Origin of the sequence: Novosphingobium umbonatum, from assembly GCF_004005905.1 — a bacterium.
Classification (GTDB): Bacteria; Pseudomonadota; Alphaproteobacteria; order Sphingomonadales; family Sphingomonadaceae; genus Novosphingobium; species Novosphingobium umbonatum.
Map to the genome: position 1 here is coordinate 1 of NZ_SACO01000017.1, position 57671 is coordinate 57671.

Here is a 57671-nt window from a genome sequence, read left to right on the forward strand (position 1 = left end):
AGCCCGCTGGTCAGCGCGATCCGAACCGCCTCTCGCTTAAAATCTTCACTATGCTTCATCATCTCGTCGGTCTCCTGTTGCGAGCATAAAACGCTCAGGTGACCGGCACAAATCCGTTACAAGTCCATTCCGGGCGCAAGCTTGTAGCGGTAAAGCGGCAGACCGGTTGGCCGAGGCAAGCCAAGTTCGGCGCTTGCTTTGCCAAGTGGATGAGGACCCGTGTCTGCAGCCCTGGCACGCTGGATCGCCCGAATCACAAGAAGACGCGAACCACCTGCGGTCTGAATTTCGTCGGCAATTTTGCGCAGCTGTGCGGGATCGTTGCGCGCATTTTCGATTTCAGCCTTGAAATCGCGTTCCTGCATTGCTGAATCGCCCCCTGTAACTGCATTACCGCCCGGTAACCGGCGTTACCCGCCGTGCGCTAACCATCAATGAACATTACTTTATAATCAATGCGGAGGACGAGACTTTCAGTGCATCAGGGACGAATTCGGCGCAGCTCTATCGTAGAAAGCATTGACTACGCAGGACCAGCGGGCGCTCATGATCCCGTCGATACCTCGACCCAAATCCCAGATGACAGAGTCCCCGTTGGCGAGCCGGGCTTTCACGAACCGATCGTGCAGGTCGCCGACAGATCGGCGCGATTTTTGCGCCAAGTGCAACTGCACCGAGCCCAGCATGCGGTTCCACCGCTCTTCGAGATCTCTTCGCTGATCGTTCGTGTTTTCGGGTTCCCGCGTCTGAACCGAGTCAGCATCAAAAGCCACAACATGGACAGCTGCGATTTGCGAAGCGAGCTGACCAAAACGACTGATGAAATTGACGAGCCGCCCCCGCGCTTGTCCATCAGCGCAGCAGTAGGGGTCCTGGATTTCAAGCAATGCGATATTTGCATCGCGGGCATATTGCTCAAAGATGGTCCAGTCTCGCGGCCCATGTTGTTCGAAGACCACCCGCTGAACGTAGGAAGCCCGCGCTTCTGCCGCTTCAACAGGTGTTCGTACCGAGAGAATCGGGCGCCGAACCGACGGCCTGTCCAACTGCGCTGACGCGATCTCCTCAGGTTTGCCCTTTGATCGTGTGCTTTGGGTCTCTGTCGGACTAGGAGTTGCCGTGACCTCAGGGGCTGGCGGCGAGGATTCGCTCGCTGAGACATTGAGCCGTTCATGACTGACCTGCGGCTCTGTCGGAGCGGGTGGCTCAATGCTGTAACTTGTCCGCTTCTGGGAGGATTGGGGTTCAGTTTCGGGGGTGGCAACAGATTGATCCGGCCGCTCGTCTCGCTTCCCATCGAGCACATCGGCAAGCAAGTCCTCAACATCTCGCTCGCTTTCGGGCGGCATAAGCAGGCCACGACTCAATGAGCGCTTGCGCTCCATGAGGGCATCGAGGCGCTGATCGAAGCTCGACGGACCGATCGCTTCATCCGGATGGATGGCCATCGGGATATGTATCGTGACTGGGCGTGTCTGACCGATCCGGTAGGCGCGGTCGGTAGCCTGATCCTCGACAGCTGGGTTCCACCAGCGTGAGAGATGGATCACATTGTTGGCGGCGGTGATCGTGAGCCCAACGCCCCCAGCCTTGGGAGACAGGATGAGGACGTCAAAGGCAGATGACGAGCTCTGGAATGCGTTCACCATCTCCTGGCGCCTATGGCCAGCCACCTTACCGCTGATGCACATCGGCCTGTGCCTGAGGTCAAAGCGCTCCTGAATGGCCATGGCCAAAAACGCCTGCATCTCGAGATCTTCGCAAAACAGCAGCGCCTTCTCGCCGCGCTGCTTAACCTCCGCGAGAATTTCAAAGGCCTTCTTCAGGCGCGCCGACTGGGCAACGTAGGCGTCTATGTCAGTAACGCCTCGCGGCGCCGACGGGTGGAGCGATGTCCCGCGCAGCATGTGCAGCACTTTGAGCATCGCGCCTTGCTCGCCGCTTTCGCGTAGCGCGCGAGCTCTGGCGAGTACCATGTCATAGGCCTGCGCTTGGGCGGGCGGCATTTCCACCGCGTATTTGCGCGCCGCTTTTTCTGGCAGGCCGGTGAGGATCTCGTCCTTCATGCGCCTGAGCATGAACGGAGGCAGCTCGTCATCACGCTCGACCAATCGCCGCTGAAGGTCTTCAAGACCCGCCAGATCGTTCGCTGGGTAGCTGCTTTCGAACTCCCGGCTCGATCCGAGGAACCCAGGGTAGACCGTATCGGCAATCGACCAGAGATCCTGAAGTCGGTTTTCGACTGGTGTGCCGGTCATGGCAATTTGCAGACGGCCATTAAGCGCCTTGGCTGCCCGGGTCATTTGGCTAGCTGGGTTCTTAAGCTTCTGAATTTCGTCGTATACGATCGCATCAAATGGGATGCGCGCGAAGCTCATGTGATAGTCGCGCATCGTTTCGTAAGTCGTGAGAACGATCCCTGCGTCTTCCCATTCACCGGAATCGAGCCGTGAGGTGCCGCCGCGGATATCGCTGCCAGATTCCAGCCGATAGCTGCGCAAATTTGTCCCGAAGGCTTCGATCACAGGCCCCATCAGGCCAGCCTCGACATGCTTCGCCAGTTCAGCTTGCCAGTTCTTGAGCAGCCCTGTTGGCGCAACGATCAGCACTGGTTTGGGGTGAGCCGAGTTGGACCGCAACCAGAGCAAAAACATGAGTGCCTGAAATGTCTTGCCTAGCCCCATATCGTCGGCGAGCAGGACGCCCGGCAACTTGCGCCCCCATGCTTCGGTCAGCCAGGCAAACGCATCGCGTTGGTGCGGTTTTGGCTCGGACTTCAGACCTTGCGGAAGAACCGGCACCTCAAATGGCTCTGACGCGGCTGTCGGCCGAGGCAGACGCGCATAATCGAGTTGCTCGAAATTCTCACCAACTTGCAGAAAGAAGATCTCGACCGGTTCGCGTTCATGCTCAGACCGAGATTGGTCTCCTGCCTCTGCTGCGATCTGGCGCTCCAGATCGGCAATTCCACGCGTTGCCTGAAGCGTCGCCGTGGTGGCAGGGATGCTCTCGTCGCGCCAAGCAACGGTTTCGTCTCCTCCTTTGATGGCGGTTTCGAGGCTGCCAACCAGTATTTCGGCCTCACCGGGAGCCAAGGCAATGTGCCGCGCATCCGGCGGATCACCGATCCGCAGGCCAAAACTTTCTGGAAGCCAACTGTTAGGCTTCGGCTTGATCCAGGGCAGGACAGGCTTTTGCCAGACCTCGATCCCGCTGACGCGCTCAGAGAACTGCTGCGTCTCGATGAAGAGGTGGTCGGCCGCTGCATCATCGCCGGAGGCATCGAGTTTCAGCTCTTCGCGCAAAATCCGCTGGGGAGAGCGCAGGAACTCGCGCTTTTCCTGCGAGCTGCTGGCCTGCTTGGCACGTACGATATCGAGCGCCTTACCGAGCAGGGGGTCGAGGAACAGCAGTGTTCCATCGGAAAGGAGATAACTGCGCCGCCCCCCTTCCTGGCTCCGAAATCTGCGCTGGAAGTGCGCGGTATCCTGCGGGGTCAGCAGGGATGCTTCGTTCTCATCGACGAGATCGCCGTCGGAGGTCTCGCCGACGTGCCTTGAGAAGAGAACCGGGTCAAAGTCGAAGCGACCGTGATCGGTTTTTGCATTCAACGAGAAGTTCGCAGCGTAGGCTATGCGGATACGTTCCAGAAACCCGTCGGCTTCTATCCCCGCGCCCAGCTTATCGCCCAGCAGTGCGCGAAGCTCTGCAAATGCTGCTCTGCGTTCGTCGGGCTCACTTGCTGACTTAACGGCTTGTGCAGCTCGGAAGACGGAAAACACCGGCTCGGGAATGCGGCTGACGCGCCCACCCTCTCGGACCCGAGCGCCAACAATATCCGCACGAACAGGGACGCCGCCGCGACGGACCCACTTCGGATTGACCGTGATGGATCCTTCGGCGAGCGATCCACTCGAATTCAGTTGAAGTGTCAGAGGCGTGGCTGGCGGCAAGCCGAGGGCGAAGGCATCGGCCTCGTCCAATTGGGCGGCAATGTGAGGGGGAAGGATAATCCCTCCGTCCTCTTCAAGAATTCGACCTTCCTGATCGAACGAGCGTGCGAGCGCCAAGGCTGCTTGTCCTGCTTCGGGAGCAGCCCTGGGCCACTCCGAGACTGGTACAGTTTCGCTTGAGGCCCGCTTGAAGAGCACGCCCGGCCGCTCACACAACAGAGTGATAGTTTCACTGCCATCGCTCTGCTGGCTCGCAACGAATTTGTTGCTTACCATCGATCGTTCCAGCCATGGCTACGACCTTTTCCAAACCGCGGGTGCAGAATGGACGTTCGGCGATAAATTATGCTCGCAAACTTGCTCTCCCAACCTGGGCTGGCAGGCGCGTGGCGATGAAACTCAAAATCGCTCCTCCCATGCGTCGTCCTTAAAACGGTGGGGTCATACTTTTTCTTGTACAACGGAGGTGCTGCTGGATCGCGAGCATCCCAAAATCGACACGAGCCGTTGTCGCTCCATTCAGATATCCGAACGTCTCCAATCTGCATTATCAACGACGAGGACGCGCTTGTTCCTCCGCTGATGACACCAAACTCCGGCCTCTCACCACTTTGACGAATGACGTTTTCTATCTGATATTGCGCGCGAAGACCGAGAGCTGGCCACGCATCTGACACCAGATCGGCTTCTAAATATGCAAGCCAGAATTTTTCACGTTGCGCCCATTGATCAGGCCGATCGGTAGTCTTGGCGATTGCTCGGAAAAATTCGCGCATCGCGACTTCAGTGAGCCAGCGCTTAAAAACTTGCGTGACCGTGAGCGCGCGCTCTTCACCAATGGTCTCTGCCAGCGAACGGACGATTCTATCCCAGCGGGACCGATGAAGACGCGGATCACCCACCTGGTCGAGGAGCAACTCGGAAATTGCCTTGCGATGCTCAGGTTCTGGCTTCTCGCTGATCCAAGGCTCGAGCAAAGCCCGCACGACCAGCTCGATCTGGCCGGCGAGTGCCTCTCGATCAAAGAGCCTCAGCAAGCTGCGCTGCGCGAGTACCGCTTTTTTCGGTGGGAGCTCTGCTGTCGCAACGCAAAACCTGGCGAAGGTTGCCTGACCGAAGCCGCTCGCTGCCAGATTTGTTCCTAGCCCGGTTTCCCTGATGAGCTGAAAGATTTGATCGTCATCGCGCTGGACCAAATCGAGCGCCACCCGTGCAGGGCCTTGCGATGGTGCAAAGAGCTCCCATTGTCGGGCCCTCTCTCGCCATGCCCACTCATGCCGCTGAGCAGCACTTAACGCAGCATCGGCAAGCCTGCCCATAATAGGCCGGTCGACCGGAAAATAGGTGAGGTAGCCATCGATCATAGCTTGGTCGGAACTGCGCCGCTGCTCTTCGACCGCGCGGTCGAGAGCCTCAGATCCGAGGTCATCGAACTCTGGATCGCACCATGCCCCGCGCAGGACCCTGTTGAGTTGAAAGCGCGGCAGCGCCGCTGCACCGTTTTCAGCCGCACTGCGCAAGAATGGCTTCAATTCGACAACTGGCTCCGCCTCGCCGATACTCGCATCAAGCTTGGCGAGTTGCCGCTGCAATTCAGGTTGCGTTGTCGGAGGCTTGGCGAGCCCCGCAGACGCCAGGGCGTCCAGCCGATCGATTGCCGCGCGCAGGAAGCTCATTGCTCCTGCCTCAAGATGTCCTTGTCCAAACCGGCGCTGGGTGTGGTCATCAAGAACCGCAAGTCGATCCGTCGATTACGCTTCTTCGCCACCTCGCTATCACCTTGCGCAATAGGGCGATCCGGACCGTAACCGCTCAGGCCCAGGATCGGTGCAGAACCTGGCTGACCTGCTGGCTTGTTAAGGAACCCCCGCAAGGCCGGCTGATTGAGCTGAAGCATGGTGAACGTCGTTTCGGCTCTTCGAACCGAAAGGCCATAGTTGTTCATCCCGCCGTACATCGCGTCGGAATCGGTATGCCCCTCTACAAACACGGCGTCGATCATGTGCTTTGAGCGCTCCGCTTTGCAGAGATTTGACGTCGTGTAGCAGGGCAGAACCTCGACCATTGCGCTGGCAACCTTGCTGATCGCGGCTTGCCCTCTGACGCTCAGCTCCCAGCGTCCTTTGTCGAACAGCACGTCATCAGGCAGGCGCAGCACACCTGTCTTCGTGTCAATTTCGACCTGCAGGCCCTTGTCCTTCAATGACTGCTGAAGGTCATTGAGGATCTCTGCCCGGGTTCGGTTAGCACCGGTCAGCTCTTCGGTCTTCGACTGCAAATTCAATGCGAAGTAAGCCAGTAGGATAATGAAAATAAGAAGGAGGCCAACCATCATGTCCGTCATGGACATGAAGTAGCTTTCGCCTTCTTCAGGGGGTCTCCTGCGAACGGCGCCTTCCATTATTCAGCAGCTTCCCGATTTTGGTTCGCAAGAATTCCGGCCAGCTCTTCGACCGTATCTCGCAGCGTTGTCAGTGGCTCAAGTGCACCTGCAAGCTGCGCTACACCTTCGCCCAACGCGCGGTCGATTTGCCCAACACGTTCGTTGAGGTTCGTGGCATGGTTGCCTGCTGCATCGGTGATCTTTTCAAGCGCGGCTCCAAGTGACCGATCGACTTCCTCAAAGCGGGCCCGATATTCAGACCAGGCCGACGATGCTGCTGATGCCGTTTGGTTCAGCGATACAGCGAGCTCGCGCATCTCCTCTCGGGTATTTTCAGAAGACTGCGCGTTCTTGACGACGATAGCCTCGACCGATTTGACAGCTTCGGCGATCGACAGGGCAGACTGACGGACAGGAGCAGCGGCAGCCTCGACGTCGTTGGCAACTGTACCGAATGCCGTGGCCAGATCGCTCGAACGGGCTGCGACCTGCTCGATAGCGTGAGCATGGTCGCCAATAGCGGTCTGGGCCGAAGATAGCCGGTCAGCCGAAACAGAGATCGCGTTGCCGGCATCCTTCATGCTGGCAACAAGCGGAGTGCCTGCCCCGTTGAAGCGCTCCACGAATTCCGAGAAGGACTTCTCCATCGCCTCCTGGCCGATCCGCGCAGCGTCATTTGCGGCACTGGTCGAGGCTTCCCCGAGTTGAGTGGCCGCCGCGGCCAGGCCAGCTTTCATGTCGTCCAGGGTCGATCCGAGGCTGGTGAGCAGTTCATCCATTCTCTGGCGTGCAAGTGCGCTCGCTTGCTCATTTTCCTCGCGCATGCGGTCGGCTATCACGCCGAAGTTGCGATTGAGGTCGCCAAAGGCAGTGCGCATCTCTTCGGACGCTTGGCCGAACCGACGAACAGCCTCTTCAATCTGCCGGTCGGCCTCTCCCGTCTGCTTCTCGAGTCGCGCTGACATGGTAGCCATCGACACGGACATTGCCGCGATGGCATCTGCAAGACCCGCCATCTCGGCGCCCGCACCTGAAGCGATTGCATCTCGGACAGCCTCGCCGCCACCGCCACTAATTTTATCTATGCCCTGCTGTATCGAACCCAGATGGGTGATCATCGGGGCCATTTGCTTTTCTAGAGCGCCATCAAGTGCAGCTGCCAATTGTTCCGAAAAGGACCTAAGGGCAGGGGTCTGCTCTTTGAGCTGTGCCAGTTGATCACACGCAATCCGCTGTGGCGGAAGATACGCCATCCCGTGCTCAAGCTTATCGCAAATCGAGTAAAGGCCATCGTTTATCCTTTTCCCGAATCTATAATCGTATGATCGCAGCACGATTGACCCGACAATGCCCCCCACTGAAGCCCAAAATTTTGCTCCAGCCACTTTCATCAGGTCATTCAATCGTGACTGCATTACGGCGGTGCCACCACTAAAATCCAAGGTCGACAGAGCCGCAATGATTCCCAAAAATGTGATTAGAAGGCCGATAGCAATAAAAATATTGGCAAACCAGTTCAAGCCACGATGACGATCGCCAATAGGCATAAAAAATAATTCGGGACGGGAAGTGTTGTGCAATACTTCATCTGAAGTATCGACTATAGTTTCCCTATATTCCTCCCACGCCCGACGAAGGGGGAGCACCTCAGAGTGCCCTCCCTCCATCATTTTCTCATCTATGTCATTGAAACGAGATGCAAAACGCTGGCGTGCCGAATCGACGTCAACAATATCACCGCCAAGAACATCAGTTATAAGCAATATTCGCGCATCAATCGCCCTTGCGAGAGGATCATGAAATTCTTTCTTATAACGCAGGCAAAGTACAAATGCAGTACCTACTAGCATTGCCGCCAAGAAGGCAGCCATTGCATCCCCAATAAGCGGAATCTTGGTGAAAAAGTAGATCAAACCATGACCCAGCCATTCGGTTATTTGCACGAAACACCCCTCACACACAAAAAATTCGAATCGCTACACTCGAAACTGATATCATCTCGAGCCCTCAAACAGCAAAATAGCCGAGAAATGCAATATGAACGCAAGTTATCGAACTAGCGAGCGATCGCCAAGGGCATTGCACAGGTGCGATCGGCTTAGCTGAACGCCATGCTGATAGCAGAAACCCGGAAAACTGAGCACCGCACCGTGGCTCAAGTGGCCCGAATCCAAGTTTGCAAAAAACTAAATTAGATATTCCCTCAGGTTGGCCCCCGTACCTCAGATAGGCAGTGCATGGCGTCATATCGCGTGGCACTGACATGCGAAATTGACACGTACGGCGCTTTGCCGTACAAACCTCATTAAAGGAGACTCGGCATGTTCGCTCTCGAACCAATCGCCGCGACGCCCGGCAAGATGGAGGCGCGTAAGGAATTGCGGATGCACCGTGCGGACGAGGCGCGTATTCGGGCTGCGGCTGCCGCAACCGGCCTGCAAGAAGCGGACTTCATTCGTCAAGCTGCTTTGCTAAGGGCGCAGGAGGTCGAGCAACGTATGGCTTTATCCATCCTGCCGGAGGAGGCCTTTGAAGCGTTCAAAGCCGCAGTTGCAGCCCCAGGCAAGGTTGCGCCCGGATTGGCGCAGGCGATGAAGGCATCGAAGGGCGTGCTCAAGGATGCAGGCTGAAGCATCGACTGAAACTGTCTCGCTGATCATCGCAAAATTTGACAAGACGCTACATGATCGCAGCGCTTTTTCATGCGGTTTTGCGCCCATCGACAATTTCCTGAAATCATCCCTGTCCGATCAGGTGCGCGACGGCATGGTGACAGCCTGGCTCGCTACAGCCGAGGGCGATCGTGCAGTGCTGGGCTTCTACACACTTGGGGCCATGGCGGTTCGCGCAAATCTTGGCCCTAAGGCCTGGCAACGCGCACGGGTGCCAGACATCCCTGTGATCTATATCCGCGCTGTGGCTGTGCATGAGAGCCTGCACGGTAAAGGTATCGGCACGGCATTGGTCATAGATGCCATCAAGCGTTGCGCTGCTATTGCCGAGCAGATGGGTGCCGCAGCTGTTGTCCTTGATGTGCTCAAGGATAAGCATTTTGACCGGCGCTGGAAGTTTTACGCCGATCTGGGCTTCCTTCCGCTGCTGGATCCTGACAACCCTCACCGGGTCTACATGTCCATGGCAGACATCCGCGCAACACTGGCCCATGCGTGACGTAACAGAAAATTGGGAAGACATGGTGCGCTCGCGAGCTTGGCCATTGAACAGCCGGGCCTTGCTAGACTTGCAAAACCTGCATGAATTCGCATGATGCCTAAGCGATAACCGAACTTGGCCCATCCATGGAATTGGGCCATGACACTAAGATTACTTCTAGCCAGCGCCTTTTCGTTGGCCTTCATTCCCAGCGCTTATGCTCAGCGGGTAGACCTGAAAGCGTTCCCTTCTGCCAGCGGTAGTCAGCAACCATTTTCCCTCCAAGTGGCAGGGGCGGGCAATGGGGAAAGCCAGCCCAAACCCGACGCCTTTGGCGGCTTGGTCAATGAGTTCGCTGCATTTGGAACCGAGAACTCCCTAACTCAAGCCGTTACCACAGTTCATCGCCGTAAGAAGATGGCCAAGGGCACTGCGCCTGCCTCCGTCCCCTCACCTTTCGATGCTGCCCCCCCGCGCGATGGATGTGACTACCCGCGCTATGCCCCGAGCCCCCGACTTCCTGCAGCGGCGGAGCAGCGCCGTGCCATCTGGTATCCGGCCATGGCTGAAGCGGCTTGCGAGACTGGCTTGCCCGTTCACCTGTTCGACGCCCTCATCATCCAGGAAAGCCGGTACAACCCGGTGGCCGTCAGCCCGAAGGGCGCGACGGGCCTCGCGCAACTCATGCCTTCAAGCGCCCGCATTCTGGGCGTGCGCAACATCCTGGACCCGCGCGAGAACATGCGTGGCGGTGCGCGCTATCTTCGCGCCTTGCTTGATGAATTCGGTCGCTTTGATCTGGCGCTGGCCGCCTATAATGCTGGCGCAGGCCGCGTGCGGGCAACGGGTCGGGTGCCCCGCATCAATGAGACGATCCATTACGTCTCAAGCATTCTGGTGACGATGCAAAGGCAGCTTTCCGCGCCCATGCCACTCAGGGAATAGCCCTAATGTCCCTCATTTCTTTGCGGCTGCTGGCGACCCGAAGGGGATGCAGCCGTTTGCCCTGCCTGTGCGGGCCGAGGGGATCTCAGAGCGATGAAGTGCTGACGAATTGATCCCGCCGTTGCCGGATTTGCGCCTGGTTGGTGACGAGCGTGTTGGCGAGCCAGGTTGTTAACTCTTCCTGCGCCTTCTCAGTCAAAGGTTCCATCGGAAAATCCGCGCGGGCGTCGACCTTCTTGAAGACCGGTGCCAGCATCCCGATGAGGATGCCCAGCATTGGGTCGTCATAGGCACTCCAGTCGCCGATCACTTCGATGGCAATGACGGCCCGTGCCGCGTTAAGCCCGAGAATGTCCGACAGGCGCCGAAGGTCGCCGAGCCGTAACGGTTTCTGGCCGGCGAGGATACGACCGAGCTGGCGTCGGCTCATCTTTGCCAAAGCGGCGATTTCCGCCAATGGCCGACCATCCCGGTTGATCTTGTTGCTCAGCAGGGCGCGATGGCTCTCGGAAAAGGGGGGATCAGATTCCGAGGCCGTGCCTTCTTGGGATACTAAAGTATAGTCAGTGGTGGGAGTGATGGGCTCAGTCATAATACTCCTCGGCGCGCTGCGGCGTTAACCAATACCGGCGCGGGAGGGTGACCTTTGTCAAGTTGCAGGCAATGTCGTTGCTTTGGCTCAAAGACCCTCGTTCAGCACATGGGCACAAGCGTTGATCGCCTCGATCACGCTGACCGATCGTCCGAGCCTGCGGGCTGCATCGTCACGAAAATCACGCAGCCGATCATTGATCCAGGAATCGATCCGGATGTTGATCGCCACCTCGCCAACCAGCGCGTCGTGATGACAAATGCCTTCCAAGTCACTCAAAGGTATGTCAAATATTTCACACCTTGATGAGGACAGCACCGTGGTCAGCAGGCGCCTGGGTGAGCAAAGCTCAAGCTCGCGCGACGAAAGATTGTGCAGCGCCAAGCTGAGCGCCCGGAACGCCGCCGGGCTCATCTTCAAGCGATGCGCGGTCTGGGATCGCGGCTGATGACTATCCCCTGTCTGATCCTCTTTCATTGACAGCCCCCATGTCAAACTCCTGTTTCCTCAAGATTTCAGCCCAAGGATGGGCGCTTTGCGCCCATTGAAGTGCAAGATCGAAACGGGCCCAGCTTCGTTTGCGCCCAATGCTGGGCGCTTGCGAAACCCCCTGTGGGCCGAATCAGTTCGAGCATACGTCCCGACGCAGAAATTTACTTGATTTAGCGCCAATTTGGCGGGAGCCGACTTGTCGGTGAGTCCCCGACTGGCGGAGCCTTCGGATCGGCACAGGAACACGTCGCGTCCTGGCCCTCTCGAAAGGACTTACCCCATGACGTCCCTTGCTTTGCCGGCGCCCAAACGCGCCTCGATCCTGCCCTATCTCGGCGTCGCCGTGGTCGCGGCCGCCATACTCGGCCCGGGCGCCGCCTTTGCCGGCACCGACACCTCGTTCAACACCGCTCTCACGCAGTTCACCAACTTCCTGTCCGGTTCGGGCGGCAAGGTGATCACGGTGCTGAGTCTTGCTGGCGGCATCGTGGGTCTGGCCTCCGGCCGCTTCTCGCTGGCGCAGGTCGCCGTGCCGGTCGGCACGGGAGTCGCCGCGGGGACGGGCGTTCCCATCGTCACCGCGATGGTCACTGCGACCATCTGACGAGAAGGCCGGCTGCGCAGGGCAATTTGCCCCTCCCAATGCCCTGCGCAGACCGGCCCGATCCCCCACAAACTCTTGTGACGGCGGGCAGCGATGGAACGCTATGCGATCCCCAAACATCTGGATGATCCCGAACTCATCGGGTTCTGGACGCTGGATGAGTTCCTGGTGATGGTCACCCCCTTCATCTGGGGCATTCTGGCTTCGCATATCGTCATCGGGCTGGTGTTCTCCACCGTGGCCTGGTTCGGTTATCGCAAACTCCGCGCCGGACGCTCGATGGCCTGGATCCTGCATTTTGGATACTGGCGCCTTCCTAGCGAGTTTTTCGCCATGAAAAGCTTCCCGCCGTCCCATCTTCGCGTGCTGGCGGGCTGAGATGGACATCGATCTCGCCCACGACAAATCGCAAGCCGTGCTGCGCCAGCGCAATGGCCTCGCACTGCTATCGCTTGCCCTCGGCCTCGTTGCGGTTGGCAGTTTGGTCTCCGCAGGCCACAAGGACCGTGAGGTCGTGCTGGTGCCGACCCTGCGCGCGCCGCTCACGCTGACCAGCGTCAAAGTCTCGCCCGACTATCTTGAAATGGTGACCCGCGACGTGGCGATGGTCGCCCTCAATCGCTCGCCCCAGAGCCTGACCTACTGGATGGATTCCATCCTCGAGGTGACTGACGAACAGGCGCGTGGGCAAGTCAAGAAAGCGCTGATGAAAGTGGTGGCCGAGCAGCAAGGCTCGCAGATCACCCAGTTTTTCACGCCCGATGGCATGCAGGTCGATCCCAATCATCTGACCAGCACGGTCGGCGGCACGCTCCATACCGTGGTCGCCTCCAAGGAGGTGACCTCCGAGCATCGCACCTTCCGCTTCACCTGGACCTACAACGGCATCTCGCTGAAGCTCAAAGGCTTCGGGATGATTGCCAAGCCGGAGGAGACGCCATGAGCGCTTCCTTGCCCGGCCTCTTCCCACAGGGGTTATCCTTCATGGCCATTCTGGAATTGTCGGCAGGGGCAAGCCTTGCCCCGCGCCTGTGGTGGGCGGAACGCGCCCTTGGCATTGCGCTGGTGAGCGCTGGCCTTGCCACGGCCGCGCCAGCCTATGCCGATCAAACCTTGCTCGTTGCCGACAATGGCACTGTGCGCTGCGAAGCCTCGGCGAAGGACCTGACCCGCATTTCGCTGAAGGACGACCAGTTCGCCTCGGTCTCCAAGGTGCAGGCGCCAAATCCCGCCGACGACTTCCAGGTGGTCAATGAACCCCTGCGCGGTGACATCTACCTCTCGGTCGCCAATGGCTTTTCCAAGCCCACGATCTCCTTCTTCGGCACGACCCGCAAAGGCTTCGTCTACAAGTTCATTTGCGCCGTGGGCGGCAGTGATGCGCGGCAGGTGTTCATCGCCAATGCCGATGTCGAGCACCCACGCCCAGTCGGTGAGACATGGCCCGCCGGCCTGTCGCCGCAGGATGCCTCGGCGCGTCTGATCGCTGCCATGTATGCCCAAAAGCCGATCGAGGGTTTCGACATCACCTGGCGCGCGCTGGTGCCGGTCAATATCGATACGCTCGTCGTCCAGATGGTCGGGCAATATGTCGGGGCCAGCTACACGGGCAAGCTCATCAAGATCACCAATCGCGGGACAAGGCCGGTGACATTGGCCGAGGACAAGGTCGCGCCTGCTGACGCGATTGCGGTCAGCATCACCACCCCCCGTCTGGCCCCCGGCGAGGCAACCACCGCCTTCATTGTCCAGCGCAGCGCTGATGCGGGAGGCCAGCCATGAACGCGCCGAGCACACAGGGCAGCCCCGCCGCACCGTCATCGGCGCCCGCATCGACAACCGACGATCTCGCCCGCAACGCCACCACCCGCCGCAACCAGCAGATCGCCATGTGGGGTCTGGGCGGCGTGCTGGTGACGGCGGGCATGTGGTGGATCATTGCCTCGCCCACACCGCAGAACGCGGCCACCGAGAAGAAGGATGATCCCAAAGCCATCAAGATCTCGACCGATGACATGGTCAACCGGTCGATGGCCGACAAGGAATGGATGGCTCTGTCGGAGAACCAGCTCACCACGCAGGGCAACCAGATCAAGACGCTGCAAGGCGATTCCGTCCGCCTCGACCAACTCCAGAAACAGATCGAGGATTTGCAGGGCCAGAACCAGGCGCTGAAGGCCGATGGATCGAAGGTGCTCTCGGCCTATCAGACTGAGAACGACCAGCTTCGCTCGCAGATCTCGGTGCTCTCGACCCAGATGCAGCGTGCCACTGCCGGTCCTAGCGCGCTTTATGGCGCTGGTGCACCGCCGACCTATCAGCGCTCTGCCTCGGTCCCCAGCGGTTCGCCACTGGCCCAGCCTTCCGGTGATCCGGCCCGCGCCGCCATCGATCCAGCCAGCGCGCCGCGTTCAAGTGAGGTGAAGCTGCTGTCCTTTGGCGGGGATACCGGCGGGACGGCCGCGCGCATGGTGCCGGGCAAAACGACTCAGTTCACCGACAGCGAGAATTATCTGCCGCCCAATTCGATCGCTACGGCAAAGGTGGTGGTGGGCGTCGATGCGACGACCAACACCAAGAGCCAGACCGATCCGCTGCCGGTGGTGCTGCGTATCACCGGCCCCGCCCGCTCGGTCTATGTCCAGGGCAAGCTGCTCAAGACCAACATCGTGGGCTGCATGGTCAATGGCGCGGCGCTCGCCGACCTCTCGTCCGAGAAGGTCTATGTGAAGCTCCAGCGCATGACTTGCCCGCAGCCGGGCGGCAAAGTCGCGGTGAGCGAGGTCAAAGGCTTCATCGCCTTTGGCGGCAAGACCGGCGTGCGTGGCCGCGTGGTCAATCGCTCGGGCAATCTGGTGGACCAAGCCTTTATCGCTGGCGTGCTGGGCGGGTTTGGGCGCGGCTTTTCAACCAATTCCTCGGCCTATCTGACCTCGCCAACGGTGAGTGTGAATGGCCAGCGCTCGACGCTCTCGCCCTCGGACATCGCCCAAGGCGGGCTTGGACAGGGCGTCGCTCAGTCCGGCGACATGGTCTCCAAATATCTGATCGAGCGCGCCGAGCAGTACCAGCCAGTCGTGGAAATGCCGACCGGCCTCGATGTCGAGGTGGTGTTCCTCGACGGCGTCTTCATCCGCAATTGAAGGGAACCCACCCACGTGTCTCACCGCCACTCACTTCTGCGCCTGCTGCCCGTTCTCGGTCTCGCTTTGGGAACTTTGCCGAGCATCGCCGATGCCCGTGCTGCCGCGGCCACGCGCGCTCGTCCTGCCGTCTCGCGGGATGCCGCCGCCATGCGGGCCTTGACCCAGCGCCTGCCGCGTACTGCGGTCACCAAAGTCGATTGCAGTCATGTGCCGGGGATTTGCGAGGTCCAGGCTGGCACCAACCTCTTCTACATCGATCCCTCGGCCCGTTATCTGATCGTCGGGCGGATCTATGATATGGAGACGCACCAGGATCTGACCGCTGCGCGCCTGCTGGAGATCAATCCCGATATATTGGTCGGCGCGGCCGCCACGGCCAAGGCGCAAGAGGCGGAGAGCGCCGGTCTTGCCCCTTCGCATCCGCAATCGGCATCGGGGGCCGCTTCAGCGCCCACGCAGAAGGTGAGCCTTGCCAGCCTTCCGGCCAATGGTGCCATTGAGTGGGGGGCAAGCACCCCCAACGCCCCTCGCGTTACCGTCTTCAGTGACTTCCACTGCGGCTATTGCCGCGCGCTGCACCAGACCCTCAAGACCATGGGCGTGCGCGTCACCGAGCGGCCAATCTCGATCCTCGGTACGCGCGCGATTTCCGAAAGCGTGATCTGCGCCGAGGACAGAGCTGCTGCCATGGAGCGGGCTTACGGCGATCAGGACATCGAAAAACGCGCCTGTGACACCAGCGGCCTCGATGCCAACGAGGCCTTCGCCCGCGGCCATGGCTTCACTGGCACGCCCGTGCTGGTCCGCGAGGATGGCGCTGTGCTGCTGGGCTTTCGCCCGCGTGAGTTCCTCGAAAGCTGGCTGAAGGGAGGCGCCTGAGCCATGCGCATGTCCCCCATCATCGCTGTGCTCGGGCTGATGCCGCTGGCCGGTTGCTCGCTGTTCCACTCGAACGTCAAAGGCGGTTTTGTGTGCAGCGCGCCGCGCGGCACCTGTGCGCCATCGACCACCATCGATGACACCGCCATTCACGCGATCGACGCCGAGGCGGAAGCCAAGGACGCGCCTGCGCCGGATAGCGAAGCCGGTTCCAGCATGCCCCAAGCATCCACCAACCCCAAGGAGAAGAAGGCATGGACCTTTGTCGGGCCGGTCCGTCCTGGGCTCAGGCCGGTGCTCAGAATTGTCTATTTGCCCTGGCGCGATGGATCGGGTCGCCTCCATCCCCGCACCACAGGTTTTGTCCCCGTCAACGCCCCGCTTGCTTCCGAGGTGTCCAGCGCTCCGCTCGACGCGAAAGCCATGGGCGCTGGCACCGACATGAGCCTGCTCACCCTCGCGGAAATGGCTCCCGACATGGCGCTGATGGCGCCAGCACCGGCGCCCACCAAGGCATCAGAACCCGGCAAGGCCGCTCCGGCGGTGCCAGCGGATCCGACGGCGGCGATCAAGGCGCAGGTGAAGGAGATCCTGACGCAGCCCAAGCCGGTCGTGGCCCCCATCAATGCCGATCCGGCCAAGGCTGGTGAGACCAAAACGGGCGCGGCAACCTTCCCGCCGCAGGGGGACTGACGCGCCATGCTCGCCCGCCTTATCGAACTCGTCACTGGCGACAGCGAAACGCCCGAACACCGCGCTGAAACGCGCGATGTGCCGATGCTCGCCAATTTCCTGGGCTATCGCGCCTATGCCGCCGAGACGCAGATCTTCCACCTGACCCGATCGAAGGGCTTCATTCTGGAACTGGCGCCACTCATGGGGGCGGACGAGCGCATCGGCGACATCCTGACCTCGATCATCTCCGATGTGCTGGTGGCGGGCTGCGAATTCCAGATCATCAATTATGCCTCGCCCCGCATCGCCGAGAAGCTGCAAGAATGGGCTTTGCCCCGCATCCGGGCGGGCGCGGTGTTCAATAAGCTCGCCCGCTACCGCCTCGATCTGTTGCGCGGCGGGGCCTGGACCTCACTCGCCACGGATGGCCCTTTCCATTTGCGCCAGTTCCGCGTGCTGTTCGCCGTGGGCGTTGGCGCGGGATCTGGCGTCGATACCGAGACCCTGCTTGCCGTGCGCGACGGGATCACCTCGGCGCTCGACTCGATCAATGTCAAAACCCGGATTTTCAGCCCGACCGAGCTGATCCGCTTCATCGACGATGTGGTCTGCCCGGCCACCGGCGCTGGCGATGATGCGCCCGATTACAGCCCCTTCGACCCGATCAACGAGCAATGCATCCGCCGCGATCTGGTCACGTGCGTCGAGAAAGATCGCCTGATCCTCGAGGCCCCATCGCTGCGTCCCTCTGGGCTGGTGATCGATGGCACCCCGGAAATGGCCGAAGTGAGCCCGCATGAGTTCGATGTGCGGACCATGTCGGTGCGCTACTTCCCCGAACGCTGGGCACCCTGGGACACGCAGAAAGTCATCGGCGACATCTTCAATCCCAAGCTCTGCCTGCCATGCCCTGTGCTCCAATCGATAGCCGGGATCATCCCCTCGGCCGAGACTTCCGAAGCCAAGGCAGGTTGGAAGTTCACCCGCACCACGGCGCTTGCCGATGGTAAGGCCGCGCGGCTTGTCCCGACCCTCAAGACCCAATCGGCAGAGTGGGAGCATGTGCAGGCGCAAGTGCGCCTCGGGCAGAAGCTGGTCCAGATCTACTACAGCGTCACCATGGTCTCACCGCTCGGCCGGGGCGATGTGAATGAGCGGACGCTCAAAGCCATCTACAAGGCCGCTGGCTGGGATCTGATCGACGAAACCTATCTCCAGACCGGCGGGCTGCTGGCGTCCTTTCCTTTGACGCTGGCCGATGGCCTGTCGCGCGATCTCATGCGGATGCGGCGTTTCCGCACGGTGCTTTCCGCCAATGTTGCAGCCCTCGCACCGGTCCAGGGCGAGTATAATGGCGGGGCCATCCCGCATCTGCTCTTCATCGGTCGGCGCGGCCAGCCCCAGTTCTGGTCACCCTTTCAGAACAACGCCGGCAACCACAATGTCGCGATCGCGGGCAAGTCGGGCTCTGGCAAGTCGGTGCTGCTTCAGGATCTGACCGCCAGCCTTGCCGGGGTGAATGCCAAAACCATCGTCATCGATGATGGCTGCTCCTTCGAGCATATGGCCAAGGCCTTGGGCGGCACGTTCACCGAGTTCAAACTGTCGGCGGGGATCTCGATCAACCCGTTTCGCATGATCGACCTCGATCTTGCCGCGGGCGACGAGGACTATCTGGTCGACTGCCTCGCCATGCTCAAGGCCATCATCAGCCAGATGGCCCGCTACGAGAACCGCCTCAATGACACCGAGCGCGGGCTGATCGATGCGGCTGTCAACGCGGTGTGGAACGAGAAGGCGCGCGAGGGTACCGTCGATGGCATCATCGCAGCTTTGCACGCCGCTGGTCACCCGCAGGCAGATGATCTGGCGACGGCCCTGCTGCCCTTCTCAGAAGCGGGGACTTACGGGCCGTTCTTCCTGGGCGACACCAATCTCGACCTCTCGGCCGATCTGACGGTCTTCGAGCTGTCGGATCTTTCCTCACGCGAGGAACTGCGCAGCGTCGTCCTGACCTCGATCATGTTCGTTGCCTCGCAGACGATGCGCAAGCTCGACCGTCAGATCCCCAAAGCGCTCATCATCGATGAGGCCTGGGCGATGCTGAAGGGCGGCGCGATGGCGGATTTCGTGGAGACCTATTCGCGCACCTGTCGCAAATATGGCGCCTCGCTCATCACCGCGACCCAGTCGATCAACGACTTCTACAAGTCGGGCGGATCGAAGGCGGCGCTGGAAAACTCCGACTGGATGCTGGTCCTCCAGCAGAAGCCGGAAACCATCGCGGACTTCCGCAAGTCTGACCGCTTCGAGATGGACAATTTCACCGACGCGCTGCTGCGCTCGCTGAAGCGCAATGGCACGGAATATTCCGATCTCCTTATCCGCGGCCCGGACACGCAGACGGTCTGCCGCCTCGTGCTCGATCCCTTTTCCGGCACGCTCTATTCGTCGAGCCCGGCAGTCTATGCCCGGATCGAGGCGGAGGTCGCGCGCGGTGCCACTATGGCTGAGGCGATTGAATGCGTAGCCTATGGGCTGGATCGCAAAGCCAAGGGAGCGCGGCCATGAGGCGGCGCGCATCCACAATCAATTGGGGTGCCGTCACCGCTTGCGGTTTGCGCCTCATGGGCTGGTTCGCCGTCAATGTGCTGGCCGCTGCCGGCGTCATGGCGCTGATCCTCTTTGCGATCGGCGACTTCTCGCTGCCTATCACCATGGCGCAGCTCGCCAACTTGGCCGACCGCTACGTCGCGGCCAATGCCGTCCGCCGCGATCAGTTCGACCAAGAGGTCCTCATCGGCTTCTTCGCGATCCTGCTGCTGGTCGCCTTCTTCCGCCGCAGCGGCTTTGCCCGGGCCTTTGAGGACCCCATTGGCAACAAGGATTTCACCGATGCATGACGACACCCCGCAACCGCAGGGCGAACTGCCTTTGGGGCTGGAGACCGCTTCCACTGCTGTCGCCGTCCCTGGGAAACGCCGCAGGCTCCTGACTTTCCTCGCCGGTAATCGCCGCCAGATCCTTGCTATGGGCCTCACCGGCGCTTGCCTGCTCTGGGGAAGCTGGGCCACCCACAAGCTGCTCGGCCTCGAGCAGCGCGTAACCACGATCCGCAAAGTGGCTTTGGCCGATCTCGTGCGCGAATATGTCCAGACTGAGGCCCGCAGCGGCGCCACGCCCGACCAGATCACGGCGGAAACCGGCGCTTACCTCAAGGCCCTCAATCTCGCCGTCGCGCGCCATGCCGCGCAAGGCGAAGTCCTGCTGCTGAGCAACGCCGTCGTTGCGGGCGATGTCCCCGACATCACCGCCACCATCCGCGACGAGACCTATGCCAGCCTCGCCAAGCCGCAAACCGGCGCAGCGGTGCCATCCATCGCCAGCCCTTCAGCGCAGATGCAGCAGTTCTTCGATGCCAAGGGAGCCAATCATGGCAGCGGCAAGTGAGAGCGCGCCGATCTCCGCTCCGCGCCGTCCGTCCTGGCGGCTGAAGCTCGGCGGCATCGCGCTGATCGGCGGCACCGCGCTTGGTTGGTCGGCGCTCAAGGACTGGCACGACCATCACGCCTTCCTCATCAACGCCAGTGAATCGCTGCCGAACTGGGCGCTACTGGTTGAGACGGGACGCTTTCCGGCGCGCGGCGATTATGTCGTTTTCGCGCCCGGCCATGATCCACTTGTGCTCCGGCATTTCGGGGCCAATCCCAAGCCCTTCGCCAAGATCGCCTATGGCGTGCCGGGCGATGTGGTGAGCCGCCAAGGGGCCGATGTGCTGGTCAATGGCCAGGCTGTCGGTCACCTCAAGCCCAAGACCCATCAAGGCGAGGATCTTCTGCCTGGTCCGCTAGGCATCATCCCTCAGGGGTGCATCTATGCCGGAAGCCCGCACAAGGACGGGTTCGACAGCCGCTATGCCGCGATCGGCTTTGTCTGCCGCGATCGGTTGATCGGCATCGGGACGCCCATCCTGTGATGCGCGCAGGCCCCACCTCGATCCTGCTGGCTGCGCTCGGGCTTTCTTCGGTGCCAATGATGGCGAGCGCCCGCGACTTCGGCACGTTTGGCCCGACCTGGTCGATTGCCGAACCCGATCTGCTGGCGGTCATCAAGGCGCGGCTCGAGGCCGCTCGGCAGAGCGGCAAGCTCGAGGCCATGAACCAGCGCTTTGTCGAAGCCACTGAGGCCAGTGTGCGCCGCCCCCATGCCGTGGCAGGGATCACGCCTGCCACCAGCGACCGGCGCTGGGGCTTCGATCCCAGCGTTACCTTGTCGCAGGACATCCGTGATGCTCGTGGGCATTTGATCGCCGCGCAGGGCCAGCGCTTCAATCCGCTGAACCATTTGAATCTCGCGCATAGCTTCGCCTTCATTGATGGCGATAGCGCAGAAGAGCGCGACTGGGCCTTGCGGCAGGGCGCAACCGACAAGCTCTGGATCGTGCTGGTCAAAGGCTCGCCCACTGACCTCATGAAAGCAACCCAGCGGCGGTTCTATTTCGATCAGATGGGCAGCCTGACGGGCAAGTTCGGCATCGCCCACACCCCAGCGCTGCTCGTCCAGCAGGGCGACCATCTCGACATCCGCGAAGTGGCGCTTGCCCGAAATGGAGAACGCTCAGGAGAACGCCGATGAAGCGCATCCGCCCCGTTTTCTGGAAACGCTTCGGGCGTGGGCTCCGGTCGGGCAAAGGTGCGCCCCGACCTCGTCGAACCCGCCGGTTCTGGGCCATGATCGCCGCCAGCCTTGCGCTGGGATCGGCGCAGGTCGCTCAAGCGCAAGGCTCGCCCACCTGCCACGGCCATTTCCCCAATCCCATCACCGACATTTGCTGGGATTGCTTCTTCCCGCTCTCGATTGGTGGCTTCGACCTCTGGCCGAGCGACAAGCCCGATCCATCAAACCCCAGCCTGCCGGTCTGCCTGTGCGGGATCCGGCCGGGCCTGTCGTTCGGCTTCTGGGAACCTGTGCGCCTGATCGATGTGACGACCAAGCCCTTCTGTTTCCCGAACCTTGGCGGGCTGACGATCAACCCCGGCATGTATGTCGGCAACGGCCACGTTTCGGCCCCCTCGCAGAAGGGTGGGAACACCCAGATGTCTGCCCAGTATCAGGCGCATTATTACGTCTATCCGCTGTTCTATCTGCTCGAACTGCTGGGCGATTTCATCTGCTTTGAATCCGCCTCCTTCGATCTGGCCTATATGACCGAGATCGATCCGACCTGGAACGACGATACGCTGGCCGCCCTGGTCTATCCCGAGACTGTCGTCTTCGACTTTCCGCTCGCACAGGTCGCCTGTGCTGCCGATTGCGTGGCCGCCACTGCCGCCTTGCCACTCGACCAGCTCTTCTGGTGCGCGGGCTGCAATGGCTCGATGTATCCCATGACCGGCAACATCGGGAACAGCGACACGATGGACCAGTCGATGCGGCTCGCTGCCGAGCGCATGGTTTTCAAGATGCACCGCACCGCGCTCGCTTGGGGCACGATGGGCGATCAGGGCCTCTGCGGCAAATACATCATGCCGATCATGAGGAAGCAGCAATACCGGCTGCAAATGGTCAATCCCGTGGCGGCCACCACAGGCCGCTACGCCTGCCAACCGCCCGGTGGATCGACCGCCGTCCAGCTCACCTCTCACACCTATCCGGTGGTGGGCGAGGACGTGGGCTATCTCCTTTGGCGCAAGCGCAATTGCTGCGCGTTCTGACGGGAGGGTCAAAGATGCGCAAATCTCTCCTGCTTCTCGGCTCGCTGGTCGCTCTCGGCGGCGTCGGCACTGTGCTGGCGCAAACGCAGGTTGATGGGCTCGATCTCGGTGCCATCAACAAGGCGGCGCAGGCTCATGCCCGCAATCTGGGTCAATTCGTCGATCAGGTGCTTGGCCATCAGGCTGAGGCCAACGCCGATCTGGCCGACGACATGGCCGCGCTGGTCGAAGGTTCGCAGGCCAAAGTGAAGGCAGAGGCGGCAGCGCGGGCCAAGGCGAACCCGACCGGCTATCCGATCGATCTCGATGCGCTGGTAGCGAACGCCGGCCGAAGCATGGCACCGTCCCCCCAATCCGCGCCCATGCTTATTGCCTTTGCCAGCCTGTCGATGCCGCTTGAATCTCTCAAGCGCATGATCGCCGATGTTTCCAAGGCGGGCGGCATGGTGGTCTTTCGCGGTTTCTCGCCCGGTGGCCCCAAGCCCTTCATGGCCGCGCTGCATGAGGCCATCGGCGATACCTCAGGCGCCCATGTCAGCATCGATCCCAGGCTTTTCCGGGTCTATGGCATCGAGGCGGTGCCCACCTATGTGGCGGCATCGTCCAGCTTTGATCTGTGTTCAGGCGAAGACTGCGCCAGCAAGCCCACACCCTTTGACCGCATCGCCGGTAATGTGACGACGCATTTCGCGCTCGAGACGATCGCGCAGGGGCGCGGCCCCGGCGCGCCAGTGGCTAGCCAGGCGCTGGCCAATCTGGAGCGCGTTCCATGAGAGCCCGCTCGATCCCCCTTCGTGGAATGGCGTCTGGTGCGGTGGTTGCCGCAGCCCTGCTGACCAGCACGACCGTATCGGCCCAGACCGTCGACCCCAAGGCCACGGCCAGCGCGATTGCCAGCCAGTTGCAGGGCCAGGTCACTGGCAATGTCACCAGCCAATCCGCGCCCAATGCCGTGCCGGGCTATGGCGGCGCTGATCTGCCACAGGGCCAATATCTGTCGAACCCCAACAGCCTGGCAGGCGATGGCGCAGTCGCGGCGGTGACCTCGCAGCCCTATGCCATTGTCACGAACCCCAACCGGCCGACAGTCGATGCATCGACGCTTGGCCTGGCAAGCGCCAAACAGGTTGAAAGCAGCCCGACGAGCTACACCGGCATTGCGGGCAGTTCGCAGGGCAATTGCCAGCCAATCCCTGCGAGTAGCGGGACGGCGAGCACCTATTACGATTCCTGTCAGATCGGCACGGCCGAGGCCGATAGCAATTTCACCTGCACCATTGGCTGGACCAACCAGTTCACCAGTGCCTACCAATACACCTGCCACACCTCGGAATGGGACATCTACAACCCCAACACCGGTGGCACCTTCTACTGGGGTGAAGTCTCGGACTGCGGCAGCTTTGCCAGCCAGTCCTCTTGCTCGCAGGTGGGGCAGACCAAGAAGCCCTCGGTCACGATCTGGCCGCCCGGAGCCGGGCTTGGCATGGTCTTCACCGAGACCGACACAACCTACAATTGCGGCGCGCAGACCAACTATGGGGCCAGCGCGTCGAAGACCTATTGCATCAACCACACAACCTTGTGCTTTGAGCCGCCCCCGCAGGATCAGGCGCCGGGCGTGCCCGGTGCTGCCTATGTCGGGCAGATCCAGACCTATCAAGGCTCGACCGTCGATAATGCCGACTGTCAGGCCAAGCTGAAGGCCCTGCCAACCGGCGAGACCTGCCTGCAACCCACGCAAGTCTGCGTGGATGCGTCGCCCACCACCCGCACCATCAACGGCGTCGCGGTCACCCATGATTGCTGGCAGTGGCAGGCAACCTATCAGTGCAGCACGCTTTCGAGCGCCAATGACTGCGCCACGCTGTCGGCCAAGAGCAGTTGCAGGTTTGACCATGAGGTCTGCCTCGACAGCCCACAGACGGGCGCCTGTCAGGTCAAGAGCGAGGTCTATAAATGCACGACGCCTGCCGCAACACAGACCACCCAAGCCTATTCCTGCAGCGGCGATGTCTACTGCATCGACGGGAGCTGCACCCAGCTTCCGACGTCGCCAGCCCCTGATCTGGCCAATGCGCTCGTGGCCATGAACGCCATGAAGGATGCCAACCAGCAGTTCGACGCCAACAAGCTGACCATCTTCGATGGCGATGCCACCGGCTGCCACAAGCCGCTCTTCGGCCTCGTCAATTGCTGCGCGGGCAAGGTTTCAGGCCTGCTGACCGGCGCAGCGGCGGCCTCGGCCGCGATTGGGATCGCCTCAGGCAACCCTGCCATGCTGCTTGGCCTTGTGACCCAGTTCCTGCCGCTCTTCATGTGCTCGGGCGAGGAGATGCAACTCGACGTGAAGGACCGCATGGGCCTGTGCCACTATGTCGGTGAGTATTGCTCGGAAAAGGCGCTCTTCGTCTGCACCACGATGCGCAAGAGCTACTGCTGCTATCAGTCCAAGCTCGCCCGCGTGATCCAGGAACAGGGCCGCGCCCAATTGGGGCTGGATTTCGGAAGCCCGCAATCGCCCAGCTGCACGGGCTTCACCGTCGACCAATTCTCCAAGCTCGACCTGTCCAAGATGGATTTTGCCGAGGTGTTTGCCGACTTCACCAGCGCCGTTTCGCTGCCCCCCTCGCTCCAGACCTCGGCTCAGATCCAGCAGAAGGTCCAAGCCTACTATCAAACCCATGGTCAAGGATCCTGACGCCATGCGCCAAGCCTCACGTCCTATCGCCGCCCCGCTGATCGCCTTGCTGACCAGCGCAAGCCTCGTCGCCGCCAGCCCGCTGATGGCCTTGGGAACCCCTCCGGCCAGCGCCGCGCTGGAACAAGAGGACATGTCCAATCGTGAGCTTGTGGACCCGTCCACGGGTGAACAGGTGGACAGCACCACAGGTGAACATGTGGACACGTCCACAGTGACTGGCGATCCCTTCTATTGCGGCGAGCGAAAACTCGGCACCTGGTTCTATTGCGAGCGCCCCAAGCCCAAGCCTGCCAACCCCAGCGCCTCGGCCAGTGCCGCATCGCCCACCTACCGCCAGCAACTCGACAAGATCGGCGCGCGGCTTGAGGAGCTGAAGGCCAAGGCCATCCTTGAGCCAAGCTCGGACAACATCATTGCCTATGTCCGCTATCAGCGCGAACAGCTCGACCGCGCCTCGACCTTTGCTGATGTCTGGGAACGCGCGATCTGGCAGCACCCCGATCTCGACTACACGCTTCAGCGGCCGGTCAGCACGCTGGGCAAGACCGCATGGCTTGCCCAGCGCAAGACCGACCGGGAGGCCGTCATTGCCTCGCTGTCGGAACGCTACGGCCTGTTCTTCTTCTACTCCTCAAGCTGCGGGGCGTGTGAGGTCTTCTCACCCATCGTCCGCTCACTCTCGGACAAGTACCACCTCTCGGTCCTGCCGGTCTCGATGGACGGCGGCCCGACGCCCGCCTTTCCGCGCTATGTCGTCAACCAGGGCCAGTATGAGAAGATGGGCCTTGAAGGCGGCCAGGTGCCGGCCCTTGTGCTCTTCGACACTTACCTCAAAAAGCCAATCCCCATCGGCTATGGCATCATGGCCGAGGATGAGGTGCTGCAACGCATCTTCTATCTGACCAGCGTCAAACCGGGGAGCGACTTCTGATGCGCTGGCCCCACGCGATCCGCCATTGGCTGGCCCGCTTCCTCGCCGTGCTGGCGCTGGGCAATCTGCTCTGCGTCCAAGAGGCTGAGGCCGATGTGAACGGCCAGCTCAACTCCTTCTTCTCGAACCTTGGTGGGGCGGCCAATGCCACTGGCCCTGTCGCCTATAATGGCCAGCAGGGCGGCTATTACTCGGGCGGCAATCTCTGGGTCCGCTTCCCGGCGCAAACGACCTACCAATTGGGCTCGCTCCAGATGCCCAGCGTCAAGGCCGGCTGCGGCGGCATCGACATTTTCACCGGCGGCTTTTCCTTCATCAACACCGACCAGATCGTCGCCGCCATGAAGGCTGCGGCCAATGGCGCGTTGGCCTTCGTTTTCGACCTCGCGATCAACGCCATCTCCTCGCAGATCGGCACCTCGATCGAGAAGATGATGCAAAAGGTCCAGCAATTCACCCAGCACAGCCTCGATGCCTGTCAGGCAGGGCAACAGGTTGCAGCGGGGCTCGCTGGCATGGTCGGCGCGCGCGACAGCCAGTTCTGCAAGATCATCGGCAACAGCCAAGGTGTGTTCTCTGACTGGGCCTCGTCCGAACAGGGTTGCGGCACAGGAGGCAGCCAATCCTCGACCATCAAGGGCAATTCGGACAGCACGATCCCCGCCGGCCCCTACAATTACACCTGGACGATGCTCTCCCAAAAATACCCGAGCTTCGACACGGCCTTCAAACAATACCTGATGAGCCTTGTCGGCACGGTGATCTACCAGCCCGGCACCAGCGACACCCAAGGCCCCACCTTCAAGTTTCTGGGCCAAGGCGATCCTGCGCTCATCACCGCGCTGCTCGATGGCGGCAACAGCGCCAGCGTCTATGCCTGCGACACCACCGACAAGTGCCTCAACCCGACGCAGACCAGCCTGTCGGTCAGCACCGGCAATGCGCTCAAGACCCGCGTCTACAACCTGCTGATCGACATCGCCGGGCGCATTCAGGGCAACCAGCAACTGACTTCGGAGGAGATCGGCCTGCTCGGTGCCACCACGATCCCGCTTTACAAGATCATGGTGGTGAATGCCGCGGCGAGCTTTGGTGGCATGAACTCGGCCGATATCTCCAGCCTTGCCGAAATCACCTCGGTCGACCTGCTCGAGACCATCGTTGGCCAGTTCTACAGACTTGTCACGGACGGCCAGTCCTCCTTCCAGAACGCCGATCCGCTGACCCTCAAGCAGTGGCAGGACCAGCTCCGCGATGTGACCAAAACGCTGGATGCCCAGGTGGTCCACAATTCCGAGCGCCTGACCCGCACCGAGCAGATCCTCGAACGCACGATCCGGATCGAGGCCACTTTGCGCAACACCATGTCCCCCCAGATGACCGCCGCGCTCCAGTTCGAGAGGTCGCTCGGCCAGCATCCGCTTCAGTGAGAAGAGCCGCATGACCGTTAATGTCATCACCAGCGGGGGCGGTCAGTATATCGTCAACGTGCTCAACGCCGTCGCCGCCTGGACTGGTGGCGGCGGTTTCCGTTCGATGCTGCAAGTCGTGATGGTGATGGGCCTGGGCTACAGCCTGCTGGTCATGGCTTTCTCGCTCAATTGGCGGGTTCTGTTCCACTGGTTCCTATCGGCCACCGCCATGTACATGTGCATGATCGTGCCGACGACCACGGTGGTCGTTTCCGACACGATCAACCCGACGGTGGGCAATGGCGCGGTCGCCAATGTGCCGATCGGCCTTGCCATGGTCGCCAGCTTTTCGAGCCAGGTGAACAACTGGCTGACCAAGACGGCCGAGAGCGTCTTCACCATGCCTTCGGCGCTGACCTACAGCGCAGGCGGGATGATTTACCCTACGCGCCTCAACGATCTCACCAGCCAGTTCACGATTGCCGATCCCGTAATGAAGGCCAACATCGAGGGCTATCTGGCGCAATGCACCTTCTACGACATTCTGCTGGGTCAGGGGAATGGCTGGTCGACACTGGCGAGTTCGCCAGATTTGCTCTCCGCCATAGGACCGGGCTCGCCGGCGCGTTCGACAACCTGGATCCCCGCTGGCGGTGGCACCCCCTCGATCATCGGCTGCCAGAACGCCTATCAGTCGATCGTGCAGACCTTTCCTGCTCTGACCACCGCTGGCCTTAATGCCGCTGCTCCGTCCTTCTATCCCAACCTCCCGGCAGCCAGCGCGGTGACCCAGCTCAAGAACGACCTGCCGACCATGGCGCAGACCTATTACGGCGGCACCTCTATGAGCGCGCAGACCATTTTCCAGCAGCGCTCCCTGGTGAATGCTTTCATGGAGGCGCGGGCCAATTTCGGATCAGGTGGCGGTGACACGTTCGCCGCGCTGCATGCCGATGTGCAGGCGCAGAACAGCTATATCTCGGCGGCGCGGCAGGCAATGACCTGGGTGCCGGTGCTGAACCTTGTCCTCACCATCGTCTTCTACGCGATGTTTCCGGTGGTCTTTCCGCTCTTCCTGTTTCCGCAGACAGGACCGGCTTTGCTCAAAGGCTACCTCACGGGCTTCTTCTACCTCGCCTCATGGGGGCCGATCTATGCGGTGCTCCACATGTTCATCACGCAATATTCGGCGGCCCAGCTTTCCGCGCTGGCGCCCACTGGCATGACCATGGCGACGATGGCGGGCATCGATTCCGTCAACCAGAACATGGAAACGCTGGCGGGCTATCTGCTGATGTTCGTCCCAGTGATGGCCGCCGGTATGGCCAAGGGCGCCATGTCGATCGCCTCCAACACAACCGCCATGCTGGCACCCGCCATGCACGCGGCCGAGGCTGCCGCTGTCGAGCGGACAACCGGCAACTACGCCTATGGCAACAGCCAATTCCAGAACGTGACCGGCCATCAGGTCAACACCGCGCCCACTTGGACCGTCTCGGCCAGCTCCATTCCGCAGGTCAACATGCGCGGGGACAATGGCACGATCACCTCGACGATGGCCGACGGCTCGACGGTCTACAACACTTCGCAAGGCATCAGTCGCTTCGGCTTCTCGGCCAGCGAACTGCAGAGCGTTACCGGCAATCTGCAACAGAGTGGCGCGCAATATCACACGCGCGCCAATGCCATGCGCGAAACTTCGGCCGAGCGCTGGAGCCATGGTATGCGGACCCTCGACAGCCTTTCGTCGGGTTCGCGTCGTGCCAGCGGCAGCGAAGGGGCAACAGGCGGTCAAGGCGGCAACACCACCACGCTGTCGGACCGTCAGGGCACCGATTCCAAGCAGCACACAGGCTCCAACCGGACAATCGGCGAGAACCTGACTTCTGGCCGCTCGCTGGGCCACGCCGAGACCAACACGTTCGGGATCAACGCCGGCGCCAAGGCTGGTGTGGGTGGAAAGGTTCTGGGGGCAGAGGTGGGCGCATCCGCTGGCGGCACATGGGATCATCGATGGACCAAGACCACTGGCGATCAGGAAGCGCACGGCACCAGCGACAGCCTCGGGCAAAGCCAGGGCAGCAACGTCACCCGCTACCATGCCAACGGGCAGGATATCACGCTCACCGATGGCGGCTACTGGCGCGATGGCACCTTCCACCGGGTCGAGAACTTCTCGGAAAAGCGCCACGCCATCGAGCGCGACTTTTCCGAGGCCCAATCGCTGGAACGGCAGGCCACCCGCTCGGACGAGGTCGGCACTCGCCTCGAACGAATGGCCTCGATCTCGCGCAGCAACGGCTACCAGATCTCCGACGACATGAGCCAGGTCATTGCCTCGCGCTATGCAGAAATGGCGGCAAGCCCCGAGTTCCGCGATCTGGGGGCGCCATCACTCACCAACACCACGCCATCCCCCCATCAGCGCGAAGTCCGCAACATGATCGTCGGCAAGATCCTTGAGCAATACGCTGCCGATGGCATGGCGCCGGTTCAGGCAGGCTTGCAAGATCCCGGTGCAACGATGGGGAGTGTGCGGGGGCCGGCTGAGTTTTCCATGCCGTCGGCAGCGCCACGGCCGCAGGGGCGCCGCAGCGCAGGATCGGCGCCCCGCCATGCACCGCAAGGCTCGGATGGTGTATCGGGAACGGGCCGTCATGCGCCGGGCGATGACGCCGCTAGAGCGGCAATTCAGAGAGGGGCGGCTGAGGTGGCTCGGGATGACGCCGGCCAACATGCTTCGTTTGGCGCTGCTGGCCAAACTGCCGACAAACGCAATTTAAAAACCCGGCGCGACGTCGATCAGTGAGTAGAGCTGGCTTTGACGTTCTTCTCGATCACAGCGCTCAACTCTTGATCTGCCTTCCGGCTTTCCATCTGCTGCTGATGGTCCCGATAGGCATATAGCCCCCCAAAGACAGCAACCGCAAAGAGGATCAAAGGCACGACAATCATCACCGCCGTGGCAATCTTCCGCTGCCACGCAATGGCCTTCTGGCTCTTCATGAAAGTCGGGATGCGGTCATACTCGAGCGCCATCAGCGCTTCGGCCTTCGAGCCTCGGAAGCCATCCTCGCGCAAGGCTGCGTTCTCAGCCGTCAGTTGGTCGACCTGAGCCTTGAGTTGGGCGATTTCATCAAGTTCCGACATAGCTAAGGAATAATCAAAAGCGGAACATATTGCAAACAAAACTCTGCATCGATCAATGAGCGAGTGACGCTAGGTGCCCCATCGACAAACCTCAAATCCCTTGAACCAGTTGGCTATCAGAAAGGATAGCCTCTGCAAGCGCTGGTAAACAGTTTTCATCGAGACGAACCGCCAATGCGTCGATCTCGAGCAACGCTTTTGAAAGATAAGGATGGAATTTTTCCGTCATCAAATTGGCATTATCCGCAAACAGCTTGGCATCGCCGCCGTCTGCGAGGTCTTTCAGTGCAGCTTCCAGAGGCTGCGTACTTTTCGCGACCAATACCTCAAGGAAGCCATCATAGATTTGGACGGTAAAGCCCCTCGCCCTCAACGCAAAGGCAAGCGTGGTTGTCTTGACCGTCCCGCGGCCAGTAGCGACGAGCCACTCTCCTTCGCCGATTTGTGCGATCCGCCCTCGCGAAAAGTGCATCTGTGCGAAGTTTGAGCGCGCTTCCGCCAATAGGTCCCGGGCCGTAGCGTCCATATAGGCGGGGCTGTCATTCCGCCTCAGGACGGAAAACATCCTTTCAATCACGACGTCATGGATAATGCCGGCATCACCACCAAAAATCGGCGGAGTGCCGGCCTTGGCGGGCGTGACAAGAATGACCTTGGCACGATCATCTACCTCTTGGACCAACCAGCGCCGCCCGGAAAATATGAGCAGCATGCCCGGTGCGACCATATTGTCGACTGGCAAAGTGCCCAATTCCCTTCCATCCGAAATCAGCCGGTATTCTTCCGGTGTCTGGAACACGGCATAAAAGCTGTAATGGGAAACCAAAGTTTCACCCATTGGCCCCAACAGCAACAGGCCATCGTTAGCCTGTTCAATCAGAGCGGGGTCTGCCTGCCCCATAGCGCGCAAGACATCGGCGAAAATGGCCGAACTGACCTGGCGGAACGGTCCGTCCTGACAGAGCACACGATAGAGCCGAGGGGCATGAGCGCCACCTTTCTCGGCAATGATCGACAATATCTGATGCACTAGAGTCGAAAGGTGCAAAGCCCCCGATTGCGCAGGCTCGCACCATTTTTCGAGTAGCAATTCGATCATGGCGGTTGACCGGATGAGACCTAGCCGGAGCCTGTCCGCAAAGCTGCTTTTCGAATCGAGCACGGCTTCAACAGCATATTGGCGCAGGATCGCCGACTTGCCAGCGCGGCGCCCAGATCTCCCGAGGCGCTGCCTCAGAGAGGCAACGCTGAAAGGGGCGCCAATCTGCGCCACACAGGTTACATCCCCGATGTCGATCCCTAGCTCCAATGTAGAGGTACAAATCGCCGTAGTAGGCAATTTGCCATCCTTGAGCCTTCGCTCGACAAGGTCGCGATGATCACGGGAAAGGCTGGCGTGGTGAGGATAAAATTCCTGCGGGAGGCGGGCGTCCTCGCACATAGTCCGCAGACGGTCAGCGTAGATTTCAACCGATTGGCGTGACCCTGCAAAGACCAAGTTATCGGTGCCACGCAGGTGATCGAAAATATGCTTCGCAATGAGTTCTGTTGGCGCCGGGATGCTTTTATCAGTTCCGCCCGCCAGGTATCCTCGCAATTGCAAACGAAGCTCAGCCTCTCCGCCGGCCGCTTCAATCACCTGAACATTGGCGGCATCATCCGGACGCAGATAAATGCAAGCCTGGGCCATGTCCCCCAAGGTCGCGGAAAGCCCTATGCGCCTGACTGGCCGACCGATGGCGAGTTCCAGACGGGTGAGCAGTGAGCGCAGTTGAACGCCGCGCTCACTGTCGAGCATGGTGTGGACTTCGTCGAGTATGACCGCGCGTACAGAACGGAAAAGCCGCGGCACATCAAGTCCACGGCGAATGAACAGCGCTTCCAGCGATTCAGGCGTGATCAGCAAAATGCCACGCGGGCGCTTGGTCGCCCGGGTCTTGATCGAGGCCGCAACGTCACCGTGCCAAGGCACAACAGGAAGTTCCGCCTCTTGGCAGATTGCCTCCAGTCTATTTGCCTGATCGGTTATCAGCGCCTTGAGCGGCGCGACGTAGAGTAAATCAAACCCTCCACTTCCACCGACATCCCCTTCAAGGACTTCGGAAATCAAAGGCAGGAAAGCAGCCTCGGTTTTTCCACCCGCTGTCGATGCGGCAACGATCACATCGGCCTGGCTGTCCCTAATGACATGAATCGCCCGCGTTTGAATATCGCGCAATTCTCGCCAGCCTTGAGCCCGGATCCATCGCTGGACAGGCCTTGCGAGTTTATCGAATGTGGAAGTCACAAACGGAATGCGGCAAGATCATCATCGACCGGCGCTGCGCCGACTTGCTCATCAATATCAGCCATATCATCGCCCCGGTCTTCCTTGACATCAATCTTCTCGATCAAGTCGGTCCATTCGACACCGGGGTTTTGCTGCAAGACTGCGACCATGTTGACGAAGGCCGTCACAGTGTTCCGGGGCGTGCGGAAATAAGCCTCCCCGATCCGGGATGAGCAGTGCGCCATGAACGCCTCCAAACTGGCATCAGGCAAAGCATCGTCCTCGCCCTGCATGATCGCGCGAATGTTGGAAAGAAGCACAAACAGATCTTCCGGCGTCAGGCTGGCAAGACGGATGACAGGCCCCGACAAATCGATCAGACCATCTCGGGCAAACGTGTTTTCCGCCAATCGCGATTGCAGCGCCTCGTAGCTGTACAATCCGCGCCGGGTGTTCATCAGGAACTCTGGTGTCCCACCCAACAAAAAGCCCAAATTCTCTGCGCTGCCTTGGAGCACGTCATTGAGAATGCGCAGAATTTGCTCATAATTGGCGTTCCGGGCCTGCGCCGAGCTTAGTTTGAAGAGATTGACCATTTCATCAAGGCCAACCAGCAAACCCTTGTACCCCGCCTCGCAGACAAAAGCCGACATCAATTTCAGGTGGTCGTAAACACTTGCATCATCAACGATCGTGCGAACGCCAAGGGCTTTACGCGCGTCCGTCTTGGTTGAGAACTCACCGCGCAACCAGCGCAGGGCGGCAGATTTCAAATCCTCATCGCCCGCTTCATGGCCCTCCCAATAGCGCCGGATCACCTCCGCGAAATCGAAGCCCCCCGTCATCTCTTCGAAGTGGGAAAGCCGCTGCCTGATCACACTGCCGGTCAATTGATCCTGGGCTTCTGCCTCCTGCTGGACCTGACTGACGAAACGCTCAACCACGCTGGTCAAAGCGCCACCATCGGGTTTGGATCGCGTAGCGAGATTGCGGGCCATTTCCGCGTAAAGGCTGCGAGCTTGACCGCTTGTGGCATGCAATCGGCGATCGGGAGCGAGATCGGCAAACATGACGACCAGCCCCTTCTCCAGCGCAACCAGCCGGATCAGGTTCATGAAAAATGTTTTGCCCGACCCATATTCGCCGATGATGAACCGAATGGCCGAACCGCCATCAGCGATCCGATCAATATCCTTGACGAGTTCCTCGATCTCGTGGGCCCGGCCGACCTGCAGATGCCTCAAACCCAGCTTCGGGACGACGCCTGCGCGCAGCGCCTGAACTATGGCGTCACGTTCGCGGGGCTTCAGCTTGGACATCAGGCTACCTCTTTCTCAAATTGCGTTTTCAACGCTTGCGCGATGTCATCTGTGACGTCGTAACCGTCATGTTCATCGAGCAGGGCTTCATCATAGGTCGCAAACGACCATTCGTTAATGGCTTCAAGCGCCCCCAGGGGCATCAGTCCATGCCGCTTGGCCAGATCTGCGAATTCACCCTCACTCCAATAGTCCTTCGTGATGACATCACGCGCCAAAGCGGCACATTTTGTATCAAGGCCTGCAATGGGTGAAACTGCGGCAATGGGCTCAGGCTCAACATCCGCCTCGCTCTGGAAGATTTGTCCGAGCACGGAAGATACCCGCGCGGTGTCAGAGCGTATGGCTGCGATTCGGCTCGGATCAAGCTGAGACCTTGAAGTCGAAGAATCCTCAGGGATGGCTTCTCCCGGCGCCCCGGGTTCCGCAGCTTTGACCCGCACAGGGGCGTCGGACACCTCGCCAGCGTGCAGATCAGAGTAGACAGTCGAGGGATCAAGCCCAAGGATTCGATAAACTTTTTCGATGCCGGCAACTTCTTCAGTCTTGATGATCCCGTCGGCGTGGGCGATCGCAATCATAGCAGTTCGCAGGGCAGTCTGCTGATCGCCATCGACATCTTTCAGACGACTACGCAGAGTAGCCATGTCAGCAGGAACAGCCAGAAGCCAATCCAGGTTGGCTTTCAAAAGCCTGCGCTCGGAGTCTGAAATGTCCGTCACCTGCGAGATCCTATTGGCCAACAAACGCTGTTCACCCTCGCTAACATGGCCATCGGACTGGGCGATAAAGGCACCCAACGCCATTTCGATCAGGGCCTTACGATAAGCACCAGAGGCGTTCTCTGCATCCCACGTTCCATCCCATTCGAAAAGGACTACAGGTTCGTCCGCCTTTGGCAGTCTCAGCCCATAACGGGGGTCTGGTGCCAATCCAAAACCAAGGCTACCCAAAGCATCAGCCACATCAGTCAGTTGGCGCTTACTGATCTTTCCTGCCGCTTCATTCCCAACCCGGCCAAATACGTCGCGCAAGGGCACCAGGCCTCCCGCTTCGATGCGGCTTTTAACCCAGTTGATCAGATCCTGCCGCTGCTCGGACGGGAACTTGTCCCACAGGCAGGTTGGCAGCAAAGCATGGGCCTCAAAGCTCCCTTTGCGGTCCGGGCTGCGGCCAAGAAAGCGACTGAGTTTATCCAACTCGTCCATGGCCTCGTCCGCGATAGCCTGTGCCAGCGTGACTGGCTTGGTCAATCCGGAAATATCAAGCACAGGCCGCCCGTTCGCCGATATCGGCAAATCTTTGGTGAACTCCCCGGATGCGGCGCGATAGCTGAATTTAAGTTGCTTCTTGGATTTTGCGACTTTCAAGCCCTTGGGATATCGCTGATCGAACTTGAAGCAGAAAAGCGCTCTGAACTCATCCTCGCAGCGGTGCGCCGCTGTGCGAAGCCGCTTTTCACTGTGACAAAGAAACCAGCTAAGCAGCCATTCGGCACTCAAAGGAATGTCATTGGCAATCATGCCGCCGAGGGTGACTTTCATGGATAATGGAAGGTCCCAAGTCCAGCTTTTGAACACCGGCTTTCTGAAATCATCATCATTAAGCACAAGACTGGAAAGGTCGATGAAATCGCTCAGGTAGCGCTGGACCGAATGGTTCGAGCCAAACAATTCGCGCAACCGTTGGACCTCAGTGAGAATTTCTCGCTTTTCATCGTCTGAAGGACTGTCGACCAGGAAACGTCGTTCCAAGCCATAAAAATAGAGGAACATATAGCCGGGATTAATGGCGGGATCCTTGGCGCCATCCGCCAGCCAGTCAAGATAGGCCGCGCGGCAAGAAGGAGAAATGCTGGAATATCCAGGCCAGTAAGGCATGGACTCTCCGCTCTTGTCAGCACCGGTAGATGAAACCGGCTGCTTTGGGTCGATGTAAGCACGGCATCGCTCGCCATAACCACCACCAGTGACACCAGGCGCAGTTCCAACATAGACCATGCCTCCCAATGTGCGGCCAGCGATGGTGATACTACGTCCCTTGGGAACCCAGCCTTGGATACCGGTTGGCAAACTGGCGCTCGGCACAGTTCTCATTGGGCGCGAGGAGTAGACATTTTCGACCGGCTTCTCCGCTATCGAACCAGCACCGTTCTGGATCGGCGGATGCGCGCCCGCATCGACGGACGCTTCAGAAGGCTTTTTGCGCGTAGAACGCCACCAAACGACAAATCCGGGCGCGCCAAACGCAAACAACATCTGCATGCCCGCCGGCCAGCTCTGCAGCGCAGTGACGACGACGAACATGCAGGCAATGAATGCCAGAACATAGGTCAAGACTGCCTTGAAAAATTTCAAGTCCAATTCCTCTTGGTGGCGTTTCCGCACAATACCCAGCGGGCGCTTTGCCGCAAGTGGCGCAACGCGGGAGAAGCAGGCAATTTAAGGAACTTATCAGAAAACCTATTCGGTTACGGAATGCCGACCGACCAAAACTTTCCGATATATTCGCGCACGATGGTCCGGTCGCCCGCTTGCGGCAGATGCCGCAACTGGCCTAGTGATCAGCCATGAACGCCGTTGAAATCGAACAAGCCATCACCGACCTTGCCGCCGCCCCCTTTGATGCGGCGGAATTTCCGTATGCCTTTCTGGAAGCCTTCGGAAACAAGGCAACCACGCTCAAGAAGCTGCGCACCGGTGCGTCGAATGGTTCGGACGTGCCCGGCGGCGTCCTCCAGCGCAGCAACATTCACATTGCCACCTGCCCGACTGGAGCCGTCGACGCCACGCTTCAAGCCCTACGCGCCAGCCCCAAGACCCAAGCCGCCAAGGCCAAGTTCATCCTTGCGACCGATGGCGCTGACTTTCAGGCAGAGGAGTTGGCAACCGGCGAGACTGTCGCCTGCCAATATGCCGATTTCCCCAATCACTTCGGCCTGTTCCTGCCCTTGGCCGGCATCACTACCGTCAAACAGATTCGTGAGAGCACGTTCGACATTCGGGCGACGAGCCGGCTCAACAAGCTCTATGTCGAACTGCTGAAAGACAACCCCGACTGGGCCGCAGCCGAGCGCCGGGCCGACATGAACCACTTCATGGCGCGGCTGATCTTCTGCTTTTTCGCGGAAGACACCGACATTTTTTACGGCGAAGGGCTGTTCACCCGCACTGTCGACCAGATGTCGGAGCGCGATTCCAGCAATACGCACGACGTTATCAGCGCCATCTTCAAGGCGATGGACACGCCCACCCGCCACGAAGGCAAGCTGGACGACCGCTATCGCAAGGCCGCTGGCACGCCGCGCTGGGCGGACGTGTTTCCCTACGTCAACGGCCAGCTCTTTTCGGGCAGCACCGATGTGCCGCGCTTCAGCCGCATTGCCCGGTCTTACCTGATCCAGATCGGCAACCTCGACTGGCAGAAGATCAACCCCGACATTTTCGGCAGCATGATCCAGGCCGTGGCCGACGATGACGAGCGCAGCGCGCTGGGCATGCATTATACCAGCGTGCCCAACATCCTGAAGGTGCTGAACCCGCTGTTCCTCGACGATCTTCGGGCGGCGCTGGAAGAGGCGAACGACAATCCCCGCAAGCTGCTGAACCTGCGCAATCGCATGGCGCGCATTCGCGTGTTCGACCCGGCCTGTGGCAGCGGCAATTTCCTCGTGATTGCCTACAAGCAAATGCGCGAGATCGAGGCCATCATCAACACCCGGCGTGGCGAAGCGGAGCGCAAGAGCGAGATCCCCCTTACCAACTTCCGCGGCATCGAACTGCGCCCCTTCCCTGCCGAAATCGCGCGACTGGCGCTGATCATCGCCGAGTTTCAGTGCGATGTGCTCTATCGTGGCCAGAAGGAGGCGCTGGCCGATTTCCTGCCGCTGGACAGCCAGAACTGGATCACCTGCGGCAACGCCCTGCGGCTCGACTGGCTCAGCCTGTGCCCACCCACCGGGACGGGAGTGAAGGTGCATGGGGATGATCTGTTCAACACGCCTCTGAACCAGACCGAGATCGATTTCGAAAACGAAGGTGGCGAGACATATATTTGCGGAAACCCGCCTTACCTTGGCTCCACCTGGCAGGACGCAGATCAAAAGGCTGACCTAGAGCGCATTTTTGGTCACCGCACGAAAAGCTGGAAGTCACTCGACTACGTTGCAGGCTGGTTTATGAAAGCCGCCGATTATGGAACGCACACGAATGCGATCACCGCATTTGTTTCCACGAACAGCGTTTGCCAAGGACAGCAAGTTCCAATTTTGTGGCCGCTGATATTTCAAACGGGTCACGAAATTTATTTCGCTCACACATCATTTAAGTGGGCAAATCTGGCGAGCCACAATGCTGGCGTTACGGTTGCAATAGTTGGAATTTCAAACGCCATTAAAATGCCAAAGCGCATATTTTCGGTATCTGATGCCGGAGATTTTGTCTCGAAGGAGGTGGAGTCGATTAACGCCTACTTGGCGCCGGGAAATTCGATCATCGTTAATCCAGCGTCTAGGCCTTTAAGCGATCGAAGCATCATGGAATGGGGAAACAAACCCACAGATGGCGGTAATCTGATCTTGAACTCTGACGACGTTTCAAATCTGTTGAATGAAACGCCTTCGGCTTCGAAATTTGTATTTCGGTACGTAGGATCCCAGGAACTCATCAAGGGTTCAATGCGATGGTGCCTTTGGATAAAAGATGAGGATCAAAAAGAAGCAGAATCATCCGCTTTCATCCATGACCGAGTCAACCGAGTACGCTCTTATCGAATGACCAGCCCTTCAGCAGACACGCGACCAACAGCCGCATTCTCGCATCGGTTTCGTCAAATTCAAAACGTTGCATCAAAAAATCAAATTTTTGTGGCTGGGGTCTCCTCCGAAAATAGAGATTACATTCCGGCAGACCTGCTACCTAATAGCGCAATTGGATCGAATAAAGTTTTCGCCCTATATGATGCGCCGTTGTGGAACTTGGCGTTCATTGTATCGCGCCTGCACTGGGTCTGGATCGGCACAGTATGCGTGCGGATGCGCACCGACTTTTCTTACTCCAACACCCTTGGCTGGAACACCTTCCCCATCCCCAAGCTGACCGAGCAGAACAAGGCCGATCTCACCCGCTGCGCCGAGGACATCCTGCTGGCGCGCGAGGCGCATTTCCCGGCGACCATCGCGGATCTCTATGATCCCGACACCATGCCGGAAAACCTGCGCCACGCGCATGACCGCAACGATGAGGTGCTGGAGCGGATCTACATCGGTCGCCGGTTCAAGAACGACACCGAGAGGCTGGAAAAGCTGTTCGATCTCTACACCAAAATGACCGGCGGAAAGGCGGCGGCATGATGGGCGCAACATTGACTTTTCGCGCCATCGGCGTATCTCTCATTTGAGATACAGGAGGCCCGGATGAACGCACCGCATGTGCCGTCCCAAAGCTCCATGCTGCATATCCGCATGGACAATGATTTGAAGGCAAAAGCCACGGAGGCGCTGGCGGCCATGGGGCTGACCGCGTCTGACGCCGTGCGCCTGCTGTTCCACCGCATCGCGGTCGACCAAGCCTTCCCGCTGGAGCTGAAAGTGCCCAACGCCGAAACCCGCGCCGCGCTGGACGAAGCGCGCGAGATCATCGCCAAGCGCCGCGCCCGCTTCACCGATCCTGATGCCATGTTTGCCGAACTCGATGGCAAAGAAGGATAAGTCCGCGACGCTTCCGCGCACGTTTGATCTGGCCAAAGCGTTCAGGAAAGATTGGGAGCGCCTCTCGCGCTCTGGTCGCTATGACATGGGCCAGCTCAAAGAGGCGATGTTGCTGTTGATCGCCAATGATGCGCCGCTGCCGCCCGAATGGCGCGACCACGCGCTGAAAGGCGAATGGGCAGGCACACGAGAATGCCACATCGGCGGGGATTTCCTGCTGATCTACGAAGTGGACGACGCAGCGGGACCGGGCGGCACGCTCGTTTTCGTGCGCGCCGGAACCCATAGCGAGTTGTTTAAATGACCCAGAATGCCGACATCATCCCCACCGTCACCTTCCGCCCCGCCGGGACTGGCGCGACCGCCAAGGCGAATGAGCTAGGGATGCGCCCGATGCAGGCGCGGGCCTATGACAAGCGTGGCGAGCAATATCTGCTGATCAAGTCGCCTCCGGCCTCGGGCAAGTCGCGCGCGCTGATGTTCATCGCACTGGACAAGCTGACCAACCAAGGCGTTAAGAAGGCCATCGTCTGCGTGCCGGAACGCTCGATTGGTGCCAGCTTCAACAGCGAGCCGCTGAGCAAGCATGGCTTCTGGGCCGACTGGGAAGTCGCGCCGCAATGGAACCTGTGCAACACGCCCGGCGCCGATGATCCCAAGGTTGCCAAGTCCAAGGTCAAGGCTGTCGGCGAATTTTTGGCCAGCGATGCCAGGGTTCTGGTCTGCACGCACGCGACCTTTCGCTTTGCCTTTGACGAAATGGGTGTTGAGGCCTTCGACACCGCACTCATCGCCATTGACGAATTCCACCATGTCTCTGCCGATGCCGGCAACCGCCTAGGCGCGCAGCTTGCCCAACTGATCGGGCGCGACAAGGCGCATATCGTGGCCATGACCGGCAGCTATTTCCGGGGCGACGCCATCCCCGTGCTGGCACCCGACGACGAAGCCAAGTTCGAGACGGTCACCTACACCTATTACGAGCAGCTCAACGGCTATCAGTACCTAAAGGTGCTGGACATCGGCTACAGCTTCTACACCGGCCCCTACACCGAGAAGATCTCGGCGCTGCTTGACCCGACAATCAAGACCATCGTCCACATCCCCTCGGTCAATTCGCGCGAGAGCCTGAAGGACAAGCACCGCGAGGCCGAGGACATCATGGGCCATTTGGGTGAATGGCACGGGGTTGATCCGGAAACCGGCTTTCATCTGCTCAAGACAGCCAGCGGCGCCACGATCAAGGTCGCAGATCTGGTCGACGATGATGCCTCCAAGCGTGATCGCGTAGTGGCCTCGCTCAAATCCACTGCGGCGCGCAGCGATCGCGATTTCGTTGACGTGATTATCGCGCTGGGCATGGCCAAGGAAGGCTTCGACTGGATCTGGTGCGAACATGCGCTGACGGTGGGCTATCGCTCCAGCCTCACGGAAATCATCCAGATCATCGGCCGCGCCACCCGCGATGCTCCGGGCAAGACGCGGGCGCGCTTTACCAATCTGATCGCGGAACCTGCTGCTGACGACCCGTTGGTGGTCGACGCCATCAACGATTATCTCAAGGCCATCGCCGCCAGCCTGCTCATGGAACAGGTGCTGGCTCCGCGTTTCGAGTTCACGCCCAAGGATGCCGGTCCGAAGCCGGATTTCGATTATGGCCCCGATGGCTATCAGGAGGGGGCGACCAACATCGGCGTCAACGCCCAGGGCCAGATGCATTTCGAGATCAAGGGCCTGAAGCTGCCGACCAGCATCGAGGCAACACGCATTTGCCGCGAGGATCTCAATGAAGTGATCGCCAGCTTCGTGCAGGACAAATCGGCGCTGGAGCGCGGGATGTTCGACACCGAAGTGGTGCCCGAGGAGCTGACCCAGCTGAAAATGGGTAAGATCATCCGCGAGAAATTCCCTGACCTCAGCGAAGATGACCAGGAAGCGGTTCGCCAGCACGCCATTGCCGCCCTGACGCTGACCCAGCAGGCCAAGGCCGCGATGGTCGACGATGTGGTCGACGGGGAGTTTTCGGGCAGCACGGCCTTTATCGATGGGGTCCGCAAATTTGCCCTGAGCGTTACCGACCTCGACATCGATCTGATCGACCGCGTCAATCCGTTTGACGCCACCTATGCCGTGCTGGCCAAGGCGATGGACGAAAAGACCCTGTTGCAGGTGCAGGCTGTCATCAACGCCAAGAAGGACAAGCTGACCTACGAGGATGCGCGGATGCTGGCCGAGCGCGCGCTGGAGTTCAAGCGGGAGCGCGGGCGACTGCCCTCGCTGACCTCGCAGGATGCCTGGGAGCGCAAGATGGCCGAGGGCATCGCCTTCCTGCAACGCCATGCAGCAAAGGCCGCGGCTGATGGCTGAGCTTAGCGATCTTGAACTTCTGGCCGAACTGGGTGTCGAGACAACGGCGGAGCCCAAGCGGGCCCTGACACCGCTTCAAGAACGGATCATTGCCGGTTTTGAGGACATTCAGCGCTTTGTGGCTGAGCATGGGCATTTGCCTCGGCACGGAGATGACCGTGACATTTTCGAGCGCCTCTATGCTGTGCGGCTAGACCGCCTGCGCAGCCTTCCGGAAGCGCGCGAATTGCTGGCCAGTCTCGATCGCGATGGCCTGCTGGATGGCAATGGCCCAACGACCGTGGCGCCCCAGGAATTAGGCGACGATGCCCTGCTCGCGGAACTGGGCATCGCGCCGGGCGCACCAGACGATATCACGCAGTTGCGCCATGTCGCGCCGCGAGCAGAAAAGCGCGCAGCCGAAGAAATCGCCAATCGCGAAAAGTGCGAGGATTTCGAGACCTTCAAGCCCCAAATCGAACGGGTACAGGCGGATCTGGCCAAAGGCGCACGCGAGGCCAAGGCAGTCGATCAAACAGAGGTCACTCTCGAGGAGGTTCGGCCCGGCAATTTCTTCATCGTAGCTGGGCAAATGGCTCTTATCGCGGACACCTCCGACGCCTTCGTGACGGAGTATGAGCGCAAGGATCGGCGTGTGCGCGTCATCTACGATAATGGCACAGAGGCGACCATGCTGGCCCGGTCATTCCAGAAGGCGCTCTATCGCGATGAGACTGCGCGCCGCATCACCGCCTTGAGCGCGGGGCCACTTTTTGGCGACGTGGCCGAGCCCGACGATCTGGCAAGCGGCACGATCTATGTTCTGCGCAGCAAGTCAGCCCACCCGTATGTCGCCGAGCACCGGGAACTGATCCACAAGATCGGCGTGACCGGCCAGAGTGTGGCCCATCGTGTGGCCAATGCGCGGAATGACCCGACCTTCCTGCTGGCTGATGTCGAGGTTGTCGCCGAATACCAGCTCTTCAACATAAACCGCAGCAAAATGGAGGGCCTAATCCATAAGGCCTTGGCGGCGGCCCGGCTTGACCTTGCTGCCGGTGATCGCTTCGGCCGGACCGTCCAGCCGCGCGAATGGTTCCTGATCCCGTTTCAGGCGATTGACGACCTGATCTCAAAGATCAGCGACGGAAGCGTGACTCAAGTGCGATATGACCCAATGGAGGCCAGGTTCGTCCCTGCCGAAACCTGACCTCCACCGGCTTGGGTTAGGAGGCTTGGCAAGCAGGCTCGATGTAATGATAGAATCGTAGCGTTTCATCGAGACCGGCCATCGGACGCCGCTTGGCGTCGATGGTATATGCCAGCGACGCCAGCTTTCTTGCTTCGCGCCCGCGGATACTGCGGGTTTTGAACAAATGGCTGCCAGCTCCCTCATACTGCTTGATCTTGATCCGCTCGGCCATCGTAAGCTCGATCATCGCAGGCCATGCCTTGGTTGCGACCGAGATTCGTTTGCGCAAGGCCTCATCCATCGACGGCTCCAGCAGGCCAAATTCGATGGGCCATGGCGCGACCAGAGGCTCTGGCTTGTCCTCTGGGGAATAGGCGGTCGAGACCACGCAGCGCAACTCGCCAAAGTGTTTGCCCATATGCCTGCTCCAGCGCAATGCGAAGTCGACGATCTGCAAAAGCATTGGGAATATGCGGCTATCGCCATCGCAAACAGTATCGAAGTTCCCATAAAGGCGGGCGTTGCCGACAATGGTACGGTTGTCCGATCGTTTCGCGATCACTTCGATCGCTGCTTGTCGGGGAGCCAAAACGTCGAGCTTAACGCCAATCCAGTAATCACGCTGTGGCTCCAGTGCATGGCTCACCGTTGCCCGAAAGCTGCTGTCGAATTTGAAATCGACGGGCCGTCGTGAATGGCAACTGGCCAGATAAGCCGACACGCCGGATTTGGACATTCCGAGGGTCTTGGCGATCAGCTCGGTCGGCGCGCCGCGCAGCCACATATGCAATGCCTGCTGCAATGCGCTCGCCCTGACATAGGCCTCTTTAGGCGCCTTGGCAGGCATTTCCGGAAAATCGATCCGGTCCTCGTCGCGCTTGTCGAGCCAGTTGAATTCGCTGGCCGTTTCAGCAGTTTCAATAGGGAATTCCGCCTCTATTACGGCGGTGTCAAAGGGCACTTCACGCTCCTTCTCGACATCATAGGCATAGACCGTCTGATAAGGCGCATGGAGCGCGCGCAGATCATCCTCGTCATGAAGGGAAAGCTTGCGGGACACCTTTTTCAAACGTCGGAGGATCTGCTTGCGGGACCAGAAGAGCTGGTCGACATGGTCCAAGCCCGCAGGCGCCCCCTTGCATTCAGCTTGCTCCAATTCCTTGAAGACCTCCCTAGGCAGGGCGCGCCGTTCTACCACCACCACCATATCGACATCGCCAACGGTTTCATCGTGCGAACCGGTGAGCACGCTGCCAAAGAGCCGGATTTCCTTGATCCGCCGAGAACGCTCCGGTTCCCTGTTGATGGCTCTCGCCATTTCAATCACTTCGCCTACAATGCGGCGGCCCTCCTCACGCGGGAAGCGCGGCACAAGCGGTGTTGCAAGGAGCCGGTAGCCCAGTTCAGAGATCCCCCAATGGTCGATGAAATCGCGCGTGCCGTTGAAACAAATCCAACCTGCTTCACACAAGGCAATCAGGGTCTCGCTTGCCTGACGCACATCCATACCCAGCTTCTTGGCAGCGTGCAGTGTGCTGAAATCATTCTTGGCAAACAGGTCCTTGAGCGTGGCCGGACGCAGGCCGCAGATCGTGTCTTTCGCAGAAATTCGCATAAATCATCCTTTGTATCATTGAGAACACTGCCCAGAGTTGAGCAGGCGTGGGACCATTCCCCGTGGGGAGGCCCCGCCCGCGGCAGAGCGGTCGACATGACGCCGGCCCGGGTCACAGTCCCAACTCCATGGATTTTTCCGGGCCGATGGTGGGCTGCCCAGGCTGATGTACCGGCGATGCTTGCGGTTCTGGCCGGCTGCGGATCGTCGAAGGATCGATCGCGAAAGTGACATTGCGCTCGCCATCACCAGCCCTTGCCGGTGCCTCGTCGCCTCGGCCTTGGCTGCTTGGTGATGCTGCGCTTGGACCCTTGCCGACATGTTCAAGCGCGCTGGCCTTGTCCCCAGCGTTGCTCTCGACCGCGCGCAGCAGGGCGTCGCGATCATCAGTGAAGATGGTCAGTTCATCACGAACGCGGGTCGCCATCACATGGGTCAAGCGCTGGTTGGAGAGATGGCGCTCGGCCGAATGCATGACGCCGATGCCATTGTCGGTGGTCATGCCCTGCGCCTGATGCATATTGATCGCGTAAGCGAGCCCAAGCCGGGACAGCATGCGGTCGCCATGCGGCAGCAACATGTTCACACCGTCACCTGTCTGCACCTCCACACCCTCACGTGTGATGGCAACAACTTGCGCTTGCGCGGAATTGAGCAGACCACGCTGCTTGTCATTGGCAGTCCAGCGAATGCGATCGCCTTCATAGAGGACCAGGTTCTCGCGCTGGGAGAGAGCTAGGCTGTCATGCTTGTCGCTGGCATCAAGGCGATCGGGGCTGAACTTGATGGTCCGTCCTTCGCTGTCGCGCAAGCTGACGACACCCTTGGTGGAAACGCGGATCACGTCATAGGTGCCGGCATCCAAACCAGCGGGCCGGTGCTTGCCGATCACTTCCAGAACCTGGCCGGTGCGATAATTCTGGGCGAAGCGCAGTTCCTCGCGGGTCAGATGCAGGCTTTCAAGGCGGGTGATGGCCAGCCCCTCTCCGCTGAGCGAACCCTCGGCCTTCAGACCTTCCTGCACCAGCGCGTTGAGCACCGCGCGGCTTTCACGGCCGGAGGCATAAAGCGCGGTTCGCTCACGATCCTCGGCCGATGCTTCCAGCCACTTGCGGGCCGCCGCTTCCCTAAAATCGGACCCCGCACTGACGACGCGATCCCCCATAACCGTGAAGGCAGACGCGAAATGGCCCGATCGGGTGAGCGCAGCGACAGCTTTCATGGTCTCCGTCCTTTGCCGCTGGCTGGTCTGAAGTTCGGCCAATGCGGGCCTGTGCTGCTGGATCAGGGTGAAGGCCTTGCCAGCATCGATCGGCTGCAACTGAGCGCGATCTCCGATCATCACCAGACGATCCACGCCCAGACGATTGGCGATGGTCACCAGATCGTTCATCGGTTTGTTCGCAACGAGCGATGCCTCATCGAGGATCAGCATCGTGCCCTTGAGCATGGCGCGGGATGCCTCAAAGCCTGCCCCTTGGCCTTCCAAAGCCGCACGCAAATGCTGATTCACGAAAGACGAGACGGTTTGCGCCTCGATCCTTGCCTCGCCATTCAACATCTCCACCATGGTGTTGGCCTGCGCCAGGCCGAGCACTTGCCGCCCCTCGCCTCGGGCAACTTCGGCCAATGTCGAAACGAGCGTGGTCTTGCCCGCCCCCGCCACACCCTGGATCACCACAACACGATCGTTGCTGGACAGCGCCATGATGCCGGCGCCCAACTGCTCCTCATTGAGCAGTCGCAAACCGGCTTGCTGCTGGAGGCGGATGGCGGCCTGATCTGCGGGGAGCATGATCGGCGCGCTGCCACGCCCGGCATCGAGCCCTTCGAGCAAGCGCCGCTCTTGCGCGATATGCTCGGGTGTCGTGACATGGGTGGTGGTCCCATCGGGGCGGCCCACACTGCCAAAGATCAGAAAGCCCTTTTGCGCGAGAGTCTGGACCCGCGCCTCGACCTGCTCGATGGTCACGCCTGAAAGGCCCAGATTCAGCGCTGTGCGAGAGACCTCGTGGATCGGAAAGGCTGCCTCACGTTGCCCCAATATGCGGATCGCAGAAGCGACCGCCATTTCGGCGCCGATTTCAACAGAGGACAGTCCCAGCCGCGCCAAGCCCCGCGTGAGCAACGGATCTCCAGGCTTGAGCCATTCGCGCAGCGCTTCTGCCCAACCGGCTGCTGCTTCCATCACATGGCGCACTGCCGCGCCACCGAAAGGCCTATGCGCTGCCAGCCCCACCCTCACCTCGGCGCCGGCAACGACGGACTTACCATCAAACCCCAAAGCCGCAGCCCGCTCCCCCCACTCCGCGCGAAGACCATCGCGGTCGTCCAGATTGATCTTGTCATCGCGTGTGCGCTTGGTGATCTCGCGCATCAGTTCGGGGTTTCGGCCATCGCGCCCAAGGTCTGAGGCCTTGGCTAGGATGTCCTCGCGCCGCTGGCTAAAGGATGTGAGAACGTCCTTGGGGACGCCTTCGATCTCGAATTGGCCGTGCTTTCCGGTCTGACGGGTCTGATAGCCGAGTTCTTCAACGATCGCCCGCAAGGATGCGTGATAGACACTGCCGATCAGGGAATTGTTCTTCCAAAGTTCATCGTTGAACAGGGCCTGCCAATTGCCCGCGACCTTGGTCAGATTGGCTATGACCACATGGATATGCGCCTGTGGGTCGAGCTTGCGGCTCGTGTCGTGTTGGAACAGGGCATAGGTCAGATGCCCGGTGCGGATGGGATCGCCCTTGGGATTGTCGACATAAGTCCGCCCTTCGGCGAAGGTCTTCTCGACCCAACCCATGGTCTGACGAACCGCCTGCATATGAGCGGAGAGCAGACGTTCGTCGCCCGCCACATAGGCAAGGACACTGGCGGACTTCGGCATTGAGAAGGTTAGGTCGATGCCAGCTCTGCGCCTTTCAGGATCGCCCACTTGCTCACCATCGGGTAAGCGGCCCTTGAGGAGATCCTCGAAGGCCTTTTTGTCTACCTCACCGGAAAGGCCGAGTTCGGCGGCGCCGTTTCCACCCCAGCCACTGACCTCGCTGGCGTGCTCGCCAACATAATAGTCATCCTTGGCAAAATAGTTGGCAGCGCCGCCCGCCGAACGCACCGAAGCAACCGACAGCACGGGTCAGAACCCCATATCCATGTCATCGCCAAGCTCGGGCGATGGCTCATGATCCTCTCGGGCCGAACGATGGCTATGCTTCTCGGCCGTATCGGTGAAGGACTGGCCGGTCCGTTCCTCGATGGTGATCTGCTGCTCGCGGCGTTGGGGCGAGGAATGGACGTTGGGCTTCGTCAATGAGGATTGCTCGTCCCTGCCCTTCTCCTCGCGCGTTAAAACAGCTCCATCCCGCATCAGCCCAGAGCGCGGGCGGCGTAAGCTATCGCGCAGATTGCCAGCATCTTTGGCATTGGCCGGCGCGTCGTCCTCAGCCTTGGTCTGGGATTTCCCTTCAGCGCGCGTATCGGCCTGGACCTCCGCCGCCGTCATCTCGCGCGGATCGATCACATCGGGTGGCTGGCGCTCAGCATCCTCTTGCCGAGCATCTTGTTCGGTCTGAGGCTCGGTCATGGCCTGCTCGGCTGCCCCGACGACAGGCGCTGGTCCGCCATCACCTCCCGTAGCTACTTCATCATCTTCTCCCGAAGGAGTGTAGGCAGCCAATTGCATGTCGCTCTTGCGGAGGAACGGTTCTGCGATTTTGGGATAATCGCGCCAGACAAGGCGGATGCGGGCAGCTGGAAAGCCTTCAGGAAACTTCACATAGCCGTGGAGAGACGGCAGGTTCATGATGTCGTCGGGGATGACGAGCGGCTTGACCTCGGTGCGCGGCGTAATCGTCGCCGCATCACGCGATCGGCTCGCGCCGATCGAATAGGCCTCATCGGTCTCCCGCACCTCGCGGAAGCCGATGAAGTTCGAGCAAACCTCGGCGGTGTTTTTGTCAGCGGTGGCGAGGATCAGCTTGGTGCGCGCCAACGAGGCAAGGTTGATCGCGCCTTCCTCGCCATAGGTCTCGGCGAGCTTGTCAAAGCTGTGCATCCCGAGCACGAATGCCCCGCCAAAGCCGCGGGCGGTCTGCAAGCCATGCTCGATCGCCGGCATCCGGTGGAGCGCGTGAACCTCGTCGAAGAGATACCACATCCGCAGATTACGGGTGCGCGGCATGCCCATCAGCGCATTGACTGCCAGATCCATCCAGAGGGTGAGCAGTGCGCGGTTGAGCGTCAGATCGGTATGGGTCGAGGTGATGAACAGGATCGAGCCCGGAACCGGCTCCTCTTGTACCCAGCGCCGGATCGAGAATGCTGGCCGCTCTCCCGGCACTGGGTCAGGCAGGAATCGGATCGCCTGGGCATTGGTGTTGAACACGGCGCGGATGGATTCCGCCATGCGCGCGGCCTCAGTGGCAGTCAGCGGGCTCGCGATGGTATTGGCGAGCTTGGCGTGAACGGCCTTGAGGTCGGCCGACATGAGGTGATGGGCAATCGCGCCATTGGTGGTCTCGCCAGCGGCCGCGAGTTTCACGCACATTTCGACAAAGAGCGTGCGCGCCGCCATGGCCCAGAAAGGCTCGGCATTGCCACCATCGCTGGGGATCAGCGCGGCGGCGGCCGAGATGTAATCTGCATAGTTCTGGCAATCGTTGAAGATGGTCCAAGGCGGACAGCGCTGGTCCATCGGGTTGAGGATGTGGTCGCGCCCTTCCTCGTAGAAGGCTTCGACGAAGGCACCCGTGAGGTCGAAGACCACGCATCGCTGGCCGCGCTCCCGCGCCTCTGTCACCAGCCTGCGAAGCTGCGTCGTTTTGCCCGCGCCTGTGGTGCCGATGAGCATGGCGTGGGTCTGCTCAAGCCGCCAGGGATAGGCGATCCCTGCCATGGCATAGGGCACATGCAGCCCCAAAGCGACCCGCTCGACGATGGTGGCGCGAGCCACGCGATCGGCCGCCATGGTGGGGTATAGCTCGGCCAATTCGGCGGCGAATTCGGCAGCATTATGCGCATCGATCTCGCCCGCCAGCACTGCGGCGCTGACCAGCATGGCACCGCGTTCGTGGCGCTCCTTCAAGATGTCGACGCCAATCTTCTGCGACAGACGCACGAACCATGTCGCCAGTGGGCCGCTGAAAAACAGCGAACCGGCCAAAGCCACGATCATGCAGCGCATGAATTTGGTCCAGGCCTGCGCGACATCGGGATAGTCGGGCACGTCGCCGATGGTCATCGGCACCACGCTGTCGTCCGGCAACGTCAGGTTCACGCTGTGGCCGGGGTCGAGATCGACCAGATTCCAAAAGTCGGCAAAGAGCCGCATTTCGACGAGCTGAACCTCATGCTCGCGCATGAGCAGGGCCAGCAGCAGGACAAGCAGCAGGCTGAAGCTGAGGACCGCTGCCAGGATCGGCCAGCGCAGCCCTTCCATCATCATCATGTAGCGCAGGCGGATAAGCTGCGAACCACGGGTGAAGGCCCCGACGTTGCGGACGATCTCGCCGCGCGCCGATTCATGTTCGACCGCTACGGGGCGCCGGTCGAACCGGATGTCGCCATCACGCGCCATGGTAGGTCTGCGCATGTTCGATGGCGAGGTCGAGCAGGCGGTCCGCCTCCTCGGGCGCAGCCCGCTGCACCAGCGTGTCGAGCGCGAGCGTGTTGAACTCGAGCATCGTGATCAGCCGCGCGAAATCGACCTTCTGGCCCAGCTCAAAGAGCGGCAGGGCAAAGTCGATCATCGAGCGAATGCACTCGGACTGACGGCGTCCATGCTGCTGGGCGAGCCGCTTGATGCGCTCATATTGCGGCGGGCTGACGCTCAGGCCGCATTGGATCAGTTTGGTCACAACGGCTCCTCACTAGGAGAAGCCTGGTCCGGTTATCGCAAGGCGATGTTTAACTTACTGCCGGGCCTTGCGCAAGCGGGTGGCCTTCCGCAGGTGGAATGTAGAATGAAAGGCTATTCCGCCTACGGAATAATAATTCAAATACATATCAAAGTCTTATTTGAGGAAATCCTCGACATAGGCCATCATAGGCCTGCTCATTGCCCGATATTCCGCCGACGGAATTCGCAGTTTTCCTATTCCGGATGTAGAATATTCAGAAAATATCATAGCTTTCAAATGATTTACTCCTCCATGACCGCCCCTTTTCAGAGCGGTTCCGCCGCGTTCGGTGTGCTGTCAATCAGGAACTTTTTGGGCACTTGTCACGTGCCGGGTGATATGGAAGAATTTTCTGTAAAACTGGTGACTTGCGGGAATAAACTGACCTTCCAAAGGGTCATGTGTCGCGATAAACGGAACCCCTTGTTCTGGATTTATTCTCGCTTGGGGACCAAATAGCAACCAGGTGTTATGGCGGAGAGGGAGATTGGTCAGCCCGTTTTCTACTCTGAATGTGATCATTGGCTTGTCGCTAAAGCTTCCGTCGGCCTTTATGCGATGCCCAGTCATGGGTTTCCTCAAAGGCATCGCGACTCCAGCGGTAAAGCGCGTCATAGACCAGCATCCCGGCCTCAAGCTGAGCGTGGTCATCGTCGAACATGCGCGACAAGCCCAACGACACTGCAAGTAGTCCTGCTGCCTCGGGGGCTATTTTCACGCGATCTGTGTCGGCACCGCGGACAATGATGGCTAGCCGAGCAAGCGGATCAAGGTCTCTAAGGCCAAAATCCTCTACCATCGTATCGAAGGTGCAAAGCTCGCCGCGATGCGTCCAGCGCAGGCCATCGCCTTCGACATCGAAAGGTGTGGCGCTGAAGCCAAGCGACACTGCCTGAATTTCCGACGGCGCGGTAAAAAGGAATACTGCCTCGGGATCGACAAAGCGACGGATCAGCCATGGGCAGGCGATGCGGTCCACCTTGGGCCGGGCGCGCGTCACCCATATTGTGCGGCCCTCGCCATCACGCGGAGGAAGGGCGTCGACCGCGATCATAGGAAGCTTTTCGGCCTGCCACGCCAGCACACCGCCCTCCAGAATTTGCGCGTCGACGCCATGATGGCGCAGCCATGCCGCAACGCCAGGGCTGGCTGCTTGACCATTGCGGCAGATCACAACCACTTCGCGCTCGGCATAGGCCGGCCCCCAAGATGAAACCGAGATCCCGTCACGCAAGATCGCTGCCGGGAACAACCGACCCTCAACCTCCTCTGGCATCCGCACGTCGATCAAAACCGGACATTTCGGCGTTCCCACAAGGCGCAGGAGTTTGGCGGGGCTGATGGCGTTGAGCGCGGACATGGCGGGTCTTTCGGATTATTCGTTGGGCTTGAGAAGGAGCAATTTGGCGCTACCGGTCCAGCCGGCGGGCACGGCAACAATCAACCGATCCAGCTCGGGAGAAAAGAGCGAGGTCCGCCCTCCCGTCCCGGTCTGGACTGTGCCCATCGCGGTGATAGCAGAACCCTGCTCGGCAAAGATTTCGACCTTGCCAGAGCCGCAACTGACGTACCACCGGTGCCGCTTTGCATCGCGGAATATGTCGTCAGCATCGCCGCAGGTCGGCAAGTCCAGTCGCACCGCGCCACTGGCTGCATCGAACCATGTGACATGAGCGGGCAAGCGGGAAACGATGGCGATCTGCTTGCCTTCGGCCCCCAGCGCCATTGGAAAATTCAAGCGATGTGGTGCAACCCAGCGGGCCGTGACCTTGGCTGAGTGCAGATCGGCGACGGCCACCGTCCCGGCATTGGGCAGATTGACGTAAAGTCGGGCTGACCCATCATCGATCTGGAAGCCTTCGGGGTGGGCGGGCAGGTCTATGCGGCCGATGACCTCACGCCGGGCTGGATCGATCAGGGCAATCGCTCCTGACCCATAGCCGACGGCGATCTGCCCGCTGGGCTTGTCCACCCTTACATTGTCTGCATCATCGCCCAGCTTGATCTGGCCGAGCGGTGCCAAGGTGGCCGCATTGTAGAAGCGCACCGTACCATCGCCGCCGCTGGCGACCACCAACTGGTTTTGCGCGGGGAGATAGGCCACCCCTTGCGGTTCTGCGAGGCCGGAGATCCTTTGCATCTTACCTGACACCAGGTCGATGGCATCAACCGTGCCGTTGGCGATCTCGGCGACGAACAGGCGATGATGCGCGGGATCGAGCGTCAGATGATCGATGCGGCCTTTCACACCGGGCAATAGCACTTCGCGTTCCAGCGTCAAAGAGGTGCCAGCAGTCGGAGACTGCGCCTGAGCGCATCCACTGAGCGCCATAGTCGCGAGTAATGCGATGTGGGCCAATCGCCGCATCAGATCTCTCCTTCATAACAGGTGTGTCGCCGTTCGAGCCAGAACGTCGCCGCGATACAGCCAAGGATGGTCAAGCCAAATCCGGAGATGAAAGCTCCAAATGGCACGGCGCCATTGGCCAGCGATTTGGCAACCCCCAGAAAAGCGCCGTAGAGCCAGCAGGCCGCACTGATCGAACAGATCAGCAAGAGGGCGCTGCGCCGCCCAGACAGGGTTGAAATATGCCGCAGATTGCCCAGCATCAGGCTGGTTGCAAGCCATACGATGACCACGACCAGTTTGGTCCAAAGTTTTGGATTCTGGAAATAGCACAATCCGCCAGCCAGCAAGATCCCGAGTGCGATGATCGCCAAACCGGATGCCCATAAATGCCATTCCGCAACCTTGATGCGGTGCTGGCGCAAGGGATCACGAGAGCCATCAAACAGCGATGCATAGGCTTGCAGCACGCAATAGCCGCCCTGGCAGAAAGCCAGCACGTGCCAAAATACGGCGAGCGCCCATAAGAGTTTGAGGAAAATCAACATGCGTTTGGACCAGCATGACATGGCCTGACGACCTGTAGGTCCTCAGGCCATATCGCCTTTCGAGTTATCCCTTGGTGGCGGCCCGGTAGCGGGCATCGACCACCGCCCAGTCGATGTTGTGCATGAAGGCATCGACATATTTGGCCGCTGCTGCGCCATAGTCGATGGCAAAGGCGTGCTCATACATGTCCAGCACCAGCAGCGGCGTGCCGGTGACGGGGCCATTGGTGTGATCCCATGCCCAGTAATTGTGCAGCGACTTGGTGTATTGGTTCCACGCCAAAATGCACCAGCCCGAACCGCCCGCCAGCGCCATAGCGGTGCGCCGGAATTCGGCCTCCCAGCCCTCGAAACTGCCATGGCTTTTGGCCAGCGCCTCGCGGATTGCGCCCGAGGCGACGCCATTGCCGCCGAACTGTTCGAAATAGAGCTCGTGGAGGATAACCGAACCGGTGCGGTGCAATTCCTCGCGTTTGAGATCGCCATAGATCACTGGCGGCAGGTCCTTGTCCGCCATGGCTGCTGACAGGCGCCCTTCGACCATGTTGAGGGCCTTGACCGAGCCTTGGTAATTGTTTTCCCAATGCGAGCGGATCAGCTTTTCCGAGAGACCGGTGAGCTTGGTCGCATCAAAGCCGAGCGGCTTGGGCTGATGGCCGCCAGCGAAGGCCGGAACGGTAACCGAGGGTGCGCTTTGGGCGCTGGCTTCCATGGGGACTGCGGCTGCGGCCATGCCAAGGGCAAGGCCGCCAAGAGCGTTGCGGCGGGAAATGTCGGTCATGGTCAGAAACTCCTATGCGGACAGTTGAGAGAGCAGCCAACCGCCAGCGGCGGCCAAGGCGAGAACGGGAATCACATTCCATTTGCGGCCGATGATCGCGAAGGCCGATACGGCAGCGATCAATCCGGCGCGCCAGTCGAAGCTGGCGAGCTGCGGGAGGTTGAGGCTGACAGGGCCAAGCGAGGTTGGGCGCAAATCATGGAACAACACCTGCAGGGCGAACCATGCCGACAGATTGGCGATCACCCCGACAATCGCCGAGGTGACCAGCGCCAGTGCGCCCTTCAAAAGGCCCGCGCGTTCCAGCCGCTCAATCCATGGCGCCAGCGCAAACACCCACAGGAAGCAGGGTGCGAAGGTCACCCAGGTGGTGAGCGCCGCGCCCAACAGGCCAGCTACCAGCGGGGTAAAAGGTGCTGGCGCGCGGAAGGCGGCCAGATAGCCCACAAATTGCGTGACCATGATCAGCGGGCCGGGGGTGGTCTCGGCAAGGCCCAGCCCATCGGCCATTTCGCCCGCGCTCAGCCAGTGTTGGGTCGAGACCGCCTGCTGCGCCATGTAGGCCAGCACCGCATAGGCCCCACCGAAGGTCACCACGGCCAGCTTGGAAAAGAACAGGCCAATCCGCCACAGCACATGGCCGCGCCCCAAAAGGGCGAGCACCGCAACCATGGGTGCTGCCCAAACCGCCCCGCCGATCAGTGCGGACCACAGGCTGTGGCGCCACGGGCGCGCGGTGTCGGGCGGGGTGGCAGGTTCGGCCTTGAGGCCCAGCAGAGCGGGGCGCTGACGGGCGACAAACCAGCCAACCAGTCCTGCGCCGATCACCACTAGCGGGAAGGGCGCGTTGAACATAAACAGCGCGATGAAGGACACTACCGCTGCTGCTTTGCGAAAACGCGTGCCCAGCGCGCGACCTGCCAAGCGTAGCACTGCCTGCACCACGATCGCCAGCACCGCCGCCTTGATACCGAGGAACAGCGCGGCAAACCACACCAAATGCGCCGCCGCGCCATAAAGCATCGACAGCGCGAGAATCACCGCGGCACCGGGGATCACAAACAGCAGCCCCGCCGCCAGCCCGCCGCGAATGCCGTGCAGCTTCCAGCCGATCCAGATCGCCAGTTGCTGCGCTTCTGGCCCCGGCAGCAGGTGGCAGAAGTTGAGCGCGTGAAGATATTGCTCCTCGCTGACCCAGCCACGTTCCTCGACCAATTCGCGATGCATCAGCGCGATTTGCCCCGCCGGCCCGCCAAAGCTGAGGCAGCCGATGCGCGCCGACACGCGCACCAGCTCGGCAAAATCAGGATGGGTACGAGAAGTCGTCATCAAAGCGCCTATTACCTTTCCGCCCGCAAAAGCGCAGGCAAGAGAAGGCAACACTTGGGCTGACGCCTGGCCGGGAGGTTGCTTTATCCCGGTAAAACGGGCTTCTAGCGTAGCTTCGGTTAGATGGCAATGGATTTGCTCTGGCGCCGGTCAAGATGAACCAAAGACGACAATTGTATTCAGCATCGCACAACCCGTCGGTCGCTATCCGGGGTGTATCGGTGACTTGCCGGTTCGGGAGATGCGACATGCGGCATTGGGTGGGTGCAATTGGGGTGGTGACCGCGCTGATGGTGGCGGGAAGCGCACAGGCGCAAAGTTGGGGTGTCTATGTGGGCAATGGCGCCCCACCACCGGCGCCTTATGCTATGCGTTGGCATGACGATGGCGCCGATCGCATGATGAACTTCGTCTGTTCGGGCCAACGCGCGCATATGCTCGAGGAGAAGCTTGGCCAGGAGGTCGACGAGGGGGACATTGATCCCGACCAAGCCGACCGTATGCACGCCGCGATTGATGGACTGGAGGGGCGTCAGCGCCGCGAATGTGCTGAAGGCGATATGCGCTCGGTTCGCGAGATCGCCTGGCGCTACGACCGGATTGGCCAATGGATGGATCGTGCCGCCCATGGCTACGGCGACGGGCGGGAATGGGGCCAGGGTTGGCGTCCTCGCTGACCCAAGCCTATAGATATTTGGCGATCTCGGTCAGTCGCCCCAGCGTCTCGCGCGCTTCGGGTGTAAGATCGCCGAGCGTTTCGGTGAGGTGATGCTCGATATGGTGCGCTACCAGATGGGTTTTGGCCTTGTCGAGCGCGGCGATCACCGCCTGCAACTGCTGGGCCACGTCCAGGGCACTGCGATCGTCCTCGATCATCGTGACGATCTTGGCGAGGTGCCCGTTGGCCCGGCGCAGGCGGTTGATCAGGTCCTTGTCGGTGGTGTGGCTCATGGCCTCATTCAGAGCAGGTGACGCGCGCCGTCAAGCGCGACGATGCAACCCACAACAAGGATCACCCCGCCTGAGATCAGCGGAGCCTTGCGAACTGCCTCGCCAAATCCGCTCCAGCGCTTTTCCAGATGGCGCAGGGACAGGGCCGCCAGCACGCCCGATGCCACCATCGTCATGGCCAGCCCGACCGAAAATCCTGCCACCAGCACGGCTCCCAAGGCGACACGGTGCAGTTGCAGGCACAGCATCAGCACGGTGATGGCGCCGGGACATGGCACCAATCCACCGGTGAGGCCGAAGATCACGATCTGGCCGGTGCTCACCGCGCGATTGGCAAAGCGCCGCCGAATATCTTCAGCATGGGCTGCCTCATGGGCATTGACATAGCCGCCAGTCGCCAGTTCCAACTCGTGAACGTCTTCATCGCTCGGCTCATGGTGATGATGGTCATGATGATGATCGTGATGCCCGTGCCCGTGATGGTGATCATGATGATGCCCATGATCGTGATTATGGCTATGGGCCGCGCGCAGATCGGCGCGGGCGCGCCACAGCATCCACAACGCCATGCCAATGATCACTGCGCCCGAGGCCAATTGAAAATAGGGTTCGGTATCCTCAGCCCGGAACGATCCAAAGGCCCACA

At 60.3% G+C, this 57671-nt stretch carries 49 protein-coding genes (1 of these 49 running past the window's edge); 27 read left to right on the forward strand and 22 right to left on the reverse strand.

What is annotated here, in order from left to right; all coding sequences use genetic code 11:
- Positions 1 to 116: 116 nt before the first annotated feature.
- The 5 genes from EOE18_RS16310 to zorA all read right to left on the reverse strand — a co-directional run bounded on the left by EOE18_RS16310 (position 117) and on the right by zorA (position 8279).
- Positions 117 to 365: a hypothetical protein gene (locus EOE18_RS16310; RefSeq protein WP_246027495.1), complete on the reverse strand. Its 249-nt coding sequence runs from the start codon at positions 363 to 365 to the stop codon at positions 117 to 119.
- Positions 366 to 473: 108 nt separating this feature from the next.
- Complete coding sequence (locus EOE18_RS16315) at positions 474 to 4229, reverse strand: DEAD/DEAH box helicase (RefSeq protein WP_127711498.1); 3756 nt, start codon at positions 4227 to 4229, stop codon at positions 474 to 476.
- The gene (locus EOE18_RS16320; protein WP_127711500.1) at positions 4223 to 5629 is read right to left on the reverse strand and encodes an EH signature domain-containing protein; all 1407 of its coding nucleotides are present in this window, start codon (positions 5627 to 5629) and stop codon (positions 4223 to 4225) included. The genes EOE18_RS16315 and EOE18_RS16320 overlap by 7 nt, the downstream gene beginning before the upstream one ends.
- Positions 5626 to 6303, reverse strand: coding sequence for an OmpA/MotB family protein (locus EOE18_RS16325; protein WP_246027496.1), 678 nt, complete (start codon positions 6301 to 6303; stop codon positions 5626 to 5628). Before EOE18_RS16325 ends, EOE18_RS16320 begins: the two co-directional genes overlap by 4 nt.
- 50 nt (positions 6304 to 6353) lie before the next feature.
- Positions 6354 to 8279, reverse strand: a complete 1926-nt coding sequence (gene zorA / locus EOE18_RS16330; protein WP_127711504.1) for an anti-phage ZorAB system protein ZorA — start codon at positions 8277 to 8279, stop codon at positions 6354 to 6356.
- Positions 8280 to 8657: 378 nt separating this feature from the next.
- Here zorA and EOE18_RS16335 point away from each other — a divergent pair, with 378 nt between their 5' ends.
- From EOE18_RS16335 to EOE18_RS18860, 3 genes are all read left to right on the forward strand, one after another.
- Complete coding sequence (locus EOE18_RS16335) at positions 8658 to 8966, forward strand: type II toxin -antitoxin system TacA 1-like antitoxin (protein ID WP_067748532.1); 309 nt, start codon at positions 8658 to 8660, stop codon at positions 8964 to 8966.
- Positions 8956 to 9507 carry a GNAT family N-acetyltransferase gene (locus EOE18_RS16340; RefSeq protein WP_127711506.1) on the forward strand — a complete coding sequence of 184 codons (552 nt, stop codon included), beginning with the start codon at positions 8956 to 8958 and terminating at the stop codon, positions 9505 to 9507. The genes EOE18_RS16335 and EOE18_RS16340 overlap by 11 nt, the downstream gene beginning before the upstream one ends.
- A 141-nt stretch (positions 9508 to 9648) precedes the next feature.
- On the forward strand, positions 9649 to 10434 hold the full coding sequence (locus EOE18_RS18860; RefSeq protein WP_246027497.1) for a lytic transglycosylase domain-containing protein: 786 nt from the start codon (positions 9649 to 9651) through the stop codon (positions 10432 to 10434).
- A gap of 85 nt (positions 10435 to 10519) precedes the next feature.
- Here the strand turns inward: EOE18_RS18860 and EOE18_RS16350 are convergent, their stop codons facing one another.
- Both EOE18_RS16350 and EOE18_RS18865 read right to left on the reverse strand, forming a co-directional pair.
- Positions 10520 to 11026 (reverse strand): helix-turn-helix domain-containing protein, encoded by a 507-nt coding sequence (locus tag EOE18_RS16350; RefSeq protein ID WP_246027498.1) that lies wholly within the window; start codon positions 11024 to 11026, stop codon positions 10520 to 10522.
- A gap of 87 nt (positions 11027 to 11113) precedes the next feature.
- Complete coding sequence (locus tag EOE18_RS18865) at positions 11114 to 11503, reverse strand: hypothetical protein (RefSeq protein ID WP_246027499.1); 390 nt, start codon at positions 11501 to 11503, stop codon at positions 11114 to 11116.
- A 295-nt stretch (positions 11504 to 11798) separates the two neighbouring features.
- Between EOE18_RS18865 and EOE18_RS16360 the strand changes: the two genes are divergently transcribed.
- The 18 genes from EOE18_RS16360 (at position 11799) to EOE18_RS16445 (ending at position 30389) form a co-directional block, all read left to right on the forward strand.
- Complete coding sequence (locus EOE18_RS16360) at positions 11799 to 12122, forward strand: hypothetical protein (protein WP_008065176.1); 324 nt, start codon at positions 11799 to 11801, stop codon at positions 12120 to 12122.
- A 93-nt stretch (positions 12123 to 12215) separates the two neighbouring features.
- On the forward strand, positions 12216 to 12500 hold the full coding sequence (gene traL / locus EOE18_RS16365; RefSeq protein ID WP_127711508.1) for a type IV conjugative transfer system protein TraL: 285 nt from the start codon (positions 12216 to 12218) through the stop codon (positions 12498 to 12500).
- A 1-nt stretch (position 12501) separates the two neighbouring features.
- Positions 12502 to 13065 carry a type IV conjugative transfer system protein TraE gene (locus EOE18_RS16370; protein WP_127711510.1) on the forward strand — a complete coding sequence of 188 codons (564 nt, stop codon included), beginning with the start codon at positions 12502 to 12504 and terminating at the stop codon, positions 13063 to 13065.
- Positions 13062 to 13904 carry a type-F conjugative transfer system secretin TraK gene (locus EOE18_RS16375; RefSeq protein ID WP_246027500.1) on the forward strand — a complete coding sequence of 281 codons (843 nt, stop codon included), beginning with the start codon at positions 13062 to 13064 and terminating at the stop codon, positions 13902 to 13904. Before EOE18_RS16370 ends, EOE18_RS16375 begins: the two co-directional genes overlap by 4 nt.
- Positions 13901 to 15265 (forward strand): TraB/TrbI/VirB10 family type IV secretion system protein, encoded by a 1365-nt coding sequence (locus EOE18_RS16380; RefSeq protein WP_127711512.1) that lies wholly within the window; start codon positions 13901 to 13903, stop codon positions 15263 to 15265. The genes EOE18_RS16375 and EOE18_RS16380 overlap by 4 nt, the downstream gene beginning before the upstream one ends.
- Positions 15266 to 15280: 15 nt before the next feature.
- The gene (locus EOE18_RS16385) at positions 15281 to 16147 is read left to right on the forward strand and encodes a DsbC family protein (protein WP_246027501.1); all 867 of its coding nucleotides are present in this window, start codon (positions 15281 to 15283) and stop codon (positions 16145 to 16147) included.
- A gap of 3 nt (positions 16148 to 16150) precedes the next feature.
- A complete protein-coding gene (locus EOE18_RS16390; protein ID WP_127711514.1) occupies positions 16151 to 16840 on the forward strand; it encodes a hypothetical protein in 690 nt (229 codons plus the stop codon).
- A 6-nt stretch (positions 16841 to 16846) separates the two neighbouring features.
- On the forward strand, positions 16847 to 19393 hold the full coding sequence (gene traC, locus EOE18_RS16395; protein ID WP_127711516.1) for a type IV secretion system protein TraC: 2547 nt from the start codon (positions 16847 to 16849) through the stop codon (positions 19391 to 19393).
- A complete protein-coding gene (locus EOE18_RS16400; RefSeq protein WP_127711518.1) occupies positions 19390 to 19725 on the forward strand; it encodes a hypothetical protein in 336 nt (111 codons plus the stop codon). Before traC ends, EOE18_RS16400 begins: the two co-directional genes overlap by 4 nt.
- On the forward strand, positions 19718 to 20272 hold the full coding sequence (locus tag EOE18_RS16405; protein ID WP_127711520.1) for a TrbI F-type domain-containing protein: 555 nt from the start codon (positions 19718 to 19720) through the stop codon (positions 20270 to 20272). Before EOE18_RS16400 ends, EOE18_RS16405 begins: the two co-directional genes overlap by 8 nt.
- On the forward strand, positions 20256 to 20798 hold the full coding sequence (locus EOE18_RS16410) for a S26 family signal peptidase (RefSeq protein WP_127711522.1): 543 nt from the start codon (positions 20256 to 20258) through the stop codon (positions 20796 to 20798). Before EOE18_RS16405 ends, EOE18_RS16410 begins: the two co-directional genes overlap by 17 nt.
- Entirely contained in the window at positions 20798 to 21457 is a 660-nt protein-coding gene (gene traW, locus EOE18_RS16415; RefSeq protein WP_127711524.1) for a type-F conjugative transfer system protein TraW, read from the forward strand. The genes EOE18_RS16410 and traW overlap by 1 nt, the downstream gene beginning before the upstream one ends.
- Positions 21454 to 22536, forward strand: coding sequence for a conjugal transfer pilus assembly protein TraU (gene traU / locus EOE18_RS16420; protein WP_127711526.1), 1083 nt, complete (start codon positions 21454 to 21456; stop codon positions 22534 to 22536). The genes traW and traU overlap by 4 nt, the downstream gene beginning before the upstream one ends.
- Positions 22521 to 23309: a type-F conjugative transfer system pilin assembly protein TrbC gene (trbC, locus tag EOE18_RS16425; protein ID WP_246027502.1), complete on the forward strand. Its 789-nt coding sequence runs from the start codon at positions 22521 to 22523 to the stop codon at positions 23307 to 23309. The genes traU and trbC overlap by 16 nt, the downstream gene beginning before the upstream one ends.
- Positions 23306 to 25234: a conjugal transfer protein TraN gene (locus EOE18_RS16430; protein WP_246027503.1), complete on the forward strand. Its 1929-nt coding sequence runs from the start codon at positions 23306 to 23308 to the stop codon at positions 25232 to 25234. The genes trbC and EOE18_RS16430 overlap by 4 nt, the downstream gene beginning before the upstream one ends.
- A 4-nt stretch (positions 25235 to 25238) precedes the next feature.
- The gene (locus EOE18_RS16435; protein WP_425464307.1) at positions 25239 to 26168 is read left to right on the forward strand and encodes a conjugal transfer protein TraF; all 930 of its coding nucleotides are present in this window, start codon (positions 25239 to 25241) and stop codon (positions 26166 to 26168) included.
- Positions 26168 to 27598 (forward strand): conjugal transfer protein TraH, encoded by a 1431-nt coding sequence (locus EOE18_RS16440; protein WP_127711530.1) that lies wholly within the window; start codon positions 26168 to 26170, stop codon positions 27596 to 27598. The genes EOE18_RS16435 and EOE18_RS16440 overlap by 1 nt, the downstream gene beginning before the upstream one ends.
- A gap of 10 nt (positions 27599 to 27608) precedes the next feature.
- Positions 27609 to 30389 (forward strand): conjugal transfer protein TraG N-terminal domain-containing protein, encoded by a 2781-nt coding sequence (locus EOE18_RS16445; RefSeq protein WP_246027504.1) that lies wholly within the window; start codon positions 27609 to 27611, stop codon positions 30387 to 30389.
- Here the strand turns inward: EOE18_RS16445 and EOE18_RS16450 are convergent.
- The 4 genes from EOE18_RS16450 to EOE18_RS16465 form a co-directional block, all read right to left on the reverse strand.
- A complete protein-coding gene (locus EOE18_RS16450) occupies positions 30383 to 30730 on the reverse strand; it encodes a hypothetical protein (protein ID WP_246027505.1) in 348 nt (115 codons plus the stop codon). The two genes, EOE18_RS16445 and EOE18_RS16450, sit on opposite strands and share 7 nt — an antisense overlap.
- A gap of 91 nt (positions 30731 to 30821) precedes the next feature.
- Positions 30822 to 32948: a DEAD/DEAH box helicase gene (locus EOE18_RS16455; protein ID WP_246027506.1), complete on the reverse strand. Its 2127-nt coding sequence runs from the start codon at positions 32946 to 32948 to the stop codon at positions 30822 to 30824.
- 65 nt (positions 32949 to 33013) lie between these two features.
- Positions 33014 to 34318, reverse strand: a complete 1305-nt coding sequence (locus EOE18_RS16460) for an ATP-binding protein (RefSeq protein ID WP_127711534.1) — start codon at positions 34316 to 34318, stop codon at positions 33014 to 33016.
- Positions 34318 to 36675: a tellurite resistance TerB family protein gene (locus tag EOE18_RS16465; RefSeq protein WP_246027507.1), complete on the reverse strand. Its 2358-nt coding sequence runs from the start codon at positions 36673 to 36675 to the stop codon at positions 34318 to 34320. The genes EOE18_RS16460 and EOE18_RS16465 overlap by 1 nt, the downstream gene beginning before the upstream one ends.
- A gap of 212 nt (positions 36676 to 36887) precedes the next feature.
- Here EOE18_RS16465 and EOE18_RS16470 point away from each other — a divergent pair, with 212 nt between their 5' ends.
- The 5 genes from EOE18_RS16470 (at position 36888) to EOE18_RS16490 (ending at position 43581) form a co-directional block, all read left to right on the forward strand.
- A complete protein-coding gene (locus tag EOE18_RS16470) occupies positions 36888 to 39668 on the forward strand; it encodes a class I SAM-dependent DNA methyltransferase (RefSeq protein WP_127711536.1) in 2781 nt (926 codons plus the stop codon).
- A gap of 63 nt (positions 39669 to 39731) precedes the next feature.
- Entirely contained in the window at positions 39732 to 40025 is a 294-nt protein-coding gene (locus EOE18_RS16475; protein ID WP_246027508.1) for a type II toxin-antitoxin system RelB/DinJ family antitoxin, read from the forward strand.
- The gene (locus tag EOE18_RS16480) at positions 40009 to 40329 is read left to right on the forward strand and encodes a type II toxin-antitoxin system YafQ family toxin (protein ID WP_127711538.1); all 321 of its coding nucleotides are present in this window, start codon (positions 40009 to 40011) and stop codon (positions 40327 to 40329) included. Before EOE18_RS16475 ends, EOE18_RS16480 begins: the two co-directional genes overlap by 17 nt.
- On the forward strand, positions 40326 to 42392 hold the full coding sequence (locus tag EOE18_RS16485) for a DEAD/DEAH box helicase (RefSeq protein ID WP_127711540.1): 2067 nt from the start codon (positions 40326 to 40328) through the stop codon (positions 42390 to 42392). Before EOE18_RS16480 ends, EOE18_RS16485 begins: the two co-directional genes overlap by 4 nt.
- Complete coding sequence (locus EOE18_RS16490; protein ID WP_127711542.1) at positions 42385 to 43581, forward strand: GIY-YIG nuclease family protein; 1197 nt, start codon at positions 42385 to 42387, stop codon at positions 43579 to 43581. The genes EOE18_RS16485 and EOE18_RS16490 overlap by 8 nt, the downstream gene beginning before the upstream one ends.
- 16 nt (positions 43582 to 43597) lie before the next feature.
- On the opposite strand, the gene EOE18_RS16495 is transcribed toward EOE18_RS16490, so the two are convergent.
- The 9 genes from EOE18_RS16495 to chrA form a co-directional block, all read right to left on the reverse strand.
- On the reverse strand, positions 43598 to 45178 hold the full coding sequence (locus EOE18_RS16495) for a nucleotidyltransferase domain-containing protein (RefSeq protein ID WP_127711544.1): 1581 nt from the start codon (positions 45176 to 45178) through the stop codon (positions 43598 to 43600).
- 112 nt (positions 45179 to 45290) lie between these two features.
- Positions 45291 to 48305 (reverse strand): MobF family relaxase, encoded by a 3015-nt coding sequence (mobF, locus tag EOE18_RS16500; protein WP_127711546.1) that lies wholly within the window; start codon positions 48303 to 48305, stop codon positions 45291 to 45293.
- Positions 48306 to 48308: 3 nt separating this feature from the next.
- Complete coding sequence (locus tag EOE18_RS16505) at positions 48309 to 50747, reverse strand: type IV secretion system DNA-binding domain-containing protein (protein ID WP_127711548.1); 2439 nt, start codon at positions 50745 to 50747, stop codon at positions 48309 to 48311.
- On the reverse strand, positions 50737 to 51027 hold the full coding sequence (locus tag EOE18_RS16510; protein ID WP_127711550.1) for a hypothetical protein: 291 nt from the start codon (positions 51025 to 51027) through the stop codon (positions 50737 to 50739). Before EOE18_RS16510 ends, EOE18_RS16505 begins: the two co-directional genes overlap by 11 nt.
- Before the next feature lie 574 nt (positions 51028 to 51601).
- Positions 51602 to 52429, reverse strand: a complete 828-nt coding sequence (locus EOE18_RS16515; RefSeq protein WP_127711551.1) for a chromate resistance protein ChrB domain-containing protein — start codon at positions 52427 to 52429, stop codon at positions 51602 to 51604.
- Positions 52430 to 52444: 15 nt separating this feature from the next.
- On the reverse strand, positions 52445 to 53350 hold the full coding sequence (locus EOE18_RS16520) for a YncE family protein (protein ID WP_246027509.1): 906 nt from the start codon (positions 53348 to 53350) through the stop codon (positions 52445 to 52447).
- 86 nt (positions 53351 to 53436) lie between these two features.
- Positions 53437 to 53964, reverse strand: coding sequence for a hypothetical protein (locus EOE18_RS16525; RefSeq protein WP_127711553.1), 528 nt, complete (start codon positions 53962 to 53964; stop codon positions 53437 to 53439).
- Positions 53965 to 54028: 64 nt separating this feature from the next.
- A complete protein-coding gene (locus tag EOE18_RS16530; protein WP_246027510.1) occupies positions 54029 to 54745 on the reverse strand; it encodes a superoxide dismutase in 717 nt (238 codons plus the stop codon).
- Positions 54746 to 54757: 12 nt separating this feature from the next.
- The gene (gene chrA, locus EOE18_RS16535; RefSeq protein ID WP_127711555.1) at positions 54758 to 56074 is read right to left on the reverse strand and encodes a chromate efflux transporter; all 1317 of its coding nucleotides are present in this window, start codon (positions 56072 to 56074) and stop codon (positions 54758 to 54760) included.
- 248 nt (positions 56075 to 56322) lie between these two features.
- Between chrA and EOE18_RS16540 the strand changes: the two genes are divergently transcribed.
- Positions 56323 to 56751, forward strand: a complete 429-nt coding sequence (locus tag EOE18_RS16540; protein ID WP_127711557.1) for a histidine kinase — start codon at positions 56323 to 56325, stop codon at positions 56749 to 56751.
- A gap of 7 nt (positions 56752 to 56758) precedes the next feature.
- On the opposite strand, the gene EOE18_RS16545 is transcribed toward EOE18_RS16540, so the two are convergent.
- Positions 56759 to 57025 (reverse strand): metal-sensing transcriptional repressor, encoded by a 267-nt coding sequence (locus EOE18_RS16545; RefSeq protein ID WP_127711559.1) that lies wholly within the window; start codon positions 57023 to 57025, stop codon positions 56759 to 56761.
- Between the two features lie 8 nt (positions 57026 to 57033).
- Positions 57034 to 57671, reverse strand: the 3' portion of a protein-coding gene (locus EOE18_RS16550; RefSeq protein WP_127711561.1) for a nickel/cobalt efflux transporter. The gene runs 229 nt beyond the window's last position; only the last 638 of its 867 coding nucleotides appear in the window; its start codon lies beyond the right edge, outside the window — the gene reads right to left on this strand; the stop codon is at positions 57034 to 57036.

Excerpts from the sequence above, each read along its gene's own strand:
- EOE18_RS16545 (WP_127711559.1), bottom strand. The coding sequence starts at position 57,025 with ATGAGCCACACCACCGACAAGGACCTGATCAACCGCCTGCGCCGGGCC.
- traU (WP_127711526.1), top strand. The coding sequence starts at position 21,454 with ATGAAGCGCATCCGCCCCGTTTTCTGGAAACGCTTCGGGCGTGGGCTC.
- EOE18_RS16310 (WP_246027495.1), bottom strand. The coding sequence starts at position 365 with ATGCAGGAACGCGATTTCAAGGCTGAAATCGAAAATGCGCGCAACGAT.
- EOE18_RS16370 (WP_127711510.1), top strand. The coding sequence starts at position 12,502 with ATGGACATCGATCTCGCCCACGACAAATCGCAAGCCGTGCTGCGCCAG.
- traL (WP_127711508.1), top strand. The coding sequence starts at position 12,216 with ATGGAACGCTATGCGATCCCCAAACATCTGGATGATCCCGAACTCATC.
- EOE18_RS16400 (WP_127711518.1), top strand. The coding sequence starts at position 19,390 with ATGAGGCGGCGCGCATCCACAATCAATTGGGGTGCCGTCACCGCTTGC.
- EOE18_RS16360 (WP_008065176.1), top strand. The coding sequence starts at position 11,799 with ATGACGTCCCTTGCTTTGCCGGCGCCCAAACGCGCCTCGATCCTGCCC.
- EOE18_RS16435 (WP_425464307.1), top strand. The coding sequence starts at position 25,239 with ATGCGCCAAGCCTCACGTCCTATCGCCGCCCCGCTGATCGCCTTGCTG.
- EOE18_RS16390 (WP_127711514.1), top strand. The coding sequence starts at position 16,151 with ATGCGCATGTCCCCCATCATCGCTGTGCTCGGGCTGATGCCGCTGGCC.
- EOE18_RS18865 (WP_246027499.1), bottom strand. The coding sequence starts at position 11,503 with ATGAAAGAGGATCAGACAGGGGATAGTCATCAGCCGCGATCCCAGACC.
- EOE18_RS16340 (WP_127711506.1), top strand. The coding sequence starts at position 8,956 with ATGCAGGCTGAAGCATCGACTGAAACTGTCTCGCTGATCATCGCAAAA.
- EOE18_RS16530 (WP_246027510.1), bottom strand. The coding sequence starts at position 54,745 with ATGACCGACATTTCCCGCCGCAACGCTCTTGGCGGCCTTGCCCTTGGC.
- EOE18_RS18860 (WP_246027497.1), top strand. The coding sequence starts at position 9,649 with ATGACACTAAGATTACTTCTAGCCAGCGCCTTTTCGTTGGCCTTCATT.
- EOE18_RS16540 (WP_127711557.1), top strand. The coding sequence starts at position 56,323 with ATGCGGCATTGGGTGGGTGCAATTGGGGTGGTGACCGCGCTGATGGTG.
- EOE18_RS16475 (WP_246027508.1), top strand. The coding sequence starts at position 39,732 with ATGAACGCACCGCATGTGCCGTCCCAAAGCTCCATGCTGCATATCCGC.
- EOE18_RS16505 (WP_127711548.1), bottom strand. The coding sequence starts at position 50,747 with ATGGCGCGTGATGGCGACATCCGGTTCGACCGGCGCCCCGTAGCGGTC.
- EOE18_RS16470 (WP_127711536.1), top strand. The coding sequence starts at position 36,888 with ATGAACGCCGTTGAAATCGAACAAGCCATCACCGACCTTGCCGCCGCC.
- EOE18_RS16490 (WP_127711542.1), top strand. The coding sequence starts at position 42,385 with ATGGCTGAGCTTAGCGATCTTGAACTTCTGGCCGAACTGGGTGTCGAG.
- EOE18_RS16430 (WP_246027503.1), top strand. The coding sequence starts at position 23,306 with ATGAGAGCCCGCTCGATCCCCCTTCGTGGAATGGCGTCTGGTGCGGTG.
- EOE18_RS16405 (WP_127711520.1), top strand. The coding sequence starts at position 19,718 with ATGCATGACGACACCCCGCAACCGCAGGGCGAACTGCCTTTGGGGCTG.
- EOE18_RS16525 (WP_127711553.1), bottom strand. The coding sequence starts at position 53,964 with ATGTTGATTTTCCTCAAACTCTTATGGGCGCTCGCCGTATTTTGGCAC.
- EOE18_RS16410 (WP_127711522.1), top strand. The coding sequence starts at position 20,256 with ATGGCAGCGGCAAGTGAGAGCGCGCCGATCTCCGCTCCGCGCCGTCCG.
- EOE18_RS16515 (WP_127711551.1), bottom strand. The coding sequence starts at position 52,429 with ATGTCCGCGCTCAACGCCATCAGCCCCGCCAAACTCCTGCGCCTTGTG.
- EOE18_RS16440 (WP_127711530.1), top strand. The coding sequence starts at position 26,168 with ATGCGCTGGCCCCACGCGATCCGCCATTGGCTGGCCCGCTTCCTCGCC.
- EOE18_RS16350 (WP_246027498.1), bottom strand. The coding sequence starts at position 11,026 with ATGACTGAGCCCATCACTCCCACCACTGACTATACTTTAGTATCCCAA.
- EOE18_RS16320 (WP_127711500.1), bottom strand. The coding sequence starts at position 5,629 with ATGAGCTTCCTGCGCGCGGCAATCGATCGGCTGGACGCCCTGGCGTCT.
- EOE18_RS16315 (WP_127711498.1), bottom strand. The coding sequence starts at position 4,229 with ATGGTAAGCAACAAATTCGTTGCGAGCCAGCAGAGCGATGGCAGTGAA.
- EOE18_RS16325 (WP_246027496.1), bottom strand. The coding sequence starts at position 6,303 with ATGTCCATGACGGACATGATGGTTGGCCTCCTTCTTATTTTCATTATC.
- chrA (WP_127711555.1), bottom strand. The coding sequence starts at position 56,074 with ATGACGACTTCTCGTACCCATCCTGATTTTGCCGAGCTGGTGCGCGTG.
- EOE18_RS16485 (WP_127711540.1), top strand. The coding sequence starts at position 40,326 with ATGACCCAGAATGCCGACATCATCCCCACCGTCACCTTCCGCCCCGCC.
- EOE18_RS16480 (WP_127711538.1), top strand. The coding sequence starts at position 40,009 with ATGGCAAAGAAGGATAAGTCCGCGACGCTTCCGCGCACGTTTGATCTG.
- traC (WP_127711516.1), top strand. The coding sequence starts at position 16,847 with ATGCTCGCCCGCCTTATCGAACTCGTCACTGGCGACAGCGAAACGCCC.
- EOE18_RS16495 (WP_127711544.1), bottom strand. The coding sequence starts at position 45,178 with ATGCGAATTTCTGCGAAAGACACGATCTGCGGCCTGCGTCCGGCCACG.
- traW (WP_127711524.1), top strand. The coding sequence starts at position 20,798 with ATGCGCGCAGGCCCCACCTCGATCCTGCTGGCTGCGCTCGGGCTTTCT.
- EOE18_RS16380 (WP_127711512.1), top strand. The coding sequence starts at position 13,901 with ATGAACGCGCCGAGCACACAGGGCAGCCCCGCCGCACCGTCATCGGCG.
- EOE18_RS16335 (WP_067748532.1), top strand. The coding sequence starts at position 8,658 with ATGTTCGCTCTCGAACCAATCGCCGCGACGCCCGGCAAGATGGAGGCG.
- EOE18_RS16460 (WP_127711534.1), bottom strand. The coding sequence starts at position 34,318 with ATGTCCAAGCTGAAGCCCCGCGAACGTGACGCCATAGTTCAGGCGCTG.
- EOE18_RS16450 (WP_246027505.1), bottom strand. The coding sequence starts at position 30,730 with ATGTCGGAACTTGATGAAATCGCCCAACTCAAGGCTCAGGTCGACCAA.
- EOE18_RS16375 (WP_246027500.1), top strand. The coding sequence starts at position 13,062 with ATGAGCGCTTCCTTGCCCGGCCTCTTCCCACAGGGGTTATCCTTCATG.
- EOE18_RS16445 (WP_246027504.1), top strand. The coding sequence starts at position 27,609 with ATGACCGTTAATGTCATCACCAGCGGGGGCGGTCAGTATATCGTCAAC.